Below are 54,621 nucleotides of genomic sequence, written 5' to 3' on the forward strand. Positions count from 1 at the left end.
CCCGGCACAGGCGGCACAGGAGCAGCACGGCAGCAGACCCGAGCCCGCGTCCGCCTGGGGCGCGGACCCCACCCGCCAGACCGGCCTCGGCGCCGACCAGGACCGCCGGGTCTCCTGGGGCGCGCCCCAGGGCACCGACCCGCGGATGCCCGCCGCGGGCCCCGCCGCAGCCGGGCCGGAGGGCGACGCGGAGGCCGCCCGTACGGCGGGCGCCCACGGCACGGCGGCCGTTCCGCCCGCGCAGGGCGCGGAGGCCCAGGAGGGCACCGCCGTGCTCCGCCGCCCGGCGGCCGGCCCGCGCCCCCAGGCCCCCGAGGGCGCGAACGCGGCCCGCCACGACAGCACCATGACGATGCGGCCCGTCCCGGGCGCGCGGAAGCAGGGCGGCAACCCGGGCACCCCGAGCGCGGCGGCCTCCGCGGCGCCTGCCGGACCGCAGCAGGTACCTCAGCAAGTACCGCAGCAGCAGGCGCCCCAGCAGACCGCGGCTCCGGCGGCCCAGGCCGCGCCCGCCCAGCAGGCCCCCGCCCAGCAGCCCGCCCCCGTTCCCCCGCAGTCCGCCGGCCCCGCCACGCCGCTGACCTCCGGGCCCGGCGGCGGTCAGCACTCCTGGGCCCAGCAGGTGCACCAGCTCGCCGCCGACAACAGCAGCCAGCCCGTCGCGCCGTGGAAGCCGGTGGCCCAGGACCCGTTCGCGGCCGCCGTCCTGAACCAGGCCGCCGCCCGGCCCGCGGGCCTCGGCAAGCGGCTGGCCGCCCGGCTGCTGGACACCCTCGTCGTCGGCGCCGTCACCGCCGTGGCCGCCGTGCCGCTCGGCGCCAAGGCCGTCGACCACATCAGCGGCAAGATCGACGCGGCCAAGCTCTCCGGCGAGCAGGTGACCGTCTGGCTGCTCGACGGCACGACCTCGGTCTACCTCGGCATCGTGCTCGCCGTACTGCTCGTCTTCGGCGCCCTCTACGAGGCGCTGCCCACCGCCAAGTGGGGCCGTACGCTCGGCAAGAAGCTGCTGCGCCTGGAGGTCCGCGACATCGAGGGGTACGAGCCGCCGACCTTCGCCCTCGCCCTGCGCCGCTGGCTGGTCTACAGCGTGCCGGGCGTGCTCGGCATCGGCGTCGTCGGCGTCCTGTGGTGCCTGTTCGACCGGCCCTGGCGCCAGTGCTGGCACGACAAGGCGGCGCACACGTTCGTAGCCGGGCAGCAGTAGGACGCGTACGCCGGGGGCGCACGGAGCGTACGGAAGCCCGTACCCCGGACGGCCTCGCGCCGGATGCGGAGCCGGAGGGATCGCGGTCGACTCGGGCCATGAGCACCGAACCGCCGCCCTCCGGGTCCGGTCAGTTCCCGGACGACGATCCGCTACGGAAGCAGCCCCCACCCGCCGAGGGCGGCGGCTCCCCGTACGACACGCCGTCCACGCCGCCGCCGCACGGGCAGTCCGGCGGCGGTCCGTACGCGGGCGGCCCGTACGGAGGGGACGCGCCCGGCGGCGCGTATCCCGGTGGGCCCGGTGGTCCGTACGGTGGCGGCCCGTACGGCGGTGACCCGTACGGGAGCGATCCGCTCGCCGGGATGCCGCCGCTCGCCGACCCCGGCAAGCGGGTGCTCGCCCGCGTCATCGACATGGTCGTCGTCGGGATCGTGGTGGTGCTGGTGGGCTGGGCGATCTTCGGCAGCACGGTCTACGGCATCGGCGCGGACGTCGCGGACGACGTGGACTACGGCCGGAACATCGGGCACGAGATCCTCGCGGCCGTCCTCTACCTCGCGTACGACACCTTCTTCACGGCCCGCAACGGGCAGACGCCCGGCAAGCGGCTGATGAAACTCCGCACGGCCAACCTCGGCGACGGCTCCACGCCCTCCGTGCAGACCGCGCTGCTCCGCGCGGCCGTGCTGTGGATCCCGTTCGCCTTCTGCTGCGCCTGCTTCTGGACGGTGATCGCGGGCGGCTGGAGCTTCTTCGACAAGCCCTATCGGCAGGGCCTCCACGACAAGGCGGCCCGTACCGTGGTGGTCAGTACCGGTTGACCGCCCGGGGCGCGGCCACCGACGCCTTCTCGCGCCGGGCCGGGGCGGGCTGTTCCTGCCCCGCATCCGACGCCGATACCGTCGGCGACTGTTTCCGCTGCGTCCGCGGCTGGGGCACGGTCATGGCGACGAGCAGGCCCAGCGCGAGCGCCGAGACGGCTATCACGACGATCGCGGCGCCCGAACTCGTCTGGGACAGCAGCAGCATGGCTAGGGTGGACAGAATCACGGTGCAGGAGCCGTAGGCGAGCTGTGCGGCCGTCGGACGAGGCATGGCAATCGTGTCCTCGGGGGGAATCTCCCCGTGCCTCTCTCAGTGGGGAGGGGGCGGATACGGGCGGATACGAATCAAAGGTGTGGCAACGGTGTCGGCTTGGCAATATGCCGACATCCGGTAGTTCTGCCAATCGACTCTATTCGCCAGCGTGCCCGAGGGGAACCAGAGGTAAGCGCGACCTGCCTCACGGTGACGGTGCAAGGGGAGCGCACGGAGTCATCGTGACCACCCGCTGGACGGGAGCGTGCGCCGGTTCGAAACAGGGGGGAACGTCCGTATAGCGGACTGCCGCTCCGTATAGTGAATTGTCCTGCTCAAGTCAAGGGCTGTTTTTTATCTCGAAAGTCCGGTCGAATGTCGTCACTTGACTACACGCGTATACCGCGCGCGGACTCCCTCCACAAGGACCCCCGTTCCGCGCGGCCGGGCGCGGGGGAGGACCTCAAGTGACCAGTAGACCCTGGATGTTCAGGGCAGCAGCGATCGGCGTCGCGTTCGCGGCGACCGCCGCCACGTTCTCGACCTTCACGGTGGCGCAGGCCGACGAAGGCACGGCGCCGGCCGCGGTGGACCGGCAGGACCCGGCGGCGCACCAGCACGTCGAGCACGACCTCGAAGGGCCGCTGAGCAAGACGCAGGAGGCCCAGCGCGAGGAGGCCCTGAAGCAGGTCATATCCGGCGACGCCGCGGTGAAGAAGCGCGACGGCTCGCAGGTCGTGCAGCTGAAGGGCAAGGGCGAGAAGGGCAAGAGCAAGTACGTCGAGCTCGGCCGCGAGAAGACCGACAAGATCTTCACGATCCTCGTCGAGTTCGGCGACCAGGTCGACAGCCGTTACGGCGGCACGGCCGGCCCGCTGCACAACGAGATAGCCCAGCCGGACCCGAAGCAGGACAACAGCACGGCCTGGCAGGCGGACTACGACCGCGAGCACTACGAGGACCTGTACTTCGGCACCGGCAAGAACGTCGAGTCGATGAAGAAGTACTACGAGAAGCAGTCCTCGGGCCGCTACTCGGTCGAGGGCGAGGTCAGCGACTGGGTCAAGGTCCCCTTCAACGAGGCCCGTTACGGCAACAACGCCTGTGGCGACACCACCTGCTCCAGCGTCTGGAACCTGGTCAGCGACGGCCTGACCGCCTGGGTCGCCGACCAGAAGGCGGCCGGCAAGTCCGACGCCGACATCAAGGCGGACCTGGCCCAGTACGACCAGTGGGACCGCTACGACTACGACGGCGACGGCGACTTCAACGAGTCCGACGGCTACGTCGACCACTTCCAGATCGTGCACGCCGGCGAGGACGAGTCCGCGGGCGGCGGCGCCCAGGGCGAGGACGCCATCTGGGCCCACCGCTGGTACGCGTTCGGCACCGACGCCGGCGCCACCGGTCCCGGCTTCAACAAGCTCGGCGGCACCCAGGTCGGCGACACCGGCATCTGGGTCGGCGACTACACCATCCAGCCGGAGAACGGCGGACTCGGCGTCTTCGCCCACGAGTACGGCCACGACCTCGGTCTGCCGGACCACTACGACACCAACGGCGGCGAGAACTCCACCGGCTTCTGGACCCTGATGTCCTCCGGCTCCTGGCTCGGCCGGGGCGAGGGCGAGATCGGCGACCTGCCGGGCGACATGACCGCCTGGGACAAGCTCCAGCTGGGCTGGCTCGACTACGAGACGGCCAAGGCCGCGACCAAGTCGGACCACAAGCTGGGCGTCGCCGAGTACAACACCAAGGACGCCCAGGCCCTGGTGGTCGAGCTGCCGGAGAAGGAGGTCACCACCGAGGTCGTGGAGCCCGCCCAGGGCGCGTCCCAGTGGTGGAGCGGCAGCGGCGACGACCTGTCCAACACGCTGACCCGTTCCGTGGACCTCACGGGCAAGTCCTCCGCCGCCCTGAGCCTCGACGGCTGGTGGGACATCGAGGCGGGCTACGACTACCTCTACACCGAGGTGTCGACCGACGGCGGCGCCAACTGGACGGCCCTGGACGGCACCGCGGACGGCGCGGCCATCAGCCGTGACGGCAGCGACAAGCCGGCGCTGGACGGCACGTCGGGCACGTACAAGAAGCTCGTGTACCCGCTCGACGCGTACGCGGGCAAGAAGATCGACCTGCGCTTCCGCTACCAGACGGACGGCGGGGTCGCGCAGAAGGGCTTCGCGGCCGACTCCGTCACCGTCACCGCGGACGGCTCCGCCGTCTTCGCGGACGACGCGGAGAGCGCGGACGCGGCCTGGACGGCGAAGGGCTTCTCCCGCGTCGGCGCGTCCATCACGGACGACTACGCGCAGTACTACATCGCCGAGAACCGTCAGTACGTGTCGTACGACAAGGTCCTGAAGACCGGCCCGTACAACTTCGGCTGGTCGACCACGCGTCCGGACTGGGTGGAGCACTACCCGTACCAGAACGGCCTGCTGATCTGGAAGTGGGACACCTCGCAGCAGGACAACAACACCAGCGTGCACCCGGGTACCGGACTGCTGCTGCCGGTGGACGCCCACCCGGAGGCCCTGCGCTGGAACGACGGCACCCTGATGCGCAACCGCGTCCAGGCGTACGACTCGCCGTTCAGCCTCTACCGCACGGACGGCATCACGCTGCACAAGGCGGGCGTCGCGACGCGGATCCCGTCGAAGGCGGGCGTGTCGACGTTCGACGACCACCGCAACACGTACTACGACGAGTCCAACAAGACCGCCGGAGTCAAGATCACTGACACCAACACCAAGATCCGGATCGTCAAGGAGGCCAAGGACGGCTCCACGATCTCGGTCCAGGTCGGACCCGCGGTGAAGTAGACCGCGTCTCCGCAGGTCAGACGCGTATCGGCCGTGACCCCTTGGCGGGTCGCGGCCGATCGTGCTTAGGTGCGTCCTGTGAGGCTCTTATTGACACCGGTGCGCACAGGGAAGTGACTGCATGGCCGCAGGAGGTTTCTGCAAGCTGCCCAGCGGCAGCGTGGTGGTGGCGCTGAACCTGCCCAGCCCGGCCGCCGACGGCTCCGCCGGGGTGCGCGTGCTGGTGCACGCGCGCAACCGCGCCCGGGCCCTGACCCGGCTGCGCAACCTCGGCCTGCGCGCCGTCTACCTCCGGGGCAACGCGGCGCCGCCCACCCCGGACGAGGTCACCGCCGTCCTGCACCACCCCGACGGCCTCATATGGCGCACGGCCCCCACCCCGGACACGGTGACCGTGCTGGAGCTCTGGCACCCGATCAGGGCACTCCTGGGACGGCCCACGGCACAGGCGTAGCGGTGCGGTGCCGCGCGGCTCTCAGACGACCGGCTTGCCCGTGAGTTCCACGCCCGCCTCCTGCAGTTCGACGAGCGCCCGTTCGGTGGTCTCCCCGGCGACTCCCGCGGTCAGGTCCAGCAGCACCTGGGTGCGGAAGCCCTCCCGTACGGCGTCCAGCGCGGTGGCGCGGACACAGTGGTCCGTGGCGATGCCCACCACGTCCACCTCGTCGACCTCGCGGTCGCGCAGCCAGTCGGCCAGGGACTCGCCGTTCTCGTCGACGCCCTCGAAGCCGCTGTACGCGGCCGCGTACGCGCCCTTGTCGAAGACGGCGTCGACGGCGCCGGAGGCGACCGCCGGGGCGAAGTTCGGGTGGAAGCCCACGCCCTCGGTGCCCGCCACGCAGTGCGCGGGCCAGGAGTGGACGTAGTCGGGGTTGTCGGCGAAGTGCCCGCCGGGCGCGATATGACGGTCACGGGTGGCCACGACATGGCGGTAGCCGGCGGTCGCCTGGCCGATCAGCTCGGTGATCGCGGCGGCCACGTCGGCACCCCCGGTGACCGCGAGGCTGCCCCCCTCGCAGAAGTCGTTCTGCACGTCTACGACGATCAAGGCGCGGCGCATGGTCGGTGTCCTTCGGCTGAGACTGGGGATGGTGCGGGGCGGGGGCCCGGCCGTCGGGTCGCGGACGGGCGACACGACACGAACTACCGAGCCTAGGGATGCTGCGGCCAGGGCGGGAAGGGTGCATGCGGCGGCCGGTTCGTGCGCGGGCCGCGCCGCCGGTGCCCTCCCCCCGGCCGTCCGTTCCTGCACGGCGGTACGGGAGCACCGGTCGGACGGCCGCGCGGGCCGGGCGGCCGGTGTGCGCCCCCGCACGCCGTCACCGGCGTGGGCTCACACGTACTCCGTCGGAATGACCGCCTCCCCACGTGAGAGCTGTGTCGCCGAGAGCGGCAGCCCCGCGCGCGCGGCCGCGTGCCGGTCCCGTACGACGTCCAGGGGTTCGCGGGCGACGACCTGGCCGCCCTTTATCAGCTCCACCTGCAGCAGCCGGTCCGTCAGCTCCTGCGGCACCTTCCCGGTGCCGATCACCTCGGCCTCGGCCACCCCGTACTCGTCCAGCCGCCGGGCCGCCCACTTCCGGCCGCCGACGGAGGTCTTGCCGCCGCTGGACTTCTTCGCCACCGGCACCAGCGGCGCCTGCGGGTCCGCCGACTCGGCACGGGCGACCAGCTTGTACACCATCGAGGCCGTCGGATGACCGGACCCGGTCACCAGCTGGGTGCCCACCCCGTACGCGTCCACGGGCGCCGCGCGCAGCGAGGCGATCGCGTACTCGTCGAGGTCGGACGTCACCACGATCCTCGTCTCCGTCGCGCCCAGCTCGTCCAGCTGCTGCCGCACCCGGTGCGCGACCAGCAGCAGGTCCCCGGAGTCGATCCGGACGGCGCCCAGCTTCGGCCCGGCGACCTCCACCGCCGTACGGACCGCCTCGGCGACGTCGTAGGTGTCCACGAGCAGCGTGGTGCCCTGGCCCAGCACGCTCACCTGCGCCTGGAAGGCGTCGCGCTCGGTGTCGTGCAGCAGGGTGAAGGCGTGCGCGGAGGTGCCCACGGTCGGGATGTTGTAGCGGAAGCCGGCCGCGAGGTCCGACGTGGTCGCGAAACCGCCGACGTACGCCGCGCGGGCCGCGGCCACCGCCGCCAGCTCGTGGGTGCGCCGGGCGCCCATCTCGATCAGCGGCCGGTCCCCGGCGGCCGACGACATCCGGGAGGCGGCCGCCGCGATCGCCGAGTCGTGGTTGAGGATCGACAGGATCACGGTCTCCAGCAGCACGCACTCCGCGAAGCTGCCCTCGACGCGCAGGATCGGCGAGCCCGGGAAGTAGACCTCGCCCTCGGGATAGCCCCAGACGTCGCCGCCGAAGCGGTACGAGGCCAGCCACTCGAGGGTCGGCTCGTTCACGACGCCGCGCTCGCGCAGGAAGCCGAGCACGTCCGTGTCGAAGCGGAAGTTCTCCACCGCGTCCAGCACGCGTCCCGTGCCCGCGACGACGCCGTAGCGCCGCCCCTCGGGCAGCCGCCGGGTGAACACCTCGAACACCGAGCGCCGCTCGGCGGTGCCCGCCGCCAGTGCGGCCTGGAGCATCGTCAGCTCGTAATGGTCCGTGAAGAGCGCCGTCGAGGGCACGTCCACCGGCAGCCCAAGATCCGCTACGCCCACCAAAGCTCTCCTCGTTCTGACGGTGCGGTCTGCTGCGGCCGTCGCCCGCCGGTGCGGCGGAACACGGCCTGTAGGACGATCGTACTCGGATTTCGTCAGTCTGACGATTTATGGGGTCCGCTGGGATTTAGGGGGTCCGTTTGTGCGGGTACCCGGTTGTGGTGGCAGCATGGGCCGTGTGACGGCGCCCGCACCCCTAGAGATCGAACAGACCGAGTCGGTGGAGGAGACCTTCGCCGTTCCGGAGCCCGATGTGCCGTGGGTGACGATCGTGCACAACGACCCGGTCAATCTCATGAGCTACGTGACGTATGTCTTCCAGACGTACTTCGGCTACCCCAAGGACAAGGCCACCAAGCTCATGCTGGACGTGCACCACAAGGGCCGCGCGGTGGTCTCCAGCGGGACGCGCGAGGAGATGGAGCGCGACGTACAGGCCATGCACGGATACGGTCTGTGGGCCACCCTTCAGCAGGACCGCAAGTAGCGGGCCACCCCAGCAGGACCGGACAGAGCACCACCCTCCAGCAGGCCGGAAGCAGCGAATCCACTCCATGCCAGGACACTTCGAACCGATCTCCGGCGGCGGCGCGGCCGTCGCGCTCGACGAGGTCGAGATCTCCATCATCCGCTCGCTGGCCGTGCAGCTCCTGGAGCTCATCGGCCCGGGTCCCGCCGAAGAGTCCCCGGACGACCCGTTCGCCGAGCTCTTCGCCGAAGGTCCGAGCGAACCGCCCAAGGACCCCGTGCTCCTGCGCCTCCTCCCGGACGCCTACGGCGGCCCGGACGCGGAGGAGGCCTCGCCGGACGAGGCCGCGGAGCAGCGCGCGTACTCGGCGGAGTTCCGCCGCTTCACCGAGAACGACCTGCGGGCCGGCAAGCGCGAGAACGCCCTCGCGGTGATCCGCTCCCTGGACCGGCTGGACGCCGCGGCCGACGGCGGCGCCGTCCTGGAGCTGGCGCCGGAGGACTCCCGGCGGTGGCTCGGCACCCTCAACGACCTGCGCCTCGCGATCGGCACCCGGCTGGACATCGCCGACGAGGAGGACACCGACCTCCTCTTCCGGCTGCCGGACGAGGACCCGCGCAAGCCGATGGTGATGGCGTACCTGTGGCTGGGCGGGCTCCAGGAGACGCTCGTCGAGACGCTGATGTCCTGAGGCGTCCGCCGGCGGTCCACCGACGGACCGTTGGTGTTCGCTCAACGGACACTCAAATCCGAATAACGATCCTGTCACCGAGATGGCCCGCTATGGCCACCTCGGTGCCCTTTGTCCACTTTTCTCTGTGGTGTGCGCCACTGACCGTGCCCGTCATCACTGTTGCGGGCGTGATAAATCTTCACGACCGCCCGACGGGACACCACCCTCGTCCCGCCGGGTGCGCCACCGAGCCGGCAGACCGCCGGCCAGGCACGACTCCAGCACATCCGGGGGGATCGCAACCCGATCCGCGGCCGCCGAAGGCCCGGGTCGGCGTGGAGAAAGGCGCACCACACATGACCTCAGCGCAGGTCGGTAAGACTCACGACGGCACCGGGGCCGTGGGCGGCGACGCACCCGAAGAGGGGTACGAGCGCGGGCTCAACAGCCGTCAGGTCCAGATGATCGCGATCGGCGGCGCCATCGGCGTCGGCCTGTTCCTCGGGGCCGGGGCGAACATCGCCAAGGCCGGTCCCAGCCTCATCCTGATGTACGCCCTCGCGGGCGTGATCATCTTCTTCATCATGCGGGCGCTCGGCGAGCTCCTGCTCTACCGTCCGGTCTCGGGCTCGTTCGCGGAGTACTCGCGGGAGTTCCTCGGTCCGTTCTTCGGCTACTTCACCGGCTGGACCTACTGGCTGATGTGGATCGTCACCGGCATGGCCGAGCTCACGGCCGCCGCGATCTACGTCAACTACTGGTGGCCCCAGATCCCGCAGTGGGTCACGGCGCTGGTCTTCCTGGTGGTCCTGTTCGCGGCCAACCTGATCTCGGTGAAGCTCTTCGGCGAGATCGAGTTCTGGTTCTCGATGATCAAGGTCACCGCGCTGCTCGGCATGATCGTCATCGGCCTCGGCGTGCTCACCTTCGGCTTCAGCGCGGCCGGCGACACCGCGTCCGTCTCCAACCTGTGGGCCTTCGACGGCATCTTCCCCACGGGCGTCGGCTCGTCCCTGATGACCCTGCAGGGCGTCATGTTCGCCTACCTCGCGGTCGAGCTGGTCGGCGTCACGGCCGGTGAGTCGGAGAACCCGGAGAAGACCCTCCCCAAGGCGATCAACACCCTGCCCTGGCGCATCGCCCTGTTCTACGTCGGCGCCCTCACCGTCATCCTCTGCGTGGTGAAGTGGACCGAGTTCGCCCCGGGCGTGAGCCCCTTCGTCGAGGCGTTCGCGCAGATCGGCATCCCGGCCGGCGCCGGCATCGTCAACTTCGTGGTCCTCACCGCGGCCCTGTCGTCCTGCAACTCGGGCATGTACTCCACGGGCCGCATGCTGCGCACCCTCGCGGACAACGGCGAGGCCCCCAAGGTGTTCAGCAGGCTCTCCGCCACGAAGACGCCCGCCCTCGGCATCACCGTCTCCGTGCTCTTCATGGGCATCGGCGTGATCCTGAACTACATCGTGCCGGAGAAGGCCTTCGGCTACGTCACCTCGGTGGCCACCGCCGCCGGCATCTGGACCTGGCTGATGATCCTGATCAGCCATGTCCTGTACCGCCGCGCGGTCGTCGCGGGCCGGCTGCCCGCCTCCTCCTTCCCGGCCCCGGGCGGCTCGGTGTGCAGCTGGATCGCCATCGTCTTCCTGCTGGGCGTCACCGTCATGATCGGGATTGACGCCGACGCCCGGATCTGCCTGTACGTGATGGCGGGCTGGGCGGCCGCGCTGGCGGTCGGCTGGTTCGCGCTGAAGTCGCGCAACCCGGAGGTCACCACGCGGCGCGAGGCGAGCCTCGAAAAGACCGGCTGACCCCGTTCCCGGCGAGCCCCACGGCTCCCGGCGGTCCGGCATACGGACGGCCCCGTACCACTCCTCGGTACGGGGCCGCTCCTCTGCTTATCCTGGCCGACATGCTGACCATCACCCAGGACCTCGTCGACCGGATCGTCGAGCACGCGCGCAAGGATCACCCCGACGAGGCGTGCGGCGTCGTCGCGGGACCCGCGGGCACGGACCGCCCCGAGCGCTTCATCCCCATGCTCAACGCCGCCCGCTCGCCCACGTTCTACGAGTTCGACTCCGGCGACCTGCTCAAGCTCTACCGCGAGATGGACGACCGCGACGAGGAACCCGTCGTGATCTACCACTCCCACACGGCCACCGAGGCCTACCCCTCCCGCACGGACATCAGCTACGCCAACGAGCCGGGCGCCCACTACGTCCTCGTCTCGACCGCGGACACCGACGGACTCGGCGACTTCCAGTTCCGCTCGTACCGCATCGTGGACGGCGAGGTCACGGAGGAAGAGGTGCAGGTGGTGGAGGCGTACTGAGCGCCGAACGCACCGCCGGTCACCTGTCGATCCCGCAGTTCGGTCACGGTGCATCCACTATGCGAGATCACATTCCGGAACCCGGACCGGGAATCGTTACGATGACCGCATGGTTCTCCACGACGTGAGCGAAACGACGCCGGGCACGCTGCTCGTGGCGCGGCTGCACGTCGACCTGTGCAGGCTCGCCAGCGCCATCTGTTGACGCCGGTCCCTGCCGCCGTACGGCCGTGAGCCGCGGCGTCCCGCACCGTGCACCGCACACGCCCGGCGCCGCGCGCGCCCTCCCCCTCGAGCACTCGGCCCGCCGAGCGGCGAGCGGGGAGCCGACAGCCGACCCTGACCCTTTTCGACAGGAGCCCGCAACCATGGCCATCGAGGTCCGCATCCCGACCATCCTCCGCCAGTACACCGGCGGCGAGAAGGCGGTGGAGGGTACGGGAGACACCCTCGCCGAGCTCTTCGCCGACCTCGAGAGCCGGCACTCCGGTATCGAGGCCCGCATCGTCGACGGGGGCCAGCTCCGCCGCTTCGTCAACGTGTACCTGAACGACGAGGACGTCCGTTTTCTCGACGGCATCAACACCAAGCTGTCGGACGGCGACAACGTGACGATCCTGCCGGCCGTCGCCGGCGGCATGGCCTGATCGGCGCGCGGATCCCCATGCGCTACGACTCCCCGCTGGCCGCGGTGGGCAACACCCCTCTGGTGTGCCTGCCGCGGCTCTCGCCGTCCGCCGACGTCCGTATCTGGGCCAAGCTCGAGGACCGCAACCCGACGGGTTCGGTCAAGGACCGCCCCGCCCTGCACATGATCGAGCAGGCGGAGAAGGACGGCCGTCTGACCCCGGGCTGCACCATCCTGGAGCCCACCTCCGGCAACACCGGCATCTCGCTGGCCATGGCGGCCAAGCTCAAGGGCTACCGCATGGTGTGCGTGATGCCCGAGAACACCTCGCAGGAGCGCCGCGACCTGCTCGGCATGTGGGGCGCGGAGATCATCTCCTCCCCGGCCGCGGGCGGCTCCAACACCGCCGTACGGGTCGCCAAGGAACTGGCCGCAGAGCACCCCGACTGGGTGATGCTCTACCAGTACGGCAACCCGGACAACGCGGGTGCCCACTACGCCACCACGGGCCCGGAGATCCTCGCCGACCTCCCGTCCGTCACCCACTTCGTCGCGGGCCTCGGCACCACCGGCACTCTCATGGGCGTGGGCCGCTACCTGCGCGAGCAGAAGCCGGACGTGAAGATCGTCGCCGCCGAGCCGCGCTACGACGACCTGGTCTACGGCCTGCGCAACCTCGACGAGGGCTTCGTCCCCGAGCTGTACGACGCCTCCGTCCTCACCACCCGCTTCTCGGTCGGCTCGGCCGACGCGGTGACCCGTACCCGCGAGCTGCTCCAGCAGGAGGGCATCTTCGCGGGCGTCTCCACCGGCGCGGCCCTGCACGCCGCGATCGGCGTGGGCAACAAGGCCGTGAAGGCGGGCGAGACCGCCGACATCGTGTTCGTCGTGGCCGACGGCGGCTGGAAGTACCTCTCGACGGGCGTCTACACGGCGGCCACGACGGAAGAGGCGATCGAGACGCTGCACGGCCAGCTCTGGGCGTAGCCGCGGCGCGGGCCAGGGGGACGACCATGAAATAACGACCACGAAGTGACGGCCAAGTGTGGTCAGGGGCGTGACGGTTCCCTGGCCACCAGCTCGTCGGACCTCCTCAGCCCGCCAGATGCCGTACCTGGTCCCACACCAGTGGATCCGCGACACCCACCCGCCGCCGGAGGTCCCGTACTGGGACGTCCCGAGGCTCGTCCGTCTCCAGGAAGCTGGTGCGCCCGCGGGCGTCGCCCACGGAACCCGGCGGCAGCGGGATCACCCCCGCCCGCTCCTCGCGGAACTTCATGGTGATCCGGGCGACCCGCGCCCGGTCGCCGCGCACGGACAGCACCAGACACGGCCGGTCACACAGCCGGTCCCCGGCCTCCGGACCGCCCGGCGCGTCCGGCCCGTCAGGCTCGGCAGGCCCGTCCGGTCCGTCGTCGTGCGGCACCCGCGCCCACCAGATCTCCGCGGGCCGCGGCCGTGGCCGTTCCCCGGCCCGCACCGGCGTGCCGTCCGGCTCCTGAGGCCGTGCCGGCCGCGCTGTACGACGCGCCCGCCCGGCCGGGCGGCGTCCCCGCCGGCCCCAGCCGTCCACCAGCGTCGCGACCAGGGCGAGCAGCACCACCGCCGCGAGCGCCGGCCACCAGGACGTGTCCATACGCACGACGGTACCGGCGCACTCCGCACCGCGCCCTGCCGTGACCTCACCCTCAACGCCCTCCAGCACGCCGTTCGCGCTCTTCGCGCGCCCCTCCCGACCTTTCGCGCCCCACTTCCAGCCGAACCGGTGACACCACAGGTGAGTTCGCCCACAACGGCCCCTGCCGGAGGAGCCACCCGTCCTTTTGCGCCTTACGCTCGACGGACCGCACGACCCCCTTTCTCGACCCCCCGTTCCCGTCGCCAATCTGCCAGCGCGGAGGTTCCAGCTCCATGAAGCTCACCGTCGTCGGCTGCTCGGGGTCGTTCCCGTCCGCGGAATCGGCCTGCTCGAGTTACCTCGTCGAGGCCGACGGCTTCCGGCTGCTTCTCGACATGGGCAACGGCGCCCTCGGCGAGCTGCAGCGCCACTGCGGTCTCTACGACCTCGACGCGATCTTCCTCAGTCATCTGCACGCCGATCACTGCATCGACATGTGCGCGTACTTCGTCGCGCGCTACTACCGGCACGACGGCGGCCGCTGCGCCCCCATACCGGTCTACGGTCCCGAGGGCACCGAGCAGCGCCTGACCACCGCGTACGCCGACACCCCGTCCGCCTCCTCCATGAGCGAGGTCTTCGACTTCCACACGGTCAAGCCGGGCACCTTCGACGTGGGCCCCTTCACCGTGCACACCGAACGGGTCGCCCACCCCGTGGAGGCGTACGGCATCCGCGTCGAGCACGGCGGCCGCACCCTGACGTACTCCGGGGACACGGGCACCACCGAGGCACTGGACGAACTCGCCCGCGACGCCGACCTGTTCCTGTGCGAGGCCGCGTTCACGGACGGCAAGGAGAACATCCCGGACCTCCACCTCAACGGCCGGGAGGCCGGCGAGACGGCCGCCCGCGCCGGAGCCCGCCGCCTCGTCCTCACCCACATCCCGCCGTGGACGGACCCCCAGGTCAACCTCGCGGACGCGCGTGCCGTGTACGACGGTCCGGTGGAGCTGGCGGCGCCGCGGACGTCGTACGAGATCTGACCGCCGCGCAATTAGGCAGGCGTCTCGTCACGTGTCCCGTCACGTGTCCCGTGACGTGTCTCCCACGGATCCCCGCTGTCGCTCGGGGCCCGGGTCCGCGTACGCTGGAAAGCCCCCGGTACCACCTGTCCTGGTCCCGGGGGCCTTTCATGTGAGCTGCCGTACGTGCCGGCGCTCACGCCTTGGTGCTCACCTGCTTACGCCTTGGTGAGGTCCTCGACCTCTTCCTCGGGCTCGCGGCCCGGGGTCTTGAGGTCGAACTTGACGATGGCGAAGCGGAAGACGACGTAGTAGATCGCCGCGAAGACCAGGCCGATCGGGATGATCAGCCATGGCTTGGTCGCCAGATGCCAGTTGAGCGCGTAGTCGATGGCACCGGCCGAGAAGTTGAAGCCGGCGTGCACGCCCAGGCCCCACGTCACCGCCATCGACACGGCGGTCAGCAGCGCGTGCAGCACGTACAGGAGCGGCGCGATGAACATGAACGAGAACTCGATCGGCTCGGTGACACCGGTGACGAACGAGGTCAGGGCCAGCGAGACCATCATGCCGGTGACGGCCTTGCGGCGCTCCGGGCGGGCGGTGTGCGCGATGGCCAGCGCCGCGGCCGGCAGACCGAACATCATGATCGGGAAGAACCCGGACTGGAACAGACCGGCCGACGGGTCACCGGCCAGGAACCGGGTGATGTCGCCGTGCACCACGTCGCCGGCGGCGTTCGTGAAGTCGCCGAGCTGGAACCAGGCCACGGTGTTGACGAACTGGTGCATGCCGATCGGGATCAGCGCCCGGTTCACGGCGCCGAACAGGGCCGCGCCGCCCGAGCCGAGGCCGGTCATCCACTCGCCGAAGTTCGAGATGCCGGTGCCGATGGGCTCCCAGACCAGGCCGAAGAAGACACCCACGACGATGCCGACGAACGCCATGATGATCGGCACCAGGCGGCGCCCGTTGAAGAAGCCGAGCCAGTCCACCAGCTTGGTGCGGTGGAACCGCTGCCACAGCACGGCGGCGAGCAGACCCATGATGATGCCGCCCAGCACGCCGGGGTCGTTGTACGTCGCGGCGACGTCCTCACCCTTCTTGACCACCGCCTCGGTGACCGGGAAGGCCTGCAGGACCTTGCTGTAGACGAGGAAGCCGACCACCGCGGCCAGCGCGGTGGAGCCGTCGGCCTTCTTGGCGAAGCCGATCGCCACGCCGATGCAGAACAGGATCGGCAGCGATCCGGTCAGCGCACCGCCCGCGTTGTTGAACACGGCGGCGACCCGGTCCCAGCCGAGGCCGTCCTTGCCGAAGATGTCATCCTGTCCGAGCCGGACCATGATGCCCGCCGCCGGCAGAACGGCGATCGGGAGCTGCAAACTGCGGCCGACCTTCTGCAGCCCCTGGAACAGTCCGGATCCCCGCTTCTTCGCGGGAGCCGCCCCGGTGGTGGCGGTGCTCATACGTCCTCCATCGTGCCGGCCTACATCAGCAGTGGTGTAGACCTCTGGTGTCGACCTGTTCTAGCACGAGGGAAGCCAGATCGGAACCCGCGCTTCCGCGACCGGCCCGGTACGAACCGTAGCCGTCGCCGCCGTCGGGCCGTCGTGCGTGGATTGGCGGCCGGCCGTCACGTGGTGTAGACCAGCTGGCGTACGATCTAGCGTCAAGCGTCAAGCGTCACCAAGCGGTGCGGATCAGGCGGATCAGGGAGAAAGACATGGCCACCAAGGCTGAGAAGATCGTCGCCGGGCTCGGCGGAATCGACAACATCGAAGAGGTCGAGGGCTGCATCACCCGCCTGCGCACCGAGGTCGTGGACCCCGCCAAGGTCGACGACGCCGCGCTGAAGGCCGCCGGCGCCCACGGCGTCGTCAAGATGGGCACGGCGATCCAGGTCGTCATCGGCACGGACGCGGACCCGATCGCCGCGGAGATCGAAGACATGATGTGAGCCGCCGCCGGGCAACCGGAGCGGACACCCTGCCGGGGGTCCTTCCCGTCGTGGGAGGGGCCCCTTCCACATGTACGGATAGGCTCGGCGCCATGTCTCGAATCGACGGCCGTACGCCCGATCAGCTCCGCCCCGTCACCATCGAACGCGGCTGGAGCAAGCACGCCGAGGGCTCCGTCCTCGTTTCCTTCGGTGACACGAAGGTCCTCTGCACCGCCTCCGTCACGGAAGGCGTCCCCCGCTGGCGCAAGGGCAGCGGCGAGGGCTGGGTCACCGCCGAGTACGCCATGCTGCCGCGCGCCACCAACACCCGCGGCGACCGCGAGTCCGTCCGCGGCAGGATCGGCGGCCGCACCCACGAGATCTCCCGCCTCATCGGCCGCTCCCTGCGCGCCGTCATCGACTACAAGGCCCTCGGCGAGAACACCGTCGTCCTCGACTGCGACGTGCTCCAGGCCGACGGCGGCACCCGTACCGCGGCCATCACCGGCGCGTACGTGGCCCTGGCCGACGCGGTCGCCTGGGCCCAGGGCAAGAAGCTCATCAAGGCGAACCGCCAGCCGCTGACCGGCACGGTCAGCGCGGTCTCCGTCGGCATCGTGGGCGGCGTGCCGCTGCTCGACCTCTGCTACGAGGAGGACGTCCGGGCCGAGACCGACATGAACGTCGTCTGCACCGGCGACGGCCGCTTCGTCGAGGTCCAGGGGACCGCCGAGGCCGAGCCGTTCGCCCGCGAGGAGCTCAACGCGCTGCTCGACCTGGCCGTGGCCGGATGCGACGAGCTGGCCGCCGTACAGCGCAAGGCGCTCGACGCGGTCCTCGAAAGGTAAAGGACGCACCAAGAAAGGGCGGGCGTCGCGAGCAACCGCGGCGCACCGCCCGGCGTCCCTACCGGTACGGGCGTGCGGAACACCGCCGCACGCCCGGCCACACAACCGCACAGCACAGTGCTGAGCGCACCGCACGGGGGCCGTGCGGGCCGGAGAGCCCAGGAGGACAGTTCACATGGCCGCGAGCCGTCGCCGACGCCGTACGACCATCGCCGCAGTGGTAGCCGCAGCCGCGCTCACGGCCGGCTTCGCCACGGGCTGCGACGCCGTCGACAAGGCCCTGGACTGCGTCCAGACCGCCGATGCCGTCGCCACCAGCGTCAACGAGCTCCAGCAGGCCGTCGAGGCCGCGTCGAACGACCCGACCCAGCTCGAGGAGTCGCTGAACTCCATCGACAAGAACCTCGACGAGCTCGGCGACAAGACCGACAACGCCGACGTCAACAAGGCCGTCGACGACCTCCAGCAGGCCGTGACCAACGTCCGCGAGTCCGTCGAGAAGGGCGACGCGACCCCGGACGTCAGCCCGATCACGGACGCGGCAGGCGAACTGACGAAGGTCTGCACGCCGTAACGCGAAGCGTGCGGCGAGGGCGGGGCGGGGCCTGCCGTGACGCCCGGGATACTGGGGGCATGACCCGCCTGATCCTCGCCACCCGCAACGCCGGAAAGCTCACCGAACTCCAGGCCATCCTCGCCGACGCAGGCATCACCCACGACCTCGTCGGCGCGGACGCCTTCCCCGACGTACCCGACGTCAAGGAGACCGGCGTCACCTTCGCCGAGAACGCCCTGCTGAAGGCCCACGCCCTGGCCCAGGCCACCGGCCTCCCGGCCGTCGCCGACGACTCCGGCCTCTGCGTGGACGTCCTCGGCGGCGCCCCCGGCATCTTCTCCGCCCGCTGGGCCGGCCGCCACGGCGACGACAAGGCGAATCTGGACCTGCTCCTCGCCCAGCTGTCGGACATCGCCGACGAACACCGCTCGGCCCACTTCGCCTGCGCGGCGGCCCTCGCCCTGCCGGACGGCACGGAGCGGGTGGTGGAGGGACAGCTGCCGGGCACCCTGCGCCACGCCCCCGCCGGCACGAACGGCTTCGGCTACGACCCGATCCTCCAGGTCGAGGGCGACACGCGCACGTGCGCGGAACTGAGCCCCGAGGAGAAGAACGCGATCAGTCATCGGGGGCAGGCGTTCCGGGCGTTGGTGCCGGTGGTGCGGGAGCTGCTGGGCTGAGTCGCTACACGAAGCGGCCTGCGCATCGATCCTTCGACGCGCAGGCCGCTGCGGTGCGGCGGAAGGGATTCGAACCCTCAAGCCCGTCAAGGGCCACGGCTCCTAAGGCCGCTGCGTCAACCAGTTGCGCCACCGCCGCTAGCCGCCTGTCATCGTACCGGGAGTCGTTCGTCGGTTGGGGCCTCCCCTGCGGGTTCGTGGTTACGCCAAGTCGGTGACCAGCGGTCACCGTCAGTGACCTGACGTCAGCTTCAGGCCCACCACCGCCACCACCAGCAGACACACGAAGAAGATGCGGGCCGCGGTGGCCGGTTCGCCGAGGACGACCATGCCGAGGACGGCCGCGCCGGCCGCGCCGATGCCGACCCAGACGCCGTACGCCGTGCCGATGGGCAGGGTGCGGGCGGCGTAGGAGAGCAGGAGCATGCTGGCGACGATGCCCGCGCCGGTGGCGAGGCTCGGCCAGAGGCGGGTGAAGCCTTCGGTGTACTTCATTCCGATCGACCAGCCGACTTCGAGCAGACCGGCGATGATCAGCAGGACCCAGGCCATGGGGCACCTCCGGGAAACAGTGAAAAGGGCTTCTCGTGGGGTGCGTCGTCTTTTCCTGTGTCCCGGTACGGCGCGTCTCGTCGGGGTGGTTCCACCGTAGCAAAGTGGGGCGCGCAGCAGGCAAGAGGCCGGTGACCATGGTCACCGGCCTCTGTCGGCTGTGATGTACAGGTGCTGCGCGTACTGTTCCCGGAGGCTGCCTACAGGGGCTGCCTACAGGTACAGGCCCGTCGAGTCCTCCGAGCCCTCGAAGCGGTCCGCCGCCACCGCGTGCAGGTCGCGCTCGCGCATCAGGACGTAGGCCGTGCCCCGCACCTCGACCTCCGCGCGGTCCTCGGGGTCGAAGAGCACGCGGTCGCCGGGCTCCACCGTACGGACGTTCTGGCCGACCGCGACGACCTCGGCCCAGGCGAGGCGCCGGCCGACGGCCGCCGTCGCCGGGATGAGGATGCCCCCGCCGGAGCGCCGCTCGCCCTCGGCGGTGTCCTGCCGTACGAGCACGCGGTCGTGCAGCATCCGGATGGGCAGCTTGTCGTCGTGGTGGGTCTTCTCGCTCACGCCCTGAATTTACCTGCCTTCCCGTGAGATGCAGTACGCGGGAGGGTCAGCCTTTGCGGCGCCGGGTGCCGAGGGCGAGCAGCCCGACGACTCCGACGACGACCAGGGCGACGGGCACGATGCGCTCGAGACGGGGTGCGCCGTCCTCGCCCACCAGCTGGCCCTTGAAGTCCGTCACCGCCCGGTTGACCCCGACGTAGGCGCGTCCGAGCGTGTGGTCGATGTTGGCGGCGACCTTGGCCTTGGCGTCGCCGACGATGGTCTTCGGGTGGACCCGGACGCCGATCTCGTCGAGCGTCTCGGCCAGCTTCTCGCGGCGCCGCCTGATGTCCGCCTCGATCTGAGCAGGGGTTCTGGTGTCCGGTGCGTCCGCCACCGCGCTGCCTCCGTGGTCCGTCGTCGAAGCCTGTTGACGCACAGTTTGTCAGCTCTGTGCGGCGCCGCACTGTCAGGTACCCCGATTACGCTCAGGGACGGCACCTTTCCGCACGTACGAGGAGACCAGACCGTGAGCGAGCGACTCCAGCCCGGCGACACCGCCCCCGCCTTCACCCTGCCGGACGCCGACGGCAACGAGGTCTCGCTGGCCGGCTACAAGGGCCGCAAGGTGATCGTCTACTTCTACCCGGCCGCGCTGACCCCGGGCTGCACCAAGCAGGCCTGCGACTTCACCGACAACCTGGACGTCCTGGCGGGCGCCGGGTACGACGTGATCGGCATCTCCCCGGACAAGCCGGAGAAGCTCGCCAAGTTCCGCGAGGCGGAGAACCTCAAGGTCACGCTGCTCGCGGACCCGGAGAAGGCGGTCCTGGAGGCGTACGGCGCCTTTGGCGAGAAGAAGCTGTACGGGAAGGTCGTCACCGGTGTCATCCGGTCCACGGTCGTCGTGGACGAGGAGGGCAAGGTGGAGCGCGCGCTGTACAACGTGAAGGCCACCGGGCACGTGGCGAAGATCATCAAGGATCTGGGGATCTGAGGCCGGGGCTCCGAGGCCGGGGCTCCGAGGTCGGAAATCTGAGGCCTTCGCGGTCCCGGCTGCTATGTGAACGGCCCGCACCGGGTGATCCGGTGCGGGCCGTTCGCTGTGCGGTCGGAGTGGGTCAGTGCCTGCCGGGCGTCAGTCCCATTCGGGCATCCGCATGAACGCGCCCGCTGTCGTGCCCGCCGTGTCCCCGGTACCGGGCACGCCGCCGCCCTCCGTGGTCCCGTCGCCGCCGGAGCTGTCGCCGGTGCCCGGAACGCCGCCCACGCCGGAGCTGTCGCCGGTGCCCGGGGCGTCTCCCACGCCGGAGGTGCTGTCGCCGGTGCCCGGGTTGCCGCCCGCGCCCGGGGTGCCGGCGGACGTGCCGGCGTCCGTGCCCGGGGTGCCGCCGTTCTGCCCGTCGGTGCTCCCGCCGGGCGTCTGGCTGCCGGTGGTCCCGCCGTCGGTGGTGCCGCCGGTGTCCTCGGTGCCGGGCTCGCTCGGCGTGCCGGCGGACGCGGAGGGCGGAGCCTGGATCACGTCCGCGCCGTCCTGGAGCTCCAGGTCGAACTGCTGCACGGGCTCGCCCTCCAGGGCCGCCTTCGTGAACTGGGCCCAGATCTGCGCGGGCGGGCCACCGCCGTTGATGCGGGCCTGGCCCAGCGCGCCGTACAGCGGCTGCTGCACCCCGGTGTCCGGGTCCTGGCCCATGACGGCGACCACGGTGGCGAGGTCGGGCGTGTAGCCCGCGAACCAGGCCGCCTTGTCCTCCTCCGCGGTACCCGTCTTGCCGGCCGCCGGGCGGCCCGCCGCCTGGGCCGCCGTGGCCGTACCGCCCTCGACGACCGACCGCAGCACGGACGTCGTCGTGTCGGCGGCCTCGCGGGTCACGGCCTGCCGGGTGTTCTGTCCGGGGAGCTCGATCTCCTCACCGTTCTTGGTGATCTCCGCGACGAGGGTGTACTGGCCGTGCTTGCCGTGGTTGGCGAGGGTCGCGTACGCCTCCGCCATGTCCAGCACGCTCGCGGTGGCGGTGCCGAGCGCGATGGACGGGTACGGCTCCATGTCCGGGGTGTCCTTCGGCAGACCGAGGTCGATCGCGGTCTGCTCGACCTCGTCCGAGCCGACGTCGACCGCCATCTGCGCGTACACGCTGTTCACGGACTTGTCCGTGGCCTGGCGGACGGTGATGTTGCCGTAGTCGACGTGGTCCTCGTTCTCGGGGTTGTAGAGGCCCCCGCTCCAGCCCTGGACGGGACGCTGGCTGGTGCCGTCGTAGACCGTGTTCGGGGTGATCGTCTGGCCGCTCTGGGTGTGGGAGCCGTTCTCGACCGCCGAGGTGAACACGAACGGCTTGAACGTCGAACCGACCTGGTAGTCCCGGCGCGTGGCGTTGTTGTAGTACTGCTTCGTGAAGTCGATGCCGCCGTACATGGCGACGACCTTGCCGGTCTTGGGGTCGATGGAGACGCCGCCGACGCGGACGTAGTTGTCGACCTTGCGGTTCTCCTTGTCGAGCTTGTCCATGACCTGGTCGTCGACCGCCTCGATGAAGGCGTCCTGCTTGTCCTTCTCCAGGGTGGTCGTGATGCGGTAGCCGCCGGTCCGGAGGGTGTCCTCGTCGACGATGCCGCTCTCGTCCAGGTACTGCTTCACGGCCTCGACCAGGTAGCCGCGCTGGCCGGACATACCGGTCGACACGACGGTCTGCTTCGGCGTCGGGAACTTCATCCCCGCCCGCTCCGACTGCGGGAGCCAGCCCTCCTTGACCATGCCGTCGAGGACGTAGTTCCAGCGCGCCACGGCGGCGTCCTTGCCCTCCGGGTGCGCGATCACGTCGTACATGCTGGGGGCGTTCAGCAGGGACGCGAGGTACGCGCCCTGGGCTGCCGTCAGCTCGTCGGCGTCGACGCCGTAGTAGGCCTGGGCGGCGGCCTGGATGCCGTACGCGTTGCGGCCGAAGAAGCTGGTGTTGAGGTAGCCCTCGAGGATCTCGTCCTTGCTCTTCTCCCGGTCCAGCTTGATCGAGATGAAGAACTCCTTGGCCTTGCGGGTGACCGTCTGCTCCTGGCCCAGGTAGTAGTTCTTGACGTACTGCTGGGTGATCGTCGAGCCGGACTGCTTGCCCTTGCCGGTCGCGGTGTTCCAGGCCGCGCGGATCATGGCCTTGGGGTCGACGGCCGACTCCGAGTAGAAGTCCCGGTCCTCGGCGGCCAGCACCGCGTGCTGGGCGTCCTTGGAGATCTGGGCGAGCGTCACGTTCTCGCGGTTGACCTCGCCGTCGCGGGCGAGCTGGCTGCCGTCCGCGTACAGGTACACATTGCTCTGCTTGGTCGCGGCCGTGTTCGCCGCGGGGATCTGCACGAGGTTGTACCCGAGCACGAGCCCGCCGATCAGCAGCAGGGCGACGAACAGGAACCCGCCGAGGACCATGCGCCAGGTGGGCAGCAGACGGCGCCAGCCGGTGCGCTTGGAGCGCTTGGATTCCTTGGGTTTCTTGGGTTTCTTGCCGGGGGTGTCGGTGGGTGGGGTGCCGTCGGCGGGGCTGCCGGCGGTGGGGCCGCCGGCAGCGGGGGCACCGGCTGGAGCACCGGCTGGGGTCTTGGTGGGGGAGACGGCGGCGAGGACCGTGGTGGGGGTGTCTTGCTGGTTGCGGTTGCGGTTGCGGTTGCGGTCGCCGTCGCCGTCGCCCGGGGCGGGGCCGGGGGAAACGGCAGCGAGGACGGTGGTCGGGGTGTCCGGCTGATCGCTGCCGCTGCCGCTGCCACTGTCGGTGGAGCCGGAGTCGGAGTCGGAGGAGATGGCGGCGAGGACGGTCGTGGGGGTGTCCACGTCCGCGCCGTCGCCCCCTCGTGCGGTCGAGGTGCTGTCCGAGCCCCCGGAGGCCGCTGCCGCCCCGCCGGAGGCTGCCCCCGAACGGTCCGCCTTGGCGGGGCCGGGGACCTTGCCGGGTGCGTCCCCCTTGGCGGGGCCACCGCTCGGGGCGGCGCCGCTGCCCGTGGCCGAGCCGGGGCGCGTGCCCGCCGTGTTCCGCGCAGCCGAGCCCTTGGCGCCGCCCGGGCCGGCCCCGGTGCCCGCGGCGCTGCCCGGAGCTCCGGAACGGGGCCTACCGGATCCACGGACCGGGTTCGCGCCGGAGCCTGTGGAGCTTGTGGCCGGATTGGTGCCGGGGCCGCCGGTCGGGTTCGTGCCGGGACCGCCGGCCGGGGCTTTGCCGGGGCGGCCGGTGTGGGCGGTGCCGCGGGTGTTCGTGGGCTCCTCGTCCGGGCGCATGCCCGGTGTGCGGGCCGCGCTCTCCCGGTCGCCTGCCGCGGTCTTTCCGGATCCGTCGCCCGCAGCCCTGGTGGGCCCGCTTCGCCCAGCACCGTCCGGGTGACCGTCCCGGAGCGCGCCCGAGTCACCCTCCGTGGCCCTGCCCGAGTCGTGCCCCGGTCTCCTCCCGGAGCCGGGGTCCTGGGCCCTGCGCGGCTCATCGCCTCGGGCGCTGTGCGGCTCATCGCCCCGGGCCCTGCCCGAGTCGTCACCCTGGCTGCTGCCCCGGACTCCGTCCGAGCCGGAGTCCCGGCTGTCGGCCGAGGTGCCGGGCCCGGGGCCGGCCGGGGTGCCGGGTCCCGGCTCGCCCGGGGCCTTGGCAGGGCCGCCCCCCGTGGCCTCGGCGGCCTCGGCGGGGCCGTGGTCCGGGGCCGCGCGTCGAGCGGTCGGCTCGGGTTCCCTGGGTGCCCAGCCCTCGCTCTTCCGCTGCGGCTGCGGCTCGTCGCTCTTCAAGCTGCCGTGCTCCTGTTTCGCGTCCTACGTGGCCGTACGTCGCCGTACGCCTTCTGCGCCCCCACCTGAAGACTGCTGCACCGCCCGAACCGTTGCGCCGAATCCCGGTACGTGTCGCGTCCGCGTCCATAAAAAGACGTGGCACGTCCCTCCGTCCGCGCACTAGGCTCCTGCGCTTCGGCCCGAACCGGCCGCGAGGCGGACTTTTCGGCGCCCTCGGCACTTTCGGGACTCTCGGCACAACTCTTCGCGGCGGTTGGAGGTTCCTCGTGGGGACAGGGCGGTTGTACGCCGCCGTCGCCGCCGGTGGCTTCAGGCGGTACGCGACGTATCGGGCGGCCACCGCGGCAGGGGTGTTCACCAACACCGTCTTCGGGCTCATCCTTGCATACACCTACATCGCCCTCTGGGACGAGAAGCCTCATCTCGGTGGTTACGACCAGGCGCAGGCACTCACCTATGTGTGGGTCGCCCAGGCGCTGTTGGCCGTGATGTCCATCCTGGGCGGTGGCTTCGAGAACGAGCTGGTCGAGCGGATCCGCACCGGTGACGTCGCCGTCGACCTGTACCGGCCCGTCGACCTCCAGCTGTGGTGGCTGGCCGGAGAGCTGGGGCGGGCCGCGTTCCAGCTGCTGGGGCGAGGTGTGGTGCCGCTGGTGTTCGGGGCGCTGTTCTTCGAACTGGCCCTCCCGGGCGAAGCCTTGGTCTGGCTCGTGTTCCTGGGCGCGGTCCTCCTCGGCCTCGTCGTCGGCTTCGCGATCCGCTATCTGGTCGCGCTGTGGGCGTTCTGGCTCATGGACGGCATGGGCGCGGCGCAGCTCGCGGGGCTGTGCGGGATCTTCTTCTCCGGGATGCTGCTCCCGCTGAACGTGTTCCCTGGTGCGCTGGGCGAGATCGCGCGGCTGCTGCCGTGGTCGGCGCTGCTCCAGAAGCCCGCGGACGTCCTGCTGGGGGAGGCCGACCCGCTGGGCACGTTCGCCTTCCAGGGTGCGTGGGCGATGGTGCTGCTGGCGGCGGGACGGCTGCTGCAGACGGCGGCGACACGGAAGGTGGTGATCCAGGGTGGATAGCTCCCCGTACAGCCGGCACACCCCGTATGGCACGTGTGACTCGCATCACCAGCATCGCCCGCATGGCTCGCATCGCCAGTATCACCTGTATGGCCCGTATGACCCGTATGACCCGTACGCGCGGTACGGCCCGTACCGGCGTCTGCGTGACGGGCTGCGCGCTTATCGGATGATCGCCGCGATGTGGATCCGGTCCACCATGGCCTACCGGCTCTCCTTCGCGATGACGACGTTCGGCAACTTCGCCGGCACCGTGCTCGACTTCGTCGCGATCATGCTGATGTTCTCGCAGGTCGACGAACTGGGCGGCTACGCGCTGCCCGAGGTCGCCTTCCTGTACGGCCTCACCAGCACCTCCTTCGGGCTCGTCGACGTGACGGTCGGTTCCATGGACCGGCTCGGGCGGCGGGTGCGCGACGGCACGCTGGACACGCTGCTGGTGCGGCCCGCGCCCGTGCTCGCACAGGTCGCCGCGGACCGGTTCGCGCTGCGCAGGCTCGGCCGGGTCGTGCAGGGACTGCTGGTCCTCGGGTACGCCGTCGCCGTGCTCGACATCGAGTGGACCCCGCTCAAGGTCCTGGTGGTGCCGCTGGCGCTGCTGAGCGGTGGCCTGATCTTCGGGGCGCTGTTCGTGGCGGCCGGCGCCTTCCAGTTCGTGGCGCAGGACGCCTCCGAGGTGCAGCACGCCTTCACCGACGGCGGCAACACCCTCCTGCAGTACCCGCCGACCGTGTTCGCCCAGGAGCTGCTGCGCGGGGTGACCTTCGTGCTGCCGCTCGCCTTCGTCAACTGGCTGCCCGCGCTGTACGTGCTGGGGCGGCCCTATCCGCTCGACCTGCCGGTGTGGGCGGCGTTCGCGTCGCCGCTGGTGGGAGCGGGCTGCTGCGCGCTGGCGGGTCTGGCCTGGCGTGCGGGACTGCGTTCGTACCGGAGCACGGGAAGCTAGGAATTCGGGACGTCAGGGGAGCTGAGGGCACGTGCACGTGGAGAGCGACTTCATCCGGCTCGACCGGGTCGAGAAGGTCTTCCAGGTCCGCAGGAAGACCGGGTTCCTGCGCAGTGAGCGGCGCGAGGTGCGGGCCGTCGACTCGATCTCCTGCACCGTGGCGCGCGGCGAGATGGTCGGCTACATCGGCCCGAACGGCGCCGGCAAGTCCACCACCATCAAGATGCTCACCGGCATCCTGACCCCGAGCGGCGGCCGACTGCGTGTCGCGGGCATCGACCCCACCCGTGAGCGTACGCGGCTCGCGCACCGTATCGGCGTCGTCTTCGGCCAGCGGACGACCCTGTGGTGGGATCTGCCGCTGATCGACTCGTACCGGCTGATGCACCGCATGTACCGCATCCCTGACGCCCGTTACCGCGAGAACCTCGACCGCTGCGTCGAGCTGCTGGATCTGGGCGGCCTGCTGGACGTGCCCGTACGGCAGCTCTCCCTCGGCCAGCGGATGCGCGGCGACATCGCGGCGGCGCTGCTGCACGACCCCGACGTGCTGTACCTGGACGAGCCGACCATCGGCCTGGACGTGATCAGCAAGGCGAGGGTCCGGGAGTTCCTGCGGGACCTGAACGCCGAGCGCGGCACGACCGTGCTGCTCACCACGCACGACCTCCAGGACATCGAGCAGGTCTGCCGGCGGGTCATGGTCATCGACCACGGGCGCCTGATGTACGACGGCCCGCTCGCCGGGCTGCACGAGGCGGGCGAGAGCGAGCGGACGCTGGTGGTGGACCTGGAGCGGGAGCTGCCCCCGGTCGAGGTGGCGCCCGCGCGCGTGGTGAAGGTGGAGGGGCCGCGGCAGTGGCTGGCGTTCCCGGCGTCGGAGTCGGCGGCCCCGCTGGTGGCGCGGATCGCGGAGGCGTACCCCCTGGTGGATCTGTCCGTACGGGAACCGGACATCGAGACGGTGATCGCGAAGATGTACGCGGACCGTCGGGAGACGTCCGTAGGCGGTCGGCAGACGTCCGTAGATGGTCGGCAGACGTCCGTAGGCGGTCGGGAGACGTCCGCAGACCGCCGGGAGATGTCCGCGGACCGCCGGAAGGCGACCGCGGACCGGGCGGGCCGGCCAGGGGGGATGGTTTCGTAGCCCGGTGCGCCGCTTGCTCGTAGGCTGGTCCCATGAGTGACGAACTCCCCGAACTCCGGTCCTCCGAAGGCCCGTACGCCTCGGAAGGCCCGCGGACCCCGGACGGTCTACGGGCCTCCGACGCCGATCGTGAACGGGTCGCCGAGCAGTTGCGGGACGCCCTGGCCGAGGGCCGTCTCGACATGGAGGAGTTCGAGGAGCGCCTGGACGCCACGTACAAGGCCCGTACCTACGGGGAGCTGACCCCGATCACCCGTGATCTGCCGGGCCCGGGCGCGGTGGCTCCGCCGCCGGTGTCGATGGTCAAGGAGCCGGCGCCGGCCGGGAGTTGGGCGGCCCGGGTCGTCGGGGGCGAGGGCTCCTCCACCTGGGGCATCGCGGTGCTGTCGGGGTTCGAGCGCAAGGGGCGCTGGATCGTGCCGCCGCGCTTCAACTGCTTCGCGTTCTGGGGCGGCGGCACCATCGATCTGCGCGACGCGGACTTCACCGAGCGCGAGGTCGTCATCAACTGCGTGGCCGTCATGGGCGGCATGAGCGTGATCGTCCCGCCCGGTGTCGAGGTCGTCGTGCGCGGCCTGGGCATCATGGGCGGCTTCGACCACAGTGAGGAGGGCGTCCGGGGCGAGCCCGGCGCGCCGCGCGTGGTCATCACCGGCTTCGCGTTCTGGGGCGGTGTCGGCGTCATCCGCAAGCTGCCCAAGGCCGAGCGGCAGCGTCTGAAGGAGGCCCGCCGCCAGGAGAAGCTGGAACGCAAGGCCGCGCGCAGGGAACTCCACGACTCCCGCCGGGAACTGCACGCGTCGAGCCGCGCTCACGCGCACGATGTCCGGGAGACCCACCGCGAGGCCATGAAACAGCACCGCGAGGCCCACCGCGAGGCGATGGAGACCGTCCGGGAGGCCATGGAGGAGCACCGTGAGGCGCGCCGGGAGGAGCGGGAGCGGCGGCGGGACGGCGAGTACTAGCGATACCCCCGGCGCTGCCGCTGCCGCTGCCGCTGCCGCTGACGCCGAGGCCGGCGGCCGCCCGCTCGGTGGCTCTCACAGCTCCGCCGAAGCCGACCCCTTCAGTTCCTCCAGGTCGAAGACCTCCGCCATCCGCGCGTATCCCGCGTCGCTCGGGTGAAGGTGGTCCCCCGAGTCGTAGTGGGCCCGCAGCCGGCGTGGGTTGTACGGGTCGCGGAGCGCCTCGTCGAAGTCGACGACCGCGTCGTACACCCGGCCCGCGCGGATCTCGGCGTTGACGGCCTGCCGTACGGCCTCGCGGTCGTCCCGGTAGCCGCGGTGGCCCTGGAAGGGCATGAGGGTCGCACCGATGACGCGCAGCCCGCGCGCGTGGGCCCGGTCGACCATCTGCCGCAGGCCGTCCAGGATCGCCTCGGGGTCGGCCTGGCCCGGGTTGCGGAGGATGTCGTTCACGCCGAGGTCGATGACGACGGCCCTGACCCCCGTACGGCCGAGCACGTCGCGCTGGAAGCGGGAGAGGCCGCTCGGGTTCTCGGCGGGCCGGCCGGAGCCGCTGGTGAGGACCCGGTTGCCGCTGATGCCCTGGTTGACGACGCTGTAGCGGGGCACGTCGGAGGAGCCCGCCGCCTCGCGCAGCCGGGCCGCGAGGGCGTCCGTCCAGCGCCGGTTGGTACCCACGGTGGATGTCGAGCCGTCGGTGATCGAGTCGCCGAGGACGACGACCGTGCCGTCCGCCTCGTTGCTCAGCACGTCGACCGCCGTCACATAGCGCCAGTACAGGGTCTGTGTGGTGTACGGCTTCCCGGTGACGTCCTCCGTGCGGTTCCCCTCGGCCGTGTACGAGATCTGCCGGGCCTGCGGGTGGTAGGTGACCGGGCCCGAGGGGGTGGAGGAGTAGGTGGTCACGAGCAGGTCGGCGTCGCGCGGGAACGTGATCCGTACGACGTCGCTGACGATCTGCCGGCCCGCCGGGACGACGACGGAGGTGCTGCCGCCGAAGGTGAGGCGACGCATGCTGTCGGCCGTGGCGACCGGGCTGTTCGCGGTGGCGGCGACGGCGATGGAGGCGTGCGAGACGGTCAGCGGCTGCTGTCCGTAGAGATTGGACAGCGTGACGCGGGCACTCGTCCCCCCGATGCCCGCGTGGACGACGTTGCGCACCGAACGGCCCGCGAGGCCGTTCCTCTCGGTGCCCGGTTCACCGCCCACGGGGGAGGCGGACCAGGCGCCGACCCAGGTGCCGGTGGAGGCGGGGGCGGCCGGGTTGTGCGGGCGGCCGCCGGCGAGGGGCTGTGCGCCGCCGCGGCCGTCGACGGTGACGCCGGCGGCGTATATCGCCGCCGAGATGGCCACGATCAACGCACAGATCGCGGCGAGCAAGGCATAACCGTGACGCTTGGTCATGCGGTGCGTGTCTCCTCGGGCGCGGGGAGCCCGAGGCTCCGATGTGATCACCTCATGATGCGTCATGAGGTCGGGGGGTGCCTCGGAGACCCCCTCCGGTTCCCCCGACCGGACAGACGCCGGGAACTCCTGTTCCGTTCCGGGAGTAGGACAGGACAGACATCACATACGGGTGCCGAGAGGCCGGCGGGGGTGCAGGGAGGGGCCGGGAGGGGCCGGGAGGGGCCGGGAGGATGCGCGGCCCGGGAGCGGAGGGGGTGGGCTGACGCGGGCTGACCCGGGCCGATACGGCCAGATGAAGCGACAATGGGACACGGGGGACGCGAACGGGTGGAGTGAATGGATCACAGGAAACCGGAAGAACCGGTCAGGCCGGACGCGGAGGGTCTCGGGTCCCGTCGGTCGGATGCGGAGGGTCTCGGGTCCCGTCGGCCGGATACGGAGGGCCTCGGGCCCCGTCGGCCGGATACGGAGGGCCTCGGGTCTCGGCCGGGCATGGAGGGTTCCGCCTCCCGTCGGCCGGATGCGGAGGGTGTCGGGCCTGGCCCGGATGCGGAGGGCCTTGGGTCCCGTCGACCGGACACGCAGGGCGCCGCCTCCCCTCGACCGGTTGCGGAGGATCTCTCGCCCCCTCGACCGGTTGCGGAGGATCTCTCGCCCCCTCGACCGGTTGCGGAGGATCTCGCGCCCCGTCGGCCGGTTGCGGAGGATCCCGGGCCCCGTCGACCGGGCATGGAGGGCCTCGGGTCTCGGCCGGGTGTGGGGAACGCCGGGGGTGTGCCCGCGGCCGCTCCTCGCTCCATGAGTGCCTTCAGCCCCGCCGACGAGGAGAAGCGGCGGGGTGTGCGCAGGATGAAGCTCACCGCGACCGGGCTGCTGGTGTTCGTGGCGGTCGTGTACGCGCTCGCCACCTGGGCCGAGCACCGGGGCGCCGGCGCCTGGGCGGGGTACGTCGCCGCGGCCGCCGAGGCGGGCATGGTCGGTGCGCTCGCCGACTGGTTCGCGGTCACCGCGCTGTTCCGCCACCCCCTCGGCCTGCCCATCCCGCACACCGCGATCATCCCCACCAAGAAGGACCAGCTCGGGGTCTCCCTGGGCGAGTTCGTCGGGGAGAACTTCCTCTCCCAGGAGGTCGTACGGCAGCGCCTGCGCGCCGTGGGCATAGGCAGCCGCCTCGGCGCCTGGCTCGCCGTACCGGAGCACGCGGACCGCGTCACCGCCGAGCTCGCGACCGCGCTGCGCGGCGCCCTGACCGTGCTGCGCGACTCCGACGTCCAGGCGGTGGTCGGCGAGGCCATCACCCGCCGTGCCGACGCGCAGGAGATCGCCCCCGGCGTAGGCAAGATGCTCGAGAAGGTCGTCGCGGACGGCGGCCACCGGCGGGTCGTCGATCTGGTCGTGGCCCGCGCCCACGACTGGCTGGTCCGCCACGACGAGCAGGTCATGGCGGCGGTCCAGGGCGGCGCCCCCGGCTGGACCCCGCGGTTCGTGGACAAGAAGGTCGGCGAGCGCGTCTACAAGGAGCTGCTCCGCTTCGTCACCGAGATGCGCGACTCGCCCGCCCACCCCGCCCGCGGCGCCCTCGACCGTTTCCTCTCCGACTTCGCCTCCGACCTCCAGTCCGACACCGAGACCCGCGCGCGCGTGGAGCGCCTCAAGGGCGAGGTGCTGGGCAGGGGAGAGGTGCAGGACCTGATCGCGTCCGCGTGGACGGCCGTACGATCCATGATCGTCGCCGCCGCCGAGGACGAGCGCAGCGAGCTGCGGCTGCGCGTCCGCGCCTCGCTGCTGTCGCTGGGTGCCCGGATGGCCACCGACCCGAAGATCCAGTCCAAGGTGGACGGCTGGGTCGAGGGCGCGGCGGTGTACGTCGTCACGACGTACCGCGGGGAGATCACCTCGCTGATCACGGACACGGTCGCCGGCTGGGACGCGGAGCACACCACCCGCAAGATCGAGGCGCACATCGGCCGGGACCTGCAGTTCATCAGGATCAACGGCACGGTCGTCGGCTCCCTCGCCGGCCTGCTGATCTACACGGTGTCGCAGGCGCTCGGAGCGTGACCGGGGCGGGCCGGCGCGTAATCGGCCGCTTCGCGGGGACACGGTGACATGTCCTCGGGGAGACCCCGAGGACGAGCCGAGGACACCCCGAGGAGGGAGCCCATGTCCGTCTCCGTACCGCAACCAGGTACAGGTGGCAGCAACAGCAACAGCAACAGCAACAGCAACAGCAACAGCAACGGTGCTGATGCCGGTACCGGCATCAGCACCGGCACCGTAGCCGGTACCGGTACCGGCTCAGGTACCGGCATCAGCACCGTCACCACCTCCATCCCCGCCAGGCTCGACCGCCTGCCCTGGTCGCGCTGGCACTGGATGATCGTGATCGGCCTCGGTACCGTCTGGATCCTCGACGGTCTCGAGGTCACGGTCGTCGGCAACATCGCGGGCCGCCTCTCCGAGGAGGGCAGCGGTCTGCCGATCTCTTCCGCCCAGGTCACCGGGATTGCGGCGGCTCTGTACGTGGCGGGCGCGTGCGCGGGGGCACTCTTCTTCGGCCGCCTCACGGACATCTTCGGCCGCAAGAAGCTGTTCATGGTGACGCTGGCGGTCTACCTCGCGGCCACCGCCCTGACCGCCATCTCGTTCGAACCCTGGTGGTTCTTCCTGTTCCGCTTCCTGACCGGCTTCGGCATCGGGGGCGAGTACGCGGCCATCAACTCCGCGATCGACGAGCTGATCCCGTCCCAGTACCGGGGCCGCGTCGACATCGTCATCAACGGCAGCTTCTGGCTGGGCGCCATCGGCGGCGCGCTGCTGTCGATCTTCGCGCTGAACACGCACTTCTTCCCCATGAACATCGGCTGGCGGCTGACCTTCGCCCTGGGCGTCGTCCTGGGCCTGGTCATCCTGCTCGTCCGGCGGCACGTCCCGGAGAGCCCGCGCTGGCTGCTGATCCACGGCCGGACGGAGGAGGCGGAGCGGCTGGTGTCCGAGGTGGAGGAACAGGTCGCCGCCGACACCGGCCGCGAGCTGCCGCCGGTCACCCAGGAGATCACCATCCACCAGCGCAAGAGCATCGGCTTCGGAGACATCGCCCGTACGGTCTTCTCCACCTACAAGAGGCGCGCCGTCCTCGGCTTCTCCCTCTTCATCGGGCAGGCGTTCCTCTACAACGCGATCACCTTCGGCTTCGGCGCGATCCTGACGACGTTCTACGACGTGCCGACGTCGAACACGGGTTACTACTTCGCGTTCATCGCGGCCGGCAACTTCCTCGGCCCGCTCCTGCTCGGCCATCTCTTCGACACGGTGGGCCGCCGGGTGATGATCTCCGGTACGTATCTGCTCTCCGGTGTGCTGCTGTTCGGCACCGCCTGGCTGTTCGACCGGGGCTCGCTGGACGCGACGACCCTCACGGCCTGCTGGTGCGTGGTGCTGTTCTTCGCGTCGGCGGGCGCGAGCAGCGCGTATCTGACCGTCTCGGAGATCTTCCCCATGGAGACCCGCGCGATGGCCATCGCCTTCTTCTACGCGATCGGCACCGCGGCCGGCGGTATCAGCGGCCCGCTGATCTTCGCCGAGCTGACGGAGTCGGGTGTCGTCGCGGACACGGTCCTCGCCTTCCAGATCGGCGCGGGCCTGATGTGCGCGGCCGGCCTGGTGGCGGCGTTCCTGGCGGTACGGGCGGAGCGCCGTTCCCTGGAGGACATCGCCCGGCCGCTGTCGGCGGCGCACCCGTCCACCGAGTAGTGCCTGAGGCCGTGCCTGAGTACGTCTGAGTACGGGGACCTGAGTACGCGTACTCTGTCGTGCCGCCGCCCGCTCCGGAACCCTCGTACGCATGACTGAGAAGCTGCTCAATCCGCAGAAGCTGCTCCGTCCTCTGAGCACGCGCCCCTGGCCGGAACGCTGGCTGACCCGTCTGCTCGGCGCCGCCCTGGCCGCGGCCGTGTACCGCCTCTGTCTCCCCTGGGACCTGCGCAACCACGCCGACACGCCCGGTTCGATCATCGAGACCACCCCGGTGAGCGGGCCGGGCGTCATCGTCCTCGCCGTGCTCCTGCTCGCCCTGGCCGCCTACTTCGGCCACCGGGACGCCCTGGCCTGGCCCCTGCTGGTGGTGGCGGTACCGCCCGTGACACTGATGTACGTCTCCTTCCGCACCCACGCGGACGCCCCGGACGCGGACCCCTGGGCCCTGGCCTGGGCCTTCTTCGCCCTGCTGATCAGCGCGGGCGCCCTGGTCGCGGCCGGGGTGGCACGGAGCTTCCGGGAGGAACGGGCGGACGACGGATGGGTCGTACGGGCGCACCAGTTGTGACCGGCCGGTCCGTCAGGCACCCGTGGTGGAGCCGGGCCGCACGATCATCAGCACGGTCACCACGGTCCACAGGAGGTTGAACACCCCGGTGAACATGGCGAGCTGAACGGTGGCCTTGCGGTCGGTGACGGTGGCCGTCCCGCCGGCCGCCCCCTCCACGTCGGCTCCCTCCGTCCCCAGCCCCTCCAAGACCGCTTCCTGCCGCGGCAGCACCAACACCACCAGCACGATCGCCGCGAGCACGGTCAGTACGACCGACACGATCAGCCAGGGATCGCCCATCACGCCCATGGCGCTCGCCGTGGCGAACCCGAGCACGGGGACGGCGATGCCGATGCCCGCGTACACCCGGCAGATGCGGTGCAGCAGCCGTACGGTCGAGACGGCCCGCTCGCTGCCGGGCTCGGCCAGCGCCTGGCGTGCACTCGGCGGGAACATGCTGGCCGCGACGGTGACGGGCCCGATGGCGATGATCGCGGCGAGGACGTGAAGGCTGAGAAGGAACTTGGTCACGCGGCGACGCTAAGGGGCGGCTCAGTCATCGGGAACCGGCGTGATCGCCACAGTCCAACGGATTCTCGCCACCCCTGCGGAGAGGAACCGGTCCTGCCGGGACGGGCCCAGGATCTGCCGGGACGGGTCCAGGATCTGCCGGGACGGGTCCAGGATCTGCCGGGACGGGTCCAGGATCTGCCGGGACGGGTCCAGGACCTGCCGGGACGGGTCCAGGACCGGCCGAGACGCGTCCAGGACCGGCCGGGACGGGTCCAGGACCGGCCGGGGCTCGGTCTCCGTCCCTTGGCGAGAACCCGGCGCACCCGTACGCTCTCGCCATGCACACCGTAGCCGTACTGGCACTGGACAGGGTCATCCCCTTCGACCTCTCCGCCCCCATCGACGCCTTCAACTGGGCCCGGCTCCCGGACGGCCGCTCGCCCTACCGCGTGCGGGTGTGCTCGCCGGCCGGGCAGGCCGGGGAGGTGGGCGCGGGCCCGTTCACCGTGCGGGCGCCGTACGGTCTGGAGGCGCTGGCCGAGGCGGACACGATCATCCTGCCGGGCACCGAGGACCCGACGCTCCCGCTCCCGCCGGGCGTGGCCGAGGCCCTGCGCGAGGCGGCCGCGAACGGGACGCGCATCGCCTCCGTCTGCGTGGGCGCGTTCGTCTTCGCCGCGACCGGCCTGCTGAACGGGCACCGCGCGACCACCCACTGGATCGCCGCCGGGGACCTGGCGGCCATGTACCCGGAGGTGGAGGTGGACCCGAACGTCCTGTACGTCGACAACGGCCAGTTCCTCACCTCGGCGGGCGCCGCGGCGGCGATGGACATGTGCCTGCACATGATCCGCCTGGACTACGGTTCGGCGGTCGCGGCCCACACGGCCCGGATGTCCGTCATGCCGCTGGAACGGGAGGGCGGCCAGGCCCAGTTCATCGTCCACCCGCAGCCGCCCACCCCGGCCGGCACCACGATGGAACCGCTGCTGCGCTGGATGGAGGAGAACGCCGAACGGGACCTGACCCTGGACGACATCGCGGCCCACGCGGGCACGAGCAGCCGTACGCTCAACCGCCGTTTCCGCGAGCAGACGGGTACGACACCGCTCCAGTGGCTGCACCTGGCCCGCGTCCGCCGCGCCCAGCACCTGCTGGAGAACACCGATAACCCGGTCGAACGCATCGCCCACCAGGCGGGCTTCGGCTCCCCGACGGCGTTCCGGGACCGGTTCAAGCGGGTGGTGGGGATCAGCCCGCAGGCGTACCGGCGGGCGTTCCGGACCAGGCGGCGCCCGCGCCCGGAGGCGCGCATGGCGGGGGCGTAGGTCCGCAGGCCGCAGCTCGGCCGTTGCTTGCTCGCCTGCCCGGTTGCCCGTAGCGTCGCAGAGCAGCAGCCAGCAGCCAGCAGCCAGCAGCCAGCGGGCAGCAGCCAGCGGGCAGCAGTCAGCGGCCAGCGGGCAGCAGCCAGCGGGCAGCAGGCAGCGGCCAGCGGGCAGCAGGCAGTGGGTGGCCGGCAGGACGTCCTGCGCAGGATGCTCTTCGACGCGACGCGTGGAAGGGAGCGGTCGTGGTGGACGACGAACATCGCGGTGGAGTGTCGCGCAAGGTGCTCTCGACCTCGGACGCCGAGAAGGGCGAGCAGTTCCTGATCTCGTTGTACGGCATGCGGATACGGATGGGCCTGCCCGCCGGGCCGGGGACCGTCTTCCGTCACGAGCGGCGCACGGCGGACAGGTTGTGCATGGACTTCCATGCCCTCCCCATGAGAGTGACGTTCGCCGCGGAGCCGCTGGACCACCTGCTGGTCGCGGAGGCGACCGTCGGCCGCGTCCGTATCGACCACGCCGGCGACAGCGGCCGGTTCGCCGCGGGCGACGTGCTCGTGCCCGTCGCACCCGGCCTGCCCTACTCCACCGACTCGGACGGCTACAGCAACCGCGTCGCCGTACTGGACCTGGCTCTGCTGCGCGACGTGGCGGGCCTGGACCACGAGCACCGGGTGCCGCTGCGGCTGCTGCGGCCGTACAGACCGGCCGCGCCCGCGCACGCGCTCCTGTGGCGGGGTACCGCCGGCTACGCCTGGCGCCTGCTGGACCCGGAGGAACGGATGGCCACCGCGCTGATGTGGGACGCCGCGGCGCGCTTGCTGGCCGCCGTCGCCCTGACGGCGTTCCCCACCACGTACACGTCCCACGACCCGCTGCGGCGGGCACCCGGACATGTCGGCGAGGCGACCGTGAGCCGGGCGGTCGACTTCATCGACGCCCACGCCGACCGGCCGCTCGGCCTGTCCGAGGTGGCGGCCGCGGTACGGACCGGTCCGCGGGCGCTGCTGGGCGCCTTCCGCCGCCGCCTGGGCACCACCCCGGCCGGCTACGTCCACCGGGTGCGTCTGGCCCGCGTCCACGCGGAGCTCCGCGCGGCCGATCCGGCCACCGGCGTCACCGTCGCCGAGATCGCCGCCCGCTGGGGCTTCCGCTGCGACACCCGCTTCACGATCGCCTACCGCAAGGCCTACGGACGCCTTCCCCGCCAGACCCTGCACCAGGAGGTTCCCTGACACCTGGTCGGTTCCGCTTCCGGTTCTCCGTCAGGCGAGTAACGTCGGCGGCGGACCACCCGGGCCGCCGGGAAGCCCGGAGGGTTCGCCGCGGCGTGGAAGGCGAGGCGGTCGTGGTGAATGGCCCTCTACCCGATGACGTGCTGCGTACAGTGTTCTCCACCTCGGCAGCGGAGCAGTACGAGGAGATCATGTTCTCCCTGTACGGCACCCGGATCCGGATGCGCCTCCTCCCCGGATCCAGGGCCGGATCCAGGGCGGGCGCCGGGACGGCCCTGTACCACGAGCGGCGGCTGGCAGGCGAGTTGTGCATGGATCTCCATGCCATGCCTACGAGCGTGTCCTTCGACGTGCCGCCGCTGCCTTCTCTGCTGGTCTCCGACATCACGACCGGCCGCGTCCGCGTCGACCACGCCCACGGCAGCGGCCGTTTCAGCGCCGGCGACGTCTGGGTGCTGGCCCAGCCGGGCCTGCCCTACCTCTCCCAGGCGCACGGCGTCGCCGGGCGCGTCACCGTGCTGAGTCCGGCCCTGCTGCGGGACGTGGCGGGCCTGGACGACGACCACCGGGCACCGCTGCGGCTGCTGCGGTCGTACGCGCCGGCCGCGCCCGCACGGGCCGCTCTCTGGCGGGCCACCAGCGACCACGCCTGGCACCTGCTGGACAAGGGCGCGGCGGTGTCCACCGTCCTGATGCGGGACGCGGCGGTACGTCTGCTGGCCGCCGTCGCCCTGGACGCCTTCCCCAGCACCTACACCTGTCACGACCCGCTGCGGCCGGGTCCCGGACATGCCGGCGACGCCACCGTGCGCCGGGCGGTCGACTTCATCCACGCCCACGCCGACCGGCCGCTGACGCTGTCCGAGACGGCGGCCGCGGTCCGGACGAGTTCCGGGCAGTTGCTCGCCGCCTTCCGCCGCCGCCTGGGCACCACTCCGGCCGGTTACGTCCGCCGGGTGCGCCTGGCCCGTGTCCACACGGACCTCCGTGCGGCGGATCCCGGAACCGGCGCCACCGTAGCCGGGATCGCCACCCGCTGGGGCTTTCGCTGCACCGACCGTTTCGAAACCGGATACCGCGTCGCCTTCGGACGATCGCCGTCCCGCACCCTGTACGACTGAGCCGCACCCTGTACGGCTGACCCGCAACCGGTCGGCCGACCCGCACCACGCACGGCCGACCCGCGCCCTTGGAACCAGGACCATGCCCGTCATCCTCGACAGCACCGACCCCGACGTGACCGGCGAGGCGGTGAGCAGGCTGTACGCCCGTGTCAGGGTCATCGACCGGGACGGGCGGCACCGGGTGAGGCTGACACAGGACAGCATCGGGCCCGTCACGCTGCACTGGTTCGACTACCACTGCGATGTGGACTTCGTGATGGACCCCCTGACCGGCGTCGTCCTGCTCAGCGCGACCCGGGGCGCCCTGTCGCGGCTCAGGCTCGGCGGCTACGAGGGCCGCGTCGACGCGGGTCAGGTGGTCTGCTTTCCTCCCGGCCTGCCGTCCGCCGGACAGGTCGATCACTTGACGCACGACTGCGTCATCCTGCCCCCCGCTCTGCTCGACAAGGTGGCGGCCGCCGCCCCCGGACGCACCCCGCAGCCGATACGGCTGACCGGATGCCTTCCGGTGGCGCCGGCCGGCGGCCGCTTCCTGCGACAGACCATCGCCTACCTGCGCGACGCCGTCCACGCCGACCCGCGGCTGTACGAGGAGCCGCTGATCGCCTCCACCGCCTCCCAGCTCCTGGCCGCGACCGTGCTGGCCGTCTTCCCCAGCACCGTGCTCACCGAGCCGACCATCGACGACCGCAACGACGCCCACCCGGCCACCCTGCGCCGCGCCCTGTCCTACATCGAGGACCACGCCGACGAGGACATCAGCGTCGCCGACATCGCCGCCGCCGCCCGCATCAGCGTCCGCACCGTGCAGTACGCCTTCCGTCGGCACCTGGACACCACGCCCATGCGTCACCTGCGCCGGGTCCGCCTCGCCCAGGCCCACGGCGATCTCCTGGCCGCCGACCCCACCACCGGGGTCACGGTCACCGCCGTCGCCGGCCGCTGGGGTTTCTTCCACTCCGGCCAGTTCGCCGCCGCCTATCGCAGGGCCTACGGCTGTCCCCCGCACCGCACCCTGCGCCAGGAGAGCCCCTGACGTCCTGCCGCGGTCCGCGGCGGGCGCCCCGAGCCCGGCCGGCCTACGCCCGCCGGTCGGCCACCGCCCACGACGCCAGCGCCACGGCACCGGCGACCCCGAACACGGCGGGCCAGGCGCCCACCTTCTTGGCCAGCGGGTGCGACCCGGCGAAGGCGGCGACGTACGCGGCGCCCAGCGCCCCGGCGGCCCGGTTCCCCGCCGCGCGCCGCCACTGCTGGGCGGCCGTGGCCCCGGCGACGGCCAGTACGGCCCCGCCGAGCTGGCGCTTCCTGGTCCAGCGGGCCACGCCGTACCCCCCGATGAGCCCGCTCGCCGCCACCGCCGCCGACGGAACCTTCGCCATCGCTGCCTCCTGAACTTCTGTTCTGTCCGGTTCTGCACTGCCGAGACTAACGAGGCCCTCCGGACTCCCAGCCCTCCGGGCCGCCCTCCGGCCGGTCAGACTTGAGCCGAAGCTTGTCAATTTTCTACCTCGGAGCTATATAAGAACCCATAAGGGCATCGCGCACGCACCCGACCCGGAAGGAGATGACCTGTGATGCTCATGCGAACCGACCCGTTCCGCGAATTCGACCGCCTGGCGCAGCAGGTCTTCGGTACCGCCCGCCCGGCCGCCATGCAGATGGACGCCTACCGGTCCGGCGACGACTTCATCATCCACTTCGACCTCCCCGGCATCGACCCGGAGACGATCGACCTGGACATCGAGCGCAACGTCCTGAACGTCCGCGCCGAACGCCGCAGCCCGGCTCCCGAGAACGCCGAGATGATCGTGGCTGAACGTCCGACCGGCACCTTCACCCGCCAGCTCTTCCTCGGCGACACCCTCGACACCGAGCACGTCGACGCCTCGTACGACGCCGGCGTCCTCACGCTGCGCATCCCGGTCGCCGAGCAGGCCAAGCCGCGCCGCATCCAGATCGCCGGCGGCAGCGGCCCCAAGCGGCTCGACCGCTGACCCGGCTGGACCGCTGACCCGGCTGCCTGCCAGGCGGCTGCCGGCCACCGGCCCGCCGGTCATCGGCCCGCCGACCACCGGCCCGTCGGCCATCAGCTGTCGATCACCCGAGCGCGCCGCGCCCTCGCGAGCGCGTACGCCCCGCCGTCCTCGGGCGCGTACGCCGACCGGGGGCGCGGGCGTGTGACCCAGATCACTGGCATACGTACCCCAGGCCACAGGAACACGCATGTGGACGCCGGTCCGGACACCGGCGGACCCGGGTGCCCCGGATGCGCGGTACCCGGACACGCGGTACCCGGACGCCCCGGGGAACCGGACCGGAACCGGAGGAGCCCCCGACGATGACTGCCCTGCCCGTCATGACCGCCACCAGAGCGCAGAACGCGAAGACCACCCGGAGCACCGAGAACACCATGACCGCCGCCGCACCGAGCGCCCTCGACGCCCCCGTACTCCCCCCGGTACCGACGACCTCCCTCGCACCGGCCGCCCCCGCCACGACCACCCGGCCGACCTGGGACCGGCTCGTCGAGGCGGTACGCGACTCGGGTCAGTACGCGACCGACGAGAAGGCGGCCCACGTCACCCGCATCGTCCTGGCCGCGCTGGGCGGCCACGTCGTCGGTGACGAGCGCGTCGAGCTGGCCCAGCGGCTGCCCGAGGAAGCGGCGCGGCTGATCGCGTCCCAGATCCCGGTGAACCGGCCGCTGACCGCGGCCCAGTTCGTGGACAGGGTCGCGACCCGCATCGAGGGCGCCACCCCGGCCACGGCCCGCTGGGACGTCAGCTCCGTCCTGAGCGCCCTGCCGCACTTCGTGGACGACACCCTGATCGACCGCGTACTGGCCGAACTGCCCTCCGGCTACGCCCTGCTGTTCGGCCGCCCGCAGCTGATCCAGGCGTCCTGACCTCTTCCTGCGGTACCTCTTCCTGCGGCTCCTCTCCCTCCCGCTCCTCTCCCTCCCGCTCCTCTCCTTGCCGCGGGCGGGCGGGCGTCGGCGACCGTCACGACGTACCCGACGCCCCGCCCGCGCCCGTATATTCCAAGGCCGGTACGGCGGCTGATCCGCGGCCGATACCGCGACGGAACCCGCGGGAGAGGACCAGGACGTGACCATCCCCACCACCGGCCACCTCACCACCCCGGACGGCACCGACCTGGCGTACCGCGACCACCGCCCACCCCCCGGACAGCAGGCCGAGCCCCGCCCGCTCCTCCTCCTGCACGGCCTGGCGGGCCACATGGGCGAGTGGGACGACGTCACGCCGCTCCTCCTGGCGGACGGCCACCGCGTGGTGACGTACGACGCCCGGGGCCATGGAGCGAGTACGCGCAGACCGGCGGACATGACCCGCGCGGCAGCCGTACGGGACGCCCTGACGGTCATCGGCGAACTGGGCCTGGCCCCGGTGATCCTCGTGGGCCAGTCCCTGGGCGGTCACACGGCTCTGCTCACCGCAGCCGCCCACCCGGACGCGGTCGAGGCCCTGATCCTGATCGAGGCGGGCCCGGGCGGCCCGAACCCGGAGCTCCCCGCCGAGATCGCGGGCTGGCTGGACTCCTGGCCGGCCTCCTTCGCGTCCCCGTCGGCGGCGGCGGACTTCTTCGGCCACGAGGCATGGTCGAGGAACCTGGAGGAGCATGCCGACGGCTGGCACGTACGAGCGGACCGCGCGACGACGCTCGCGGCGGTGGCGGAACTGGCCACGCACTCCTACTGGGACCACTGGGACGAGATCACCTGCCCGGCTCTGCTGGTCCGCGGCTCGAAGGGCACGGTCCCGGAGGCGGAGGCCGCGGAGATGCGCGACCGCCGCCCGTCGGTCCATGTCACGACGATCGACGAGGCGGGACACGACGTACACCTGGACCGCCCCCAGGCCCTGCACGCGGCGATGCACGCCTTCCACGCCGCACACGTCACCCGCGTCACCCACGTCACCCCGCGTGTCACCCATGGACGTGGCTGAAACGTTCCCACAGTCCCTTACGGGTGACACGGTCACTCACGAGGCGTAATCGGGTGTGGCGCTTGGGTAGCCGATGGCCGTCTCCACCACCCGGCGGGTCAACTCCCCGCCGTCCGGCCCCAGAAGGGAATGCCCATGCGTCGCATCACGGCCGTCGTCCTCGGCACCGTCACGCTCCTCGCAGCCACGACGACCACCGCTTCAGCAGTACCCGACCCCGTCGCCGCCGTGGAATGCCTCACCCAGAGCGCCGGCGACCTGACCACCGTCGTCGACCCGTCCGCGCCCGGAGTGCCCGCTGAGGTGCCGGGCGTGAGCTGCCTGGCTCCCTGAGCAGCCTCAGTCCGCTGAGCCCGACCGGCCGGCCCGGGGTGTAAACGCCCCGGGCCGCCGCGCGTCAAGGCTCTGTGAGGCTGCGGCCGGTCCCTCTCCTCCCGGACCAGAGCGACGGCGACCCCGCAGCCGTCACGCAACCTTCCTCCGATCCCGCTTGTCATACGGGCGTGACGACAAGACCTTCGCTGCCTTCCCTCGTACTGCGCGGCAGCGGTGCCACCGCCCGCTTCGAGGACGGCTCGGACCACGTGCGGTGGGAAACGGCAGCGAGCATGTCGCGGATCCCGCTGGAGGCCATCGAGGAGGTCCGTGGCTCCGGCCGGACCATCGAGCTGGTGCTGACGACGGCGGATGCCGATCGCCTCCCGGCCGTCTACGCGGTCCATGACGTCAGCGCCGCCGCGGTGGCCGCGTTCACTGCCGCCGTACGTGCCCGACTGCCCGAACGGGCGCCCGACGAGCCGCGGGCCGAGGGCGAGGGCCTGATCACGACCGTCCCCGCGCGAACGGACCGGGGACCCTCGCGGCGTACGGTCCTCATCGTCGCCGTGATCGCCGTCGTCGCCGCCATGGATGTGACAGTGGGAGTGCGCAGGGAGTGGGAGTTCGTGGCTCTGCTGCTGCTCGTCCACATCGTCACGGCCGCCGGACTGGTCATGGTGATCGCGACCGGACAGGGCCTGTACTACGGCCGGCGCCTCCCGAAGCACGGCATCACGGTGATGGCCGAACTCGATCACCACACCCACAACACGAAGGTGTACCGCTACACCGACCTCGACGGCGTGACCCACTTCTACCGGGACCCGCTCGGCGGTCAGCGGCTGGAGCTCAGCTACGACCCTCGCCGCCCCGGCCGCGCCGCGACCCGTATACCTGTCTTCCTCCAGTGCATGATGGCTCTGGTCACGGTCCTCGGAGTGTGCTTCGCGGGCGGCGGACTCGGGTTTACGCTCTACCAGTTCGGTGTCGCGCTGACGGGCTGACGGGCTGACTGGAGAGAAAGAGACGTATCGATGAGAGCCGTACTCCCGGTCGGCCGGACCGCGTTCGCGAGGGCGCTGGTGGCGACGGCCACCCTCACGGTCTCCGTCGCCTGCGTGCCGTCACTCGGCGGCGAGACCGAATCGATCTGTGCGTGGATGGTCGAGTACAAGGACCGTATGTACTCCGACGTGGGCGACGTCGACGTCACGCGCGGCAAGGAACTCGGCGAGGCCACCTTCCCGCCGTGCGACGACACACCCGACGACGGTGACGAGGGAGAAGCGGAGGAGCCGACGACCGCCTATGCGATCGAGGGACTGGACCCCGGCATCGCCATCGCGGTGGAGGACGCCCCCAGGGATGTCATCTTCGTCGCTGTCGACGCCGACGGTGAGCTACCTCCCGGGGTCAGAGACCTGATCGACCGACCTTGATGCCGAGAAGCGGGGCCCGCCCGTATCCCCTCTTGAGTTCAGGACAGAACCTGACCTGAACCCCGCCTACCGTCGCTGTCAACAGCCACCATCAGCGAGTCAGCAGGAGGATCACCATGCCCGAGCAGTCCGACGTCACGCCGGCGGGCTACACCACCGTCGCGCCCTGGGTCGTCACCGATGACACAGGGGCTTTCCTCGACTTCGTCTCCCAGGCGTTCGGGGGAGAGGAACTGGCCCGGGTCCTGACCGAGGACGGTTCGATCGGCCACGGTGAGATCCGGGTCGGGAACACCGTCGTGCTGGCCTTCGACCGACGCGCGGACTGGCCCGCCATGCCGAGCCTGTTGCGCGTGTTCGTCGCCGACGCCGACCAGGCGTTCTCGCAGGCTGTCGCAGCGGGCAGCCATGTCGTCACTCCGCTCGCGGACAACGCCTTCGGCCAGCGCGGGGGGCGCGTCAAGGACCCGTTCGGCAACATCTGGTGGGTGGTCAGCCTCGTGGAGGACCTGACCGAGGCCGAGATGTGGAAGCGGCTCCAGGAACCCGTGTACGCCGAGGACATGCGCGTGGCTCAGGAGACACTCGATGCCGAACTCAGCGGTCGGGACCGCGGGCGCAGCAGCGCTCCTGTCAGGGTGAGCGGCTGACCGGGCTGACTGGGCTGACCGGGCACAACCCTCGCGGCCCGTCGTGAGTCAAAGACACCACGATGAGGTGAGGGCCTTCGCATAGCCGGGCCACAGGAATGGCGTGAATGGCATACGATGCGCGCGACCCTCATAAAGATCACGTAAGAGGATGTACACGCCATGGCAATCCGCGCTCCGTATCGCTCCCTTCGCGGCATATCCGCCGTTGCCGCCCTGCTCGCGATCGGCGCGGTGGGATGCTCTGACGTCACCGACGCCGTCGACAGCGCCAAGGACAGCGCGAAGAAGGTGGCTCGTCAGCGCTCGGTGTTCTCGCTGGACGTCGGCGACTGCTACAACCCGAACGGCAAGGCCGAGGGGACGGCGTACACCGTCGAGATCGTGCCCTGCGACGAGGCGCACGAGGGCCAGGTCGTCGGCGAGTTCGCGATCGACGACGAGGGCAAGGAGTACCCCGGCGACGACGGGGTCTCGACGATCGCGGACACCCGCTGCCCGGTCGAGGCGCAGAAGTACGCCCCGGACACCTGGGCGCTCCCCAAGGGCGTCGGCCTCTTCTACTACACGCCGACCAAGGAGAGCTGGGCGACGGGTGACCGCGCGGTGAGCTGCACCTACACCGCGGAGAACGGCACGTTCAGCGGCTCGCTGGACACCGCGAAGTCCCTCAAGCCCGAGCAGGCCACGTACCTCAAGGGCTCGAACGCGGTCTACGACGCCCTGTGGACGAACCAGCCCGAGAAGGAAACCGTCGAGGAGGACCTGGCCGGCTACAAGGCGCAGGCCAAGGCCGTCGCGGCCGCCCTCGACGCACACGTCAAGGGCCTGGACGGCATCGAGGGCACCGAGGTCGGCAAGCTCCGCGCGACGCTGACGAAGGCGGCCGGGAACTGGCAGAAGGCCGCGGACGCCGCCGACGTCGACGCGTTCTACATCGCCTACGACCCGGCGTTCACCGACATCGACCCGAACATGTCGGTCGCCGCCCGCAAGGAACTGGGCCTGGCCACCACCGTCCCGGCCGACGAGGCCGAGGTCTGGGCGGGCTGACGCCCCGTCGGGTCGGCGGGGCCGTGTCTGTCAGGGACCCGGCCCCGCTTCCCGCATTCCTGCGATCACACGATCACACGATCACACGATCACGACGGGAATGAACCCCGCGGTGGCGGCTCAGCGCTGCCAGAGGAAGGCGGCCTCGCCGCAGGGCGAGCAGCCGAAGACGTAACCGCGGCCTCCGCCACCGAAGTTCGCCGAGGTGGCGTGGTCGTAGCCCTCCTCCAGCGACGCCGTGAACGTCATACGGGTGCCGCAGGACGGACAGGTGGGCGTCTCATCGTCCTGGAGCCAGTCCGCCTCGCCGCCCAACCGCCCCAGTACCGGTACGTCTTCGTCGGCGGGTGTGTCACCAGGATGGGCACGCAGCGCTGTCACCGCCCCGAGCCGTGCCTCACCCTCGGCGGGCACAGCGGCCGGGGAAAGCGCGCCGGAGAACAGGAACGCCTTGTTGGCACCGGAGCCGGCGTCCCAGTCGTCACACATCCCGGGATCGTTCTGGCAGAAGAAGACGGCGACGACACCGTGCTGCAGCGGCAGATGAGCGAGGAACTGCATCGCCCCGCCGCACTCGCGACACATGGGCCAGACAAATCCGTCCGGGACGAGTGGGACGCCGCCGGTACGGGGCACGTGTGCGTCGGCGGAGGTGTCCCCGTCGTAGATGAGCAGCATGGTGTCAGAGCCTAGGCGAGCCGCTGGGCCCGCGAAGCGGGGCCGTCGCGTACGCGAGGTCGGGTACCTCACCCGAGCCCGCCTCGATACTCGATAAATGCCTCGACAGAGGCCACGGGGACCGGGAATGCTGCGCGGGATGCCAAGAATCACTGACACGCCTCCCGCGTGGGACGAGCGCACCCAGCTCACCACATTCCTCGACTACGCCCGTGACACCGCCCGAGCCAAGTGCGAGGGCGTCTCCGCGGAGAACGCCCGCAAGGCGCTCCTGCCGGGCTCACCGCTGATGACCCTGAGCGGACTGATCAACCACCTCCGCTGGGTCGAGTACTGGTGGTTCCAGGTGGTCTTCCTCGGCGAGGAGGACGAGGGCCCCTGGACCGACGAGGATCCCGACCGCGAGATGCGTATCGCCGTCGACTTCCCGCTTCCGCAGCTGCTCGACGAGTACGCCGCACAGAGCGCCCGCTACCGGGAACTGGTCGCCGCGCACGCCCTGGACACCAAGGCCAAGCGCGCCGTCCGCAACGGCCTCCACGTCGACCTGCGCTGGATCCTCCTCCACCTCACGGAGGAGACGGCCCGGCACAACGGTCACCTGGACATTCTGCGGGAGATGCTGGACGGGACGACCGGCGACTAGCCCGCTCCCTGACCTTCGAGCACCTCGTCGCTCCACCGGAACCACGCCTCGTCACCGTCGATGTGCAGCAGGAAGTCGGCCACCGGTCCTGACGGCGACACCAGCGTCAATACCCGGGGAATGCGGTCATAGACCGCGTCGAACCGCTCGAAGTCGTCCGCTGCCATGACGGCCAGAACCTCGTCGAACCACGGTTTCACTTCGGCGAACCCAGGCTCGGCGACGAACCTGCCGCGCAGCCAGGGGAAGTCGCTCTCCGCCACGGTGATCGTGCCGATCAGGGAGCTTTGGCGCATGACACGCCACGTGGCCTGCTCATCCGTCATCAGGTCGTCGGCTGTCCATGCTGCACGACCTGGAGGAAGAGGCGCCAGGCATCCCTGCTTACGCTGAGCACGGACATCTCAGGGCACTTGGAGTCACGTATGAAAGCACCGTGCTCGGTCATCGCGCACTCGACGCACTCTCCTCCAGCGCCGTTGCTGTAAGACGACGTAAACCAGACCAGACGGCCGGGGCCACTGGCATCTGCGAAGCTCATCCTGCGTAATCCTTTAGCACCGACGTGACCAACTGGGCAGAGCGTTGAGGACTCAGGGCGGCGGCTCGTAGGCCGTCGAAAGCCCTGGTGTACTCACGGACATGATGCTCGCCTTCCAGGTACACCGCATCCGTGATGCCGTCCCGGTAGACAAGATCAGGGTCTTCCTGCGCAGGGAATCCCAGCATGGTGAACGAGCCCGTGGCTGGATAGGTGCCCGAGTCGAAGGGGAGGACTTGTAGCGTCACGGACGGCATGTCGGCAGTGACTAGGACGGCTTCAAGCTGTTCGCGCATCAGGGCGCGGTCACCGATGACGTTCCGAAGGGCACTCTCGTGCACGATGAACCACGCGTCGGGGGCGTCTGCACGCGTCAGCATCGCCTGGCGCTCCATGCGTACGCGTACGGCTCTGTCGATGTCCTTAGCAGCCATGTGCCCACCGGCTTTGTGCAGCTCGGAAGCATAGGCCTCGGTCTGCATCAGCCCCGGTAGCACCTCGCATTGGTACTGGCGCAATGTGGAAGCGTCCTGCTCCAGGCCGATGTAGATGTTGAACCACTCCGGAACGGCGGCGCCGTGCTGCTGCCACCAGCCGCGTACCTTTGCCTGTCGGGCCAGCGACTTGAGGAACTCGCGCAGCTCATCGCTGGTTTCGTAGAACCGACACAGGGCGTCGACGTCGGACGGTTGCACCCGGCCGCTCCCCGTCTCCATGCGATTGACCTTCGAGCCGCTCCAGTCCAGGGCTTCGCCGACCTGTGCGCAGGTGAGCGAGCTCCTCTCGCGAAGCTTCTTCAGCTCGATCGACAGACGTCGACGGCGCGCAGTCGGGGAGCCGGGCATCTCAACACCTTCTCGAATAGCGGGCATTCAGTCTCCCGCCAAGGGTGGGGACTGCCAATCACTCAGAAGTGGGATTCTCGCCGTGCACATTGCACGACGGGATAAGCGGCGAGCACTCTAGACGTCGATGCACTGAGCGTGAGTGCAAGTGACGCTCCGCTGTCAGGGTCTGTCGACTGCGACGAGAGGGGTCTTCGTGAGCCAGGAAGCGTGTGTGCCGCGCAAACCGTGGGAGCTGACATTCTCGGCCGAGCCCGCAGAAGTGGCCGCTCTGCGGCGCATCATGCGGCTCCACTTGGGGATTTGGGGTCTGCAGCACATCACCCACGACGCCCAGCTCTGCATGAGTGAACTCGTGTCCAACGTCATCACCCATGTCGGGGACGGGACACCGGCCACACTCGCAGTCGCCATGAACGGCACGTATCTGCGGATCGAGGTCCATGATCCCGACACGCGCGCACTCCCCACTCTGCGCGACGTGGGTTCCGATTCCGAGACCGGCCGAGGCATGGCCCTCGTCGGTGTCATTGCCGACCACTGGGGTGTCCAGCTCCAACCGGAACGAAAGGTGACGTGGTGCGAACTGGCGACTGAGCAGGCGCCAGCCCTCTCGGTTAGTCAGAGCCCGCGATTGAGCCGAGCCCAAGGACTCCTTGATCTCTATGCAACTGATCAACCACTACGCGTGGCCCATGTCGCGTCGGACCGCCTGAGTTCGGCCTGTGCAGAGGCGGCGGCTGTCGATATCGTCGTCGACATTCTTTACTGGCTGCATGCTCATGGATGCGATGCCGATGAGTTCCTAGACCGGGCTCAGACGCACTTCGAGGCGGACGCCAATCTTCGGCGGTCAGAGTGAACGGACGACTTTATGCCCCGTCGGGGACCGCGGACGTGCAGAGATGGGGCGGTGTACTGGCGCCGCCCCACATGGCCAGGCTTTGTGGGCCCCGAAACCTCTGATGCCAGGCTCAACACAGATCGGATGCGTCATGCGTCCGGTGGCACCCACATGCTCGCAATGCGAGTGGGCTCACCCTCGCTCCGGATTAGCACCAACTGCAAGCCCGCTGAACCTTGGGCTTGCAGTTGCTGGCCTGCCCGAAAGTCGATCACAAATGCTAGAGGTGTTCCTAACTCGCACCGATGTAACGTGTCGGACAACGCAGGGTCATACCGCGAAAATAAGCACTTCTAAGGCGAAGTAGCGTATCCGCATCCGCGCCGCCCGCACCGCTGGCCTGCGGAACCTCCCCCTCTACGACACCCAGCAGAACCGGAGCTGGCTGGAGATCGTCCAGACCGCCTTGGACATACTAATGACCGGATGCCGATGCTCGCACTGACCGGCACCGCCAGCCTGTGGAAACCTCGCCGGCTGCGGTTCCGCCGGTTCTCCGCGGCCGGCCAGCCCATCACCACTGGCCGGATCCACTTTCTTCGGCTGGCCCGCCATGGGCCATGGGCCGTTGAAATCACAGGCGTTCTCGACCGGCTCACGCTCCAGCCGAGTTTCGACTGGCCAGCGGGTCCATGTCCCTACGAGAAGAGGAGCCAGCCCGGAGCAGTGAAACTCGGCGTCCACCCGAGACGACGCTCGGGACCTTGGCCTGCCCGCCCGGCCACCGACAACGAAATGGGCCCCACTCTGTCGGGGCCCCATCACGAAAATCGGAGGTAGGTGTCTGCCGCGCCAACGCACCGGCATCTCACCCGAAATTTGCGTACGGCGAGTGAAACCACACCCTCAGATTCGTCACTTTTGAAGCAGAATTCTGTCGATATCCCGGAATCCGTCTCGCACCTTTCTTACGGTAGCTAGCTCGATCTTTGGATCCAACTGCACCTGCATTTTTGCGGACGTATGGGCAACAGTCCCCCTATCTGTCGCCCAGCCCTCCGTATCATCGAGCCAATCCGCATCGATTTCATCCTTCGTTACACCCAAGGGGAGCAGGATGAGTAGGAGATTTTTCTCCTTTATTCCATTATTGCGCTTCTTTATGTAGGTGCTGTAGTGCTTCTTAGCGCTTTCGATGCGCGCAGTGAGTGTCGGGTATTTTATTGATTTATCGCCCAAGTCAGCGAGATTTTCTGGTATTTTAGGGTTCGAATCCCAGTGCGACATGAGACTTAAAAGGCTTGGGCGAATCCGCCCAGTACGCTCCCACTCCCCGTGTGCGTTGACAATCACTTCAAGGGCACGATCTTCGATGAACGACTCGAATTCCGCATGCGCCAACACTCGGAAGGCGCGAGTGCGCTCATGCACGCGATCCGAGTAAAGCCCCAGAGGATTGAAAGAAGACGGCAGCAAGTTGTGACGCAGTTCGGTGATTCTTCGGGACATGACCTTGTATCGCGGCGATGGCACCGAATCCCCCTACGGTATGAGTCGATTGTTCTCGAAACGGGGGATGGGGACCTCTGCGCCAGTTACGCGCTCAAGCGCATCGCCCCACAAGGAAAGACGTGTGTGCGTGGCAAAGGGCGTCTTAGTCGTGGTCTGGATTGACTCAACGAAATCCGGATCTGTGTCACATAGCGCTTTGAACGCTTGCTCCACTGCGCCCTTATTCTCGATGGCAGCGCTAGCCAGAACTGGATCCCTGAAATAGTAGGTCATGATGTCGAATACTGCGCGGTTGAACCGCCCTTCATAATCGCCGCGCGACCACCTGTAAAATGCATCTTCGCCGAACACGTCGAAGGTAGCCTGGATCGCTCGATTACATTCATCGGCAGTCTCCTTAATCTCCTCCTCATCATCAACCCACGCCGCATTGAGTTCGTTCACTGTGTCATCAAGGAACTTCTTCAGGTTCCCCTTATATTCGCCGAGCCTGTATACCATTGCGTAATATCGAAGCATGATTTCTACGTCACGCATTCGAAAGTCTGGCTTTTTGATGCGCAGAGCGGCCTGAATCTCCGAACTCGCATACGTGGCCACGTCCAGGAAGTCAGTGAACTTCCCGGGATGTAGGGCCTGGCGCAGTTCCTGAGGGGACAGCCTGACGCTGCCCGTATTCAATCGAAGGAATACCAGATTCAGGAACTCCTCATTCGGCCACCGCCGAACCACCACGGTTCGGATGGTCTCGTTCAGGAGAGCATTGAGATCGTCGATAAAAGCGCCATCCTCTTCCAGTTTCGCGAGGGTCTTAAGGCGCAAGTCTCCGCGAACGTCAAGGTTGGTCAGTCCGAACGCTTTTGATCCTTCGTCTCCTCCTGCAACGTCCAAAGAGGAGCCGATAGCGAACTGACGCAGTGTAAGGAGACGCTGCTTTCCATCGAGTACAATGAACTTTCCCCGCTGCTTCCGGTCCTCCGCAAGGACAATCTGAGGTACGGGGAGCCCAAGGATAAGAGATTCGATGAACTTACTTTTCCGAGCTCTATCCCATGCATCTCGCCGCTGGAAGTGCGGGTTCAGCTGGATGTTTCCGCGGCGAAGTTGACTGAGGATCGTTTCTGTCGTCCAGTCAGTGTCGGTGACAACTGCGCGATGAACGTCTGCCGATGAAACTGCTCCAGGATCGTTCTCCTCACCGTCCTGATCATCGAACAACTCATTCTCGTTTTCAGGAATGCGTGCCACCGGTCCGCCTAACGTGTCCGCAGGGATGGGAACTGCCGCCGATTTTAGCGGCGGAGTAGTAGTTATATTGAGGATTGTCATACCTGGGCATTCGATACAGGCTGCGGCTTCCGAAAGTTCGCCGCTTCCTTGCTCTGCCCGCCTATCTAACCAGCTACAGGAACGTGCACATTTACACCTTTCAGCGCGCTCTACACCTTCAGGCCATCCATCTCACTCTTGGGTACCCTAGCTAATATGGCTTGCGCTGATTCGAAGCTTGACGCGCAGATTGTTGGTGAGGCAGCGGTGCGTCCTACGAGCCTCGGAAGTGATTCAGGAGATCCTTGGCGTGAAGTGTCCACGGATGACTCGAACCGAGCACCCTAGTCCGTCCTTCCACGAGGTATGTCGCGTGCTCGACCGCTTCAGTATGGTGGCCAATTGAGTATAGAACGTTTCCTAGCGTTTCCCGGCAATTCAAAGTAATGGGGTAATTAGGGCCGAAACGTTGTATGTACTTCGCGAAGGCAGACTGAATATAGGGTAAGGCCTCGGCCGGTTGCCCAGCGCGGTTGAGTGCGAAAGCATAGTTCAGTTCTGCGTCAAGTGTGATGGTGTGGTTGTCCCCAAGTTCCCGACGGCATTCCACGATCAAGTCCGGTCCCGCGGCAAGGTCTGTCAGTTGTGTGGACACCTCCAGGAGGCCACATCGTGCTTTCAATGTAAGAGGGTGCACAGGGCCGAGTGCCCGCGTGTATTCCGCCGCTGCTTGCCGGAACAGCGCGATGCCCTCTGACCTTCGGTTGAGATTGACGAGTGCACTGGCCAGCCTCCTGCGCGTCGTTGATGTATCCGGCGCGTCTGAACCCAGCGTGCGTTCGCAGTCCTCTAGCACACGCTGTAGTAGGGCCTCTGACTGCTCGAAGTGCCCAACCCGAAACAGGGATCGCCCAACACGTTGACGCAGCCTAAGGAGGAAGATGTTGTCTTCACCCAGCTTGGGTTGCAGCAGCTCCACGACGTCGCTGCCCAAGCTGAGAGCTGAGGTGTAGTCGCCGGCCCTGTGCACAGCGATGACGAGCCGCAGAACGCACTCTGCCGCGGCTTCCAGTATCGATTCATCCGTCGCCCAACTCACTGCTCTCCGCACGAGTGCGACCACATGCGGTGCAAGCAGGTTCACACGGGGATCCTGCTTCCCTCGGTCAGGTACCTCCGGCAACACGGCAAGACAGAGGCGGGCAGCTGTGGCAGCGAGCTGGTCGCGTTGGTCAGCGGGGGTGGCCCGGGCCACGCTGTCGAGGAGCACGCCGTGGGTGCGTAAGCAGCGCACCTCCCCGGATGCCAGTTCGGTGAGGGAGTGATCAAGGAGTCCGCGCAGAGCGGATTCAATGCGAGAGGCCGGGAGTGCGGAGCCGATCTCGGCACTGAGCAGGACGGACAGAGGTAGGGGGTCGTTGGACCAGCAGGCGAGGAGGCGCAGCAGGTGGCCGGCCTCGGGAAGGCCTTGGGCGGTGAGGGCGTCGAGGGAGAGTTGCCAGGTGCGGCTGGGCAGGTGCCGGGAGTCGCCGCCGATGGCTGTGGCGCCTTGTTCGATGAGCTCGATGGTGTCCAGGCCTGCGCTGCCGTCGAGTCGGTGACCGTAGTCGGCCAGGCTCCAGGGGTCGATCACCTGGTGGGCGAGGAATCCGCCGGCGAGGGTGAGTGCCAGGGGCAGGCGACCGAGGCGGTCGGCGACCTCTGCGGCGTCTTCGAGTGACCCGGCGTGCGGTGCGAGATCTTGGAGGACGAGTGCGGCGTCCTCGCGGGGCAGGACACCGAATTGCAGTAGTTGTGCTCCGGGCCACCAGTGCGCCGCTGCTTGCCGGGTGGTGACGATGACGGTGCCGGTGGGGCTGGTGCGCAGCCAGCCGCCGTCGCGGAGAATGGCCGGGGCATCGGCGTTGTCGAGGACTAGCAGCCAGGGCTGGTCGGAGCGGTCGAGGTAGTGCCAGACGAGGTCGGCGGCGGGACGTAGTCCGCTGCGGGCGCCCATCAGTTCGCCGTCACTGGCGCCGCGGTCGGCGGCCACGGCCAGCATGCCGGCGCGTAGGGAGGCAGGGTCGGAGGCGTTGACCCACAGCCCGATGCGGCCGGCTTGGTCGGTGGCGTGCTGGAAGAGGGTGTAGGCCACGGCGGTCTTGCCGCAGCCGCCCAAGCCGTGGAGAACGTAGACGCCGTTGCCGACGCCGGGCTCGACGGCGGCGCGCAGCCGGTCCATCTCGCCGGCGCGGTCGCGGAGCACCACGGGGACGCGGCCGACCGAGGGTCGACGAACCGAGTCCGGCCCTGACCAGTCGGGGGCGTGGTGGTGGTGTTCGGTGATGTGCTGGTCGCCGGAGGCTTGGTAGACACGGCCCCGGCCATCGGCCCGGGCGTCGTTGCGGCCGCTCATCGTTGGCCGAAGTGCTGGTCGCGGCCGGCCTGGTAGAC

General features: G+C 69.8%; 58 protein-coding genes, 1 tRNA gene, 1 pseudogene and 1 riboswitch (2 of these 61 only partly in view). Of the genes and pseudogenes, 39 read left to right on the forward strand and 21 right to left on the reverse strand.

What is annotated here, in order from left to right:
• Together IE242_RS23405 and IE242_RS23410 are read left to right on the forward strand one after the other, a co-directional pair.
• On the forward strand, positions 1-1,207 hold the 3' portion of the coding sequence (locus IE242_RS23405) for an RDD family protein (protein ID WP_189862381.1). 272 nt of this gene lie to the left of the window's left edge; 1,207 of the gene's 1,479 nt are visible here — the last part of the coding sequence; the start codon falls outside the window, past its left edge; it ends in the stop codon at positions 1,205-1,207.
• A 98-nt stretch (positions 1,208-1,305) separates the two neighbouring features.
• Complete coding sequence (locus IE242_RS23410; RefSeq protein WP_189862383.1) at positions 1,306-2,031, forward strand: RDD family protein; 726 nt, start codon at positions 1,306-1,308, stop codon at positions 2,029-2,031.
• Here IE242_RS23410 and IE242_RS23415 read toward each other — a convergent pair.
• Entirely contained in the window at positions 2,018-2,305 is a 288-nt protein-coding gene (locus IE242_RS23415) for a hypothetical protein (RefSeq protein WP_189862385.1), read from the reverse strand. The two genes, IE242_RS23410 and IE242_RS23415, sit on opposite strands and share 14 nt — an antisense overlap.
• A gap of 449 nt (positions 2,306-2,754) precedes the next feature.
• Between IE242_RS23415 and IE242_RS23420 the strand changes: the two genes are divergently transcribed.
• Positions 2,755-5,112, forward strand: a complete 2,358-nt coding sequence (locus tag IE242_RS23420) for an immune inhibitor A domain-containing protein (RefSeq protein ID WP_189862392.1) — start codon at positions 2,755-2,757, stop codon at positions 5,110-5,112.
• Positions 5,113-5,233: 121 nt separating this feature from the next.
• The gene (locus IE242_RS23425; protein WP_189862394.1) at positions 5,234-5,566 is read left to right on the forward strand and encodes a hypothetical protein; all 333 of its coding nucleotides are present in this window, start codon (positions 5,234-5,236) and stop codon (positions 5,564-5,566) included.
• Between the two features lie 21 nt (positions 5,567-5,587).
• Here the strand turns inward: IE242_RS23425 and IE242_RS23430 are convergent, their stop codons facing one another.
• Together IE242_RS23430 and IE242_RS23435 are read right to left on the reverse strand one after the other, a co-directional pair.
• A complete protein-coding gene (locus IE242_RS23430) occupies positions 5,588-6,172 on the reverse strand; it encodes a nicotinamidase (RefSeq protein ID WP_189862396.1) in 585 nt (194 codons plus the stop codon).
• A 273-nt stretch (positions 6,173-6,445) separates the two neighbouring features.
• Positions 6,446-7,774, reverse strand: a complete 1,329-nt coding sequence (locus tag IE242_RS23435) for a nicotinate phosphoribosyltransferase (RefSeq protein ID WP_189862398.1) — start codon at positions 7,772-7,774, stop codon at positions 6,446-6,448.
• A gap of 169 nt (positions 7,775-7,943) precedes the next feature.
• On the opposite strand from IE242_RS23435, the gene clpS reads away from it, so the two are divergent.
• The 7 genes from clpS (at position 7,944) to IE242_RS23465 (ending at position 12,863) form a co-directional block, all read left to right on the forward strand.
• The gene (clpS, locus tag IE242_RS23440) at positions 7,944-8,261 is read left to right on the forward strand and encodes an ATP-dependent Clp protease adapter ClpS (protein ID WP_189862400.1); all 318 of its coding nucleotides are present in this window, start codon (positions 7,944-7,946) and stop codon (positions 8,259-8,261) included.
• A 67-nt stretch (positions 8,262-8,328) separates the two neighbouring features.
• The gene (locus IE242_RS23445) at positions 8,329-8,934 is read left to right on the forward strand and encodes a DUF2017 domain-containing protein (RefSeq protein WP_189862402.1); all 606 of its coding nucleotides are present in this window, start codon (positions 8,329-8,331) and stop codon (positions 8,932-8,934) included.
• Positions 8,935-9,272: 338 nt separating this feature from the next.
• Positions 9,273-10,724 (forward strand): amino acid permease, encoded by a 1,452-nt coding sequence (locus tag IE242_RS23450; protein ID WP_189862404.1) that lies wholly within the window; start codon positions 9,273-9,275, stop codon positions 10,722-10,724.
• A gap of 101 nt (positions 10,725-10,825) precedes the next feature.
• Complete coding sequence (locus IE242_RS23455) at positions 10,826-11,248, forward strand: M67 family metallopeptidase (protein WP_189862406.1); 423 nt, start codon at positions 10,826-10,828, stop codon at positions 11,246-11,248.
• Between the two features lie 109 nt (positions 11,249-11,357).
• On the forward strand, positions 11,358-11,453 hold the full coding sequence (locus IE242_RS39265; RefSeq protein WP_373299571.1) for a putative leader peptide: 96 nt from the start codon (positions 11,358-11,360) through the stop codon (positions 11,451-11,453).
• A 163-nt stretch (positions 11,454-11,616) separates the two neighbouring features.
• Complete coding sequence (locus tag IE242_RS23460; protein WP_189862407.1) at positions 11,617-11,895, forward strand: MoaD/ThiS family protein; 279 nt, start codon at positions 11,617-11,619, stop codon at positions 11,893-11,895.
• Positions 11,896-11,912: 17 nt separating this feature from the next.
• Positions 11,913-12,863 (forward strand): PLP-dependent cysteine synthase family protein, encoded by a 951-nt coding sequence (locus IE242_RS23465; protein ID WP_189862409.1) that lies wholly within the window; start codon positions 11,913-11,915, stop codon positions 12,861-12,863.
• Between the two features lie 106 nt (positions 12,864-12,969).
• On the opposite strand, the gene IE242_RS23470 is transcribed toward IE242_RS23465, so the two are convergent.
• A complete protein-coding gene (locus tag IE242_RS23470; RefSeq protein WP_189862411.1) occupies positions 12,970-13,512 on the reverse strand; it encodes a putative type II toxin-antitoxin system PemK/MazF family toxin in 543 nt (180 codons plus the stop codon).
• Positions 13,513-13,787: 275 nt separating this feature from the next.
• Between IE242_RS23470 and IE242_RS23475 the strand changes: the two genes are divergently transcribed.
• Positions 13,788-14,540: an MBL fold metallo-hydrolase gene (locus tag IE242_RS23475; RefSeq protein ID WP_189862413.1), complete on the forward strand. Its 753-nt coding sequence runs from the start codon at positions 13,788-13,790 to the stop codon at positions 14,538-14,540.
• A gap of 197 nt (positions 14,541-14,737) precedes the next feature.
• On the opposite strand, the gene IE242_RS23480 is transcribed toward IE242_RS23475, so the two are convergent.
• Positions 14,738-15,988, reverse strand: a complete 1,251-nt coding sequence (locus IE242_RS23480) for a PTS transporter subunit EIIC (protein ID WP_189862415.1) — start codon at positions 15,986-15,988, stop codon at positions 14,738-14,740.
• Positions 15,989-16,230: 242 nt separating this feature from the next.
• On the opposite strand from IE242_RS23480, the gene IE242_RS23485 reads away from it, so the two are divergent.
• The 4 genes from IE242_RS23485 to rdgB all read left to right on the forward strand — a co-directional run bounded on the left by IE242_RS23485 (position 16,231) and on the right by rdgB (position 18,545).
• Positions 16,231-16,479 (forward strand): PTS sugar transporter subunit IIB, encoded by a 249-nt coding sequence (locus tag IE242_RS23485; RefSeq protein ID WP_268249485.1) that lies wholly within the window; start codon positions 16,231-16,233, stop codon positions 16,477-16,479.
• Positions 16,480-16,571: 92 nt separating this feature from the next.
• The gene (gene rph / locus IE242_RS23490; RefSeq protein ID WP_189862417.1) at positions 16,572-17,309 is read left to right on the forward strand and encodes a ribonuclease PH; all 738 of its coding nucleotides are present in this window, start codon (positions 16,572-16,574) and stop codon (positions 17,307-17,309) included.
• 175 nt (positions 17,310-17,484) lie between these two features.
• Entirely contained in the window at positions 17,485-17,883 is a 399-nt protein-coding gene (locus IE242_RS23495; protein WP_189862419.1) for a hypothetical protein, read from the forward strand.
• A 59-nt stretch (positions 17,884-17,942) separates the two neighbouring features.
• Complete coding sequence (gene rdgB, locus IE242_RS23500; protein WP_189862421.1) at positions 17,943-18,545, forward strand: RdgB/HAM1 family non-canonical purine NTP pyrophosphatase; 603 nt, start codon at positions 17,943-17,945, stop codon at positions 18,543-18,545.
• A gap of 54 nt (positions 18,546-18,599) precedes the next feature.
• Here rdgB and IE242_RS23505 read toward each other — a convergent pair.
• The 4 genes from IE242_RS23505 to IE242_RS23520 form a co-directional block, all read right to left on the reverse strand.
• A tRNA-Leu gene (locus IE242_RS23505) sits at positions 18,600-18,684 on the reverse strand.
• A gap of 92 nt (positions 18,685-18,776) precedes the next feature.
• On the reverse strand, positions 18,777-19,097 hold the full coding sequence (locus IE242_RS23510; protein ID WP_189862423.1) for a DMT family transporter: 321 nt from the start codon (positions 19,095-19,097) through the stop codon (positions 18,777-18,779).
• 39 nt (positions 19,098-19,136) lie between these two features.
• A riboswitch (guanidine-III (ykkC-III) riboswitch) is annotated at positions 19,137-19,203 on the reverse strand.
• A 107-nt stretch (positions 19,204-19,310) separates the two neighbouring features.
• A complete protein-coding gene (locus IE242_RS23515) occupies positions 19,311-19,655 on the reverse strand; it encodes a GroES family chaperonin (RefSeq protein ID WP_189862425.1) in 345 nt (114 codons plus the stop codon).
• Positions 19,656-19,701: 46 nt separating this feature from the next.
• Entirely contained in the window at positions 19,702-20,031 is a 330-nt protein-coding gene (locus IE242_RS23520) for a DUF3618 domain-containing protein (protein ID WP_189862427.1), read from the reverse strand.
• 132 nt (positions 20,032-20,163) lie between these two features.
• On the opposite strand from IE242_RS23520, the gene bcp reads away from it, so the two are divergent.
• Complete coding sequence (gene bcp / locus IE242_RS23525; RefSeq protein WP_189862429.1) at positions 20,164-20,631, forward strand: thioredoxin-dependent thiol peroxidase; 468 nt, start codon at positions 20,164-20,166, stop codon at positions 20,629-20,631.
• A 141-nt stretch (positions 20,632-20,772) separates the two neighbouring features.
• Here the strand turns inward: bcp and IE242_RS23530 are convergent, their stop codons facing one another.
• A complete protein-coding gene (locus IE242_RS23530) occupies positions 20,773-23,448 on the reverse strand; it encodes a transglycosylase domain-containing protein (protein WP_229859364.1) in 2,676 nt (891 codons plus the stop codon).
• A 1,202-nt stretch (positions 23,449-24,650) separates the two neighbouring features.
• Here IE242_RS23530 and IE242_RS23535 point away from each other — a divergent pair.
• The 4 genes from IE242_RS23535 to IE242_RS23550 all read left to right on the forward strand — a co-directional run bounded on the left by IE242_RS23535 (position 24,651) and on the right by IE242_RS23550 (position 28,509).
• Positions 24,651-25,451, forward strand: a complete 801-nt coding sequence (locus tag IE242_RS23535; protein ID WP_189862431.1) for an ABC transporter permease — start codon at positions 24,651-24,653, stop codon at positions 25,449-25,451.
• Positions 25,452-25,536: 85 nt separating this feature from the next.
• On the forward strand, positions 25,537-26,397 hold the full coding sequence (locus tag IE242_RS23540) for an ABC transporter permease (RefSeq protein ID WP_229859366.1): 861 nt from the start codon (positions 25,537-25,539) through the stop codon (positions 26,395-26,397).
• A 31-nt stretch (positions 26,398-26,428) separates the two neighbouring features.
• Positions 26,429-27,544, forward strand: a complete 1,116-nt coding sequence (locus IE242_RS23545; RefSeq protein ID WP_229859337.1) for an ABC transporter ATP-binding protein — start codon at positions 26,429-26,431, stop codon at positions 27,542-27,544.
• A 32-nt stretch (positions 27,545-27,576) separates the two neighbouring features.
• Entirely contained in the window at positions 27,577-28,509 is a 933-nt protein-coding gene (locus tag IE242_RS23550; protein ID WP_189862436.1) for a DUF1707 domain-containing protein, read from the forward strand.
• Between the two features lie 75 nt (positions 28,510-28,584).
• On the opposite strand, the gene IE242_RS23555 is transcribed toward IE242_RS23550, so the two are convergent.
• Positions 28,585-29,913, reverse strand: coding sequence for an SGNH/GDSL hydrolase family protein (locus tag IE242_RS23555; protein WP_189862438.1), 1,329 nt, complete (start codon positions 29,911-29,913; stop codon positions 28,585-28,587).
• A 732-nt stretch (positions 29,914-30,645) separates the two neighbouring features.
• Here IE242_RS23555 and IE242_RS23560 point away from each other — a divergent pair.
• The 3 genes from IE242_RS23560 (at position 30,646) to IE242_RS23570 (ending at position 34,240) form a co-directional block, all read left to right on the forward strand.
• Complete coding sequence (locus tag IE242_RS23560) at positions 30,646-31,977, forward strand: DUF445 domain-containing protein (protein WP_373299572.1); 1,332 nt, start codon at positions 30,646-30,648, stop codon at positions 31,975-31,977.
• 315 nt (positions 31,978-32,292) lie between these two features.
• Positions 32,293-33,669: an MFS transporter gene (locus IE242_RS23565; protein ID WP_229859367.1), complete on the forward strand. Its 1,377-nt coding sequence runs from the start codon at positions 32,293-32,295 to the stop codon at positions 33,667-33,669.
• A gap of 91 nt (positions 33,670-33,760) precedes the next feature.
• Positions 33,761-34,240 carry a hypothetical protein gene (locus IE242_RS23570; protein ID WP_189862444.1) on the forward strand — a complete coding sequence of 160 codons (480 nt, stop codon included), beginning with the start codon at positions 33,761-33,763 and terminating at the stop codon, positions 34,238-34,240.
• Between the two features lie 12 nt (positions 34,241-34,252).
• Here IE242_RS23570 and IE242_RS23575 read toward each other — a convergent pair whose 3' ends face one another.
• Positions 34,253-34,753 carry a DUF2269 family protein gene (locus IE242_RS23575; protein ID WP_189862445.1) on the reverse strand — a complete coding sequence of 167 codons (501 nt, stop codon included), beginning with the start codon at positions 34,751-34,753 and terminating at the stop codon, positions 34,253-34,255.
• A 320-nt stretch (positions 34,754-35,073) separates the two neighbouring features.
• Here IE242_RS23575 and IE242_RS23580 point away from each other — a divergent pair, with 320 nt between their 5' ends.
• The 4 genes from IE242_RS23580 (at position 35,074) to IE242_RS23595 (ending at position 39,458) form a co-directional block, all read left to right on the forward strand.
• The gene (locus IE242_RS23580) at positions 35,074-36,063 is read left to right on the forward strand and encodes a GlxA family transcriptional regulator (protein ID WP_189862447.1); all 990 of its coding nucleotides are present in this window, start codon (positions 35,074-35,076) and stop codon (positions 36,061-36,063) included.
• Between the two features lie 245 nt (positions 36,064-36,308).
• Positions 36,309-37,298, forward strand: a complete 990-nt coding sequence (locus tag IE242_RS23585; RefSeq protein ID WP_229859339.1) for a helix-turn-helix transcriptional regulator — start codon at positions 36,309-36,311, stop codon at positions 37,296-37,298.
• A gap of 140 nt (positions 37,299-37,438) precedes the next feature.
• Entirely contained in the window at positions 37,439-38,419 is a 981-nt protein-coding gene (locus tag IE242_RS23590; RefSeq protein WP_189862451.1) for a helix-turn-helix domain-containing protein, read from the forward strand.
• Positions 38,420-38,501: 82 nt separating this feature from the next.
• Positions 38,502-39,458 (forward strand): AraC family transcriptional regulator, encoded by a 957-nt coding sequence (locus IE242_RS23595; RefSeq protein WP_189862453.1) that lies wholly within the window; start codon positions 38,502-38,504, stop codon positions 39,456-39,458.
• A 43-nt stretch (positions 39,459-39,501) separates the two neighbouring features.
• Here IE242_RS23595 and IE242_RS23600 read toward each other — a convergent pair whose 3' ends face one another.
• Positions 39,502-39,804 (reverse strand): hypothetical protein, encoded by a 303-nt coding sequence (locus tag IE242_RS23600; protein WP_189862455.1) that lies wholly within the window; start codon positions 39,802-39,804, stop codon positions 39,502-39,504.
• A gap of 195 nt (positions 39,805-39,999) precedes the next feature.
• On the opposite strand from IE242_RS23600, the gene IE242_RS23605 reads away from it, so the two are divergent.
• From IE242_RS23605 to IE242_RS23640, 8 genes are all read left to right on the forward strand, one after another.
• A complete protein-coding gene (locus tag IE242_RS23605) occupies positions 40,000-40,419 on the forward strand; it encodes an Hsp20/alpha crystallin family protein (protein ID WP_189862457.1) in 420 nt (139 codons plus the stop codon).
• Positions 40,420-40,781: 362 nt separating this feature from the next.
• On the forward strand, positions 40,782-41,330 hold the full coding sequence (locus tag IE242_RS23610; RefSeq protein ID WP_229859341.1) for a DUF2267 domain-containing protein: 549 nt from the start codon (positions 40,782-40,784) through the stop codon (positions 41,328-41,330).
• A 202-nt stretch (positions 41,331-41,532) separates the two neighbouring features.
• Entirely contained in the window at positions 41,533-42,393 is an 861-nt protein-coding gene (locus IE242_RS23615; protein WP_229859343.1) for an alpha/beta fold hydrolase, read from the forward strand.
• A 135-nt stretch (positions 42,394-42,528) separates the two neighbouring features.
• Positions 42,529-42,726 (forward strand): hypothetical protein, encoded by a 198-nt coding sequence (locus IE242_RS23620; RefSeq protein ID WP_189862459.1) that lies wholly within the window; start codon positions 42,529-42,531, stop codon positions 42,724-42,726.
• A 170-nt stretch (positions 42,727-42,896) separates the two neighbouring features.
• The gene (locus IE242_RS23625; protein ID WP_189862461.1) at positions 42,897-43,715 is read left to right on the forward strand and encodes a DUF3592 domain-containing protein; all 819 of its coding nucleotides are present in this window, start codon (positions 42,897-42,899) and stop codon (positions 43,713-43,715) included.
• A 30-nt stretch (positions 43,716-43,745) separates the two neighbouring features.
• A complete protein-coding gene (locus IE242_RS23630) occupies positions 43,746-44,150 on the forward strand; it encodes a DUF6281 family protein (RefSeq protein ID WP_189862463.1) in 405 nt (134 codons plus the stop codon).
• 116 nt (positions 44,151-44,266) lie between these two features.
• Complete coding sequence (locus tag IE242_RS23635; protein ID WP_189862465.1) at positions 44,267-44,800, forward strand: VOC family protein; 534 nt, start codon at positions 44,267-44,269, stop codon at positions 44,798-44,800.
• A gap of 162 nt (positions 44,801-44,962) precedes the next feature.
• On the forward strand, positions 44,963-45,853 hold the full coding sequence (locus tag IE242_RS23640) for a septum formation family protein (protein ID WP_189862467.1): 891 nt from the start codon (positions 44,963-44,965) through the stop codon (positions 45,851-45,853).
• A gap of 120 nt (positions 45,854-45,973) precedes the next feature.
• Here IE242_RS23640 and IE242_RS23645 read toward each other — a convergent pair whose 3' ends face one another.
• Entirely contained in the window at positions 45,974-46,531 is a 558-nt protein-coding gene (locus IE242_RS23645) for a hypothetical protein (RefSeq protein WP_189862469.1), read from the reverse strand.
• Between the two features lie 139 nt (positions 46,532-46,670).
• On the opposite strand from IE242_RS23645, the gene IE242_RS23650 reads away from it, so the two are divergent.
• Positions 46,671-47,177: a DinB family protein gene (locus IE242_RS23650; RefSeq protein WP_189862471.1), complete on the forward strand. Its 507-nt coding sequence runs from the start codon at positions 46,671-46,673 to the stop codon at positions 47,175-47,177.
• On the opposite strand, the gene IE242_RS23655 is transcribed toward IE242_RS23650, so the two are convergent.
• From IE242_RS23655 to IE242_RS23665, 3 genes are read right to left on the reverse strand one after another with little or no spacing between them, the layout of a single operon-like run.
• Entirely contained in the window at positions 47,174-47,503 is a 330-nt protein-coding gene (locus IE242_RS23655) for a hypothetical protein (protein WP_189862473.1), read from the reverse strand. The genes IE242_RS23650 and IE242_RS23655 overlap by 4 nt on opposite strands.
• Positions 47,503-47,718 (reverse strand): DUF397 domain-containing protein, encoded by a 216-nt coding sequence (locus tag IE242_RS23660; protein WP_189862475.1) that lies wholly within the window; start codon positions 47,716-47,718, stop codon positions 47,503-47,505. Before IE242_RS23660 ends, IE242_RS23655 begins: the two co-directional genes overlap by 1 nt.
• A complete protein-coding gene (locus tag IE242_RS23665) occupies positions 47,715-48,563 on the reverse strand; it encodes a helix-turn-helix domain-containing protein (RefSeq protein WP_189862477.1) in 849 nt (282 codons plus the stop codon). The genes IE242_RS23660 and IE242_RS23665 overlap by 4 nt, the downstream gene beginning before the upstream one ends.
• A 196-nt stretch (positions 48,564-48,759) precedes the next feature.
• On the opposite strand from IE242_RS23665, the gene IE242_RS23670 reads away from it, so the two are divergent.
• Both IE242_RS23670 and IE242_RS37950 read left to right on the forward strand, forming a co-directional pair.
• Positions 48,760-49,425 (forward strand): ATP-binding protein, encoded by a 666-nt coding sequence (locus IE242_RS23670; protein WP_189862479.1) that lies wholly within the window; start codon positions 48,760-48,762, stop codon positions 49,423-49,425.
• A gap of 355 nt (positions 49,426-49,780) precedes the next feature.
• A pseudogene (locus IE242_RS37950) lies at positions 49,781-50,079 on the forward strand (transposase); the annotation flags it as partial.
• A 243-nt stretch (positions 50,080-50,322) separates the two neighbouring features.
• Here IE242_RS37950 and IE242_RS23675 read toward each other — a convergent pair.
• The 4 genes from IE242_RS23675 to IE242_RS23690 form a co-directional block, all read right to left on the reverse strand.
• Positions 50,323-50,916 carry a hypothetical protein gene (locus tag IE242_RS23675; protein WP_189862481.1) on the reverse strand — a complete coding sequence of 198 codons (594 nt, stop codon included), beginning with the start codon at positions 50,914-50,916 and terminating at the stop codon, positions 50,323-50,325.
• Between the two features lie 33 nt (positions 50,917-50,949).
• On the reverse strand, positions 50,950-52,248 hold the full coding sequence (locus IE242_RS23680; RefSeq protein WP_189862483.1) for a DUF262 domain-containing protein: 1,299 nt from the start codon (positions 52,246-52,248) through the stop codon (positions 50,950-50,952).
• Between the two features lie 214 nt (positions 52,249-52,462).
• The gene (locus IE242_RS23685; RefSeq protein ID WP_189862485.1) at positions 52,463-54,583 is read right to left on the reverse strand and encodes a tetratricopeptide repeat protein; all 2,121 of its coding nucleotides are present in this window, start codon (positions 54,581-54,583) and stop codon (positions 52,463-52,465) included.
• Positions 54,580-54,621 carry the 3' end of a hypothetical protein gene (locus tag IE242_RS23690; protein ID WP_189862487.1) on the reverse strand. 369 nt of this gene lie beyond the right edge of the window, so only the last 42 of its 411 coding nucleotides appear in the window; its start codon lies off the right edge, out of view; its stop codon occupies positions 54,580-54,582. The genes IE242_RS23685 and IE242_RS23690 overlap by 4 nt, the downstream gene beginning before the upstream one ends.

Origin of the sequence: Streptomyces poonensis, assembly GCF_014650915.1 — a bacterium.
GTDB classification, from domain to species: Bacteria; Actinomycetota; Actinomycetes; order Streptomycetales; family Streptomycetaceae; genus Streptomyces; species Streptomyces poonensis.

What these genes read in the sequence shown, in the direction of transcription:
- IE242_RS23685 (WP_189862485.1), bottom strand. Translation starts at nt 54,583, where the DNA reads ATGAGCGGCCGCAACGACGCCCGGGCCGATGGCCGGGGCCGTGTCTAC.
- IE242_RS23480 (WP_189862415.1), bottom strand. Translation starts at nt 15,988, where the DNA reads ATGAGCACCGCCACCACCGGGGCGGCTCCCGCGAAGAAGCGGGGATCC.
- IE242_RS39265 (WP_373299571.1), top strand. Translation starts at nt 11,358, where the DNA reads ATGGTTCTCCACGACGTGAGCGAAACGACGCCGGGCACGCTGCTCGTG.
- IE242_RS23510 (WP_189862423.1), bottom strand. Translation starts at nt 19,097, where the DNA reads ATGGCCTGGGTCCTGCTGATCATCGCCGGTCTGCTCGAAGTCGGCTGG.
- IE242_RS23555 (WP_189862438.1), bottom strand. Translation starts at nt 29,913, where the DNA reads ATGACCAAGCGTCACGGTTATGCCTTGCTCGCCGCGATCTGTGCGTTG.
- clpS (WP_189862400.1), top strand. Translation starts at nt 7,944, where the DNA reads ATGGGCCGTGTGACGGCGCCCGCACCCCTAGAGATCGAACAGACCGAG.
- IE242_RS23655 (WP_189862473.1), bottom strand. Translation starts at nt 47,503, where the DNA reads ATGACGGATGAGCAGGCCACGTGGCGTGTCATGCGCCAAAGCTCCCTG.
- IE242_RS23650 (WP_189862471.1), top strand. Translation starts at nt 46,671, where the DNA reads ATGCCAAGAATCACTGACACGCCTCCCGCGTGGGACGAGCGCACCCAG.
- IE242_RS23600 (WP_189862455.1), bottom strand. Translation starts at nt 39,804, where the DNA reads ATGGCGAAGGTTCCGTCGGCGGCGGTGGCGGCGAGCGGGCTCATCGGG.
- IE242_RS23470 (WP_189862411.1), bottom strand. Translation starts at nt 13,512, where the DNA reads ATGGACACGTCCTGGTGGCCGGCGCTCGCGGCGGTGGTGCTGCTCGCC.
- IE242_RS23570 (WP_189862444.1), top strand. Translation starts at nt 33,761, where the DNA reads ATGACTGAGAAGCTGCTCAATCCGCAGAAGCTGCTCCGTCCTCTGAGC.
- IE242_RS23660 (WP_189862475.1), bottom strand. Translation starts at nt 47,718, where the DNA reads ATGAGCTTCGCAGATGCCAGTGGCCCCGGCCGTCTGGTCTGGTTTACG.
- IE242_RS23415 (WP_189862385.1), bottom strand. Translation starts at nt 2,305, where the DNA reads ATGCCTCGTCCGACGGCCGCACAGCTCGCCTACGGCTCCTGCACCGTG.
- IE242_RS23680 (WP_189862483.1), bottom strand. Translation starts at nt 52,248, where the DNA reads ATGACAATCCTCAATATAACTACTACTCCGCCGCTAAAATCGGCGGCA.
- IE242_RS23495 (WP_189862419.1), top strand. Translation starts at nt 17,485, where the DNA reads ATGGCCGCGAGCCGTCGCCGACGCCGTACGACCATCGCCGCAGTGGTA.
- rdgB (WP_189862421.1), top strand. Translation starts at nt 17,943, where the DNA reads ATGACCCGCCTGATCCTCGCCACCCGCAACGCCGGAAAGCTCACCGAA.
- IE242_RS23445 (WP_189862402.1), top strand. Translation starts at nt 8,329, where the DNA reads ATGCCAGGACACTTCGAACCGATCTCCGGCGGCGGCGCGGCCGTCGCG.
- IE242_RS23410 (WP_189862383.1), top strand. Translation starts at nt 1,306, where the DNA reads ATGAGCACCGAACCGCCGCCCTCCGGGTCCGGTCAGTTCCCGGACGAC.
- IE242_RS23620 (WP_189862459.1), top strand. Translation starts at nt 42,529, where the DNA reads ATGCGTCGCATCACGGCCGTCGTCCTCGGCACCGTCACGCTCCTCGCA.
- IE242_RS23460 (WP_189862407.1), top strand. Translation starts at nt 11,617, where the DNA reads ATGGCCATCGAGGTCCGCATCCCGACCATCCTCCGCCAGTACACCGGC.
- IE242_RS23630 (WP_189862463.1), top strand. Translation starts at nt 43,746, where the DNA reads ATGAGAGCCGTACTCCCGGTCGGCCGGACCGCGTTCGCGAGGGCGCTG.
- IE242_RS23560 (WP_373299572.1), top strand. Translation starts at nt 30,646, where the DNA reads ATGGAGGGCCTCGGGTCTCGGCCGGGTGTGGGGAACGCCGGGGGTGTG.
- IE242_RS23450 (WP_189862404.1), top strand. Translation starts at nt 9,273, where the DNA reads ATGACCTCAGCGCAGGTCGGTAAGACTCACGACGGCACCGGGGCCGTG.
- IE242_RS23465 (WP_189862409.1), top strand. Translation starts at nt 11,913, where the DNA reads ATGCGCTACGACTCCCCGCTGGCCGCGGTGGGCAACACCCCTCTGGTG.
- IE242_RS23635 (WP_189862465.1), top strand. Translation starts at nt 44,267, where the DNA reads ATGCCCGAGCAGTCCGACGTCACGCCGGCGGGCTACACCACCGTCGCG.
- IE242_RS23640 (WP_189862467.1), top strand. Translation starts at nt 44,963, where the DNA reads ATGGCAATCCGCGCTCCGTATCGCTCCCTTCGCGGCATATCCGCCGTT.
- IE242_RS23605 (WP_189862457.1), top strand. Translation starts at nt 40,000, where the DNA reads ATGCTCATGCGAACCGACCCGTTCCGCGAATTCGACCGCCTGGCGCAG.
- rph (WP_189862417.1), top strand. Translation starts at nt 16,572, where the DNA reads ATGTCTCGAATCGACGGCCGTACGCCCGATCAGCTCCGCCCCGTCACC.
- IE242_RS23645 (WP_189862469.1), bottom strand. Translation starts at nt 46,531, where the DNA reads ATGCTGCTCATCTACGACGGGGACACCTCCGCCGACGCACACGTGCCC.
- IE242_RS23580 (WP_189862447.1), top strand. Translation starts at nt 35,074, where the DNA reads ATGCACACCGTAGCCGTACTGGCACTGGACAGGGTCATCCCCTTCGAC.
- IE242_RS23595 (WP_189862453.1), top strand. Translation starts at nt 38,502, where the DNA reads ATGCCCGTCATCCTCGACAGCACCGACCCCGACGTGACCGGCGAGGCG.
- IE242_RS23675 (WP_189862481.1), bottom strand. Translation starts at nt 50,916, where the DNA reads ATGTCCCGAAGAATCACCGAACTGCGTCACAACTTGCTGCCGTCTTCT.
- IE242_RS23475 (WP_189862413.1), top strand. Translation starts at nt 13,788, where the DNA reads ATGAAGCTCACCGTCGTCGGCTGCTCGGGGTCGTTCCCGTCCGCGGAA.
- IE242_RS23425 (WP_189862394.1), top strand. Translation starts at nt 5,234, where the DNA reads ATGGCCGCAGGAGGTTTCTGCAAGCTGCCCAGCGGCAGCGTGGTGGTG.
- IE242_RS23665 (WP_189862477.1), bottom strand. Translation starts at nt 48,563, where the DNA reads ATGCCCGGCTCCCCGACTGCGCGCCGTCGACGTCTGTCGATCGAGCTG.
- IE242_RS23565 (WP_229859367.1), top strand. Translation starts at nt 32,293, where the DNA reads ATGATCGTGATCGGCCTCGGTACCGTCTGGATCCTCGACGGTCTCGAG.
- IE242_RS23610 (WP_229859341.1), top strand. Translation starts at nt 40,782, where the DNA reads ATGACCGCCACCAGAGCGCAGAACGCGAAGACCACCCGGAGCACCGAG.
- IE242_RS23550 (WP_189862436.1), top strand. Translation starts at nt 27,577, where the DNA reads ATGAGTGACGAACTCCCCGAACTCCGGTCCTCCGAAGGCCCGTACGCC.
- IE242_RS23430 (WP_189862396.1), bottom strand. Translation starts at nt 6,172, where the DNA reads ATGCGCCGCGCCTTGATCGTCGTAGACGTGCAGAACGACTTCTGCGAG.
- IE242_RS23455 (WP_189862406.1), top strand. Translation starts at nt 10,826, where the DNA reads ATGCTGACCATCACCCAGGACCTCGTCGACCGGATCGTCGAGCACGCG.